The sequence below is a fragment of the Pseudomonas sp. RHF3.3-3 genome, assembly GCF_048069595.1.
In the GTDB taxonomy this organism is placed as follows: Bacteria; Pseudomonadota; Gammaproteobacteria; order Pseudomonadales; family Pseudomonadaceae; genus Aquipseudomonas; species Aquipseudomonas fuscovaginae_B.
This window is the reverse complement of record NZ_CP182250.1, coordinates 1,369,434-1,427,104: the sequence shown is the minus strand read 5'-3', so window position 1 is coordinate 1,427,104 and position 57,671 is coordinate 1,369,434. Positions and strand designations below refer to the sequence as shown.

Sequence of the window (57,671 nt, the reverse complement as noted above, 5' to 3'; positions counted from 1 at the left end):
CGGTGCTGCCGTTCAATCCCCATGTACGGTTTTTCGACAGCCGCCAGCATGGGTATGTGTCGGTCGAGTTGGAGCCGGGAAGGATGACCACCAGCTTCCGGGCGATTTCCGAACGGGCCGATCCGCGGGCGACAGTGTCGACGCTCAAACAGTTCGTGGTCGAGTCTGGACGGGCGGGGGCAATGATCCTCTGATGCGCTTGTGCTGCCCTCAGGGCAGCCGCGCATTGCCATCATAGGGCGTCTGCAGATCCCGCTCGGGTATCTCCCAGACGATCAGCTTCGGCGGTGTCTGGGTGAACGCCGGGCTCTCGAAGTAGGCCTTGGCCGCCCCGGAGAACTCGCCGCCATCCTTGGCGAAATTGCCCACCGGGGCACCGAGTGCCGCTTCGAGAAAGCCGACGAAGTTCGAGTTGCGCGAGAACGAGGTGCCGATCAGCGCGGTATTCGGCAGGTTGCCGTCGCCGAACAGATCGTCGAGGTTGTCGCCACCGGCGGCCTCCTCGGCCCGTTCCTTGATCTGCGTCGCCGCGACGTTCTCGATCCGCGGCTGCAACACCGTCGGCAGCCAGTCGATACCCGCCAGACGCACCAGATCCCCCGGCCGCACGGCACTCGGCTGGGTCGTCAGGTCGAAGTGCTTGCGCGGCGTCGGCTCGAACTTCAACCCGGCGATCATCCGGGCCACCTGCTCCGCCGCCGCCTTCGCCCCGGCTTCGCTCCAGTGGGTATCGGTGCGCAGGTAGGCCGACTCGCCGACCGCCTGCAGGGTCGGGGTCAGGTTCAGGGCGGTGACACCCGCCCCCTGCAATGATCCCAGCCATTCATCGATGCGCGGCGCCAGCACGGCCGGGCGACTCAGCTTGCACAGTTGGCTGGCGACGATCCGGCTCTTGTCCGGCACCACCGCCACCACCAACTGGATACCGCGCCTGCCCAATGCCTGCTGCAACTCGCTCACCGCCCGGACCTTGGCCCGGGCATTGAGCGCGGCATTGCGGTTCAGGCGCAGCTCATCGGTGAGGAACAGCCAGCCCGGGCAGCCTTCGCGAACCCGTGGGCCAAGATCGCCGAAGGCCAGCCAGCTGCCAGCGCGCTCCAGGTCGGCCGCCTGCTTCGGCGCGGGCGCATCGGACAGGGTCTTGGCGAAACGGTGGGTGATCTCGCCGTGCAACAGCATGTCCTGGGTGACGGTCTTGGGCAGGAATTCGAGCTTGCCCCTGACCATCAGCCAGACACAGGACGCCAGGCCCAGCGCCAGAAACAGCGTGAAGATCACCCCCGCCAACGGGCTGACGCGTAGCGCCAGCTCCGTGGGGGGCGTGGGTGCGGTCGACGGGGATTGCGTTGGCTTGGTCATCAGAACTGGAAGTACAGAAAAGGCACGGCTTCACGGCTGGCGATCAGAGCGAACGACAGCATGAACCCGAGCACGGGCCAGAGGGCCGCAGCCAGCGCAAACCACGCACTGCCGGCGAATCGTCTTTCACAACGCGTCTGCAACAACGGCGCGAGAATACACACCACCCCGAGCAACGCCGCCAGGCCGTGCACCGGCCGCAGGGTCACCGCCAACGCGTCGCCGAGGGCAAAACCGTGCTGGCCGAACTGCCCGCCGTACATGCTCAGCGCCGTGGCGAAATCCGGGGAACGGAACAGTGTCCAGGCCAGGCAGACGAACAACAGCGTCGCGGTGTGCGAAGCCCACAGCGGCAGGCCCGGCAGACTCGATCGCGACCAGGCGCGGTCGATACACAGCGCCACACCATGGGCCGAGCCCCACAACAGGTAGTTCCAGCTGTCGCCTCCGTGCCACAGGCCGGCGATCGCCATGGTCAGGAACAGGTTGCGATAGGTATTCCAGGTGCCCTTGCGATTGCCTCCCAGCGAGATGTACAGGTAATCGCGCAACCAGCTGGACAACGACAGGTGCCAGCGCCGCCAGAAGTCCTGGATGCTGTAGGCCAGGTACGGACGGTTGAAGTTTTCCGGGAAGTGAAAGCCCAGCATCAGCCCCAGGCCAATGGCCATGGCGCTGTAGCCGGCGAAGTCGAAGAACAGCTGCAGCGAGTACGCCAGGCAGCCGATCCAGGCATCGACGAACGACGGATTTTCCAGGTGAAAGGCCACATCGACCAGAGGTGACAGGGTGTCCGCCACCAGCACCTTCATGCACATGCCGATCATGAACCGGCGCGCGCCCAGGGAGAAATTCAGCCAGTTGAAATAGCGCTGGTTGAGCTCCCGGCGGACCCAGTCATACCGAATGATGGGACCGGCGATCGAGTGGCCGAACATGGAGATGTAGGTCGCGTAGTTGATGAAACTGCGCTCTACCGGCACCACGTGCCGATGCACGTCGACCAGATAGGAAATCGCCTGCAGCACGATGAACGACAGCCCCGCCGGCAGCGCCACCTTCTGCCATTCCATGGGCATGGCCCCGTACCAGGTGATCAGCTCGTTCCAGGTACCGGCCAGGATGTTGGCGTACTTGTACCAGCAGAGCACGGCGGTGTTGATCACGATCAACGCCACCAGCAGGCGCATCCGCCCGCGGCCGTCCTCCCGCGAGCGGTCGACCAGCAGGCCACCGACCCAGGCGAGCACGGTCAGCACCATGTGCAGGAACAGGAACAACGGACTCAGCCAGCCATAGAACAGCCAACTGCCGATCAGCAGGATCACGTTGCGCCAGGCCGGTCTTGCCAGGGCATAGACCAGCAGGAACGCAGGCAGGAACAGCGTCAGGAACTCGAGCGAGGCGAAAACCATGGCGACGGGTGCTTCCGATTCAGTTGGACACGCTGTCCGTGGCGGTAATGAGACGCGGCCCCGTCGACGAAGGCAGTATCAACAGACTGTAGCGCTTGTTGGCTTCCAGCGCGCCCAGTTCGACCGCCGCACCGACCGGCTTGCCGGCACAGATCAGCTGGACCGCCAGCGAGCCCCGTGGGTTGAGCTCCTGGCGCCGCGGGTTGCCCGCCGGCGCCTTCTGGAACAGGTCGACATCGCGTCCGGCCAGGTTGACCTTGGCCTCGGCGCAGCCGGACTCGGCATCGAACAGCGCCAGCGAAGCCTTGAGCTGGTTGGGAATGTCGAAGGCTTCGTTGACCACCAGTTGGCGAATGCCCTGGTGGCCATCGTCCAGGGCGAACACCGTGGCGAAATCGCCAGCCGCGACCTTCGCCTCCAGTGCAGCCTTGTGGCCGTCACGGCTCAGGGTGCCCTTGATCGCCTGGCCACCGGGCACCGGGATGAAGTCACTGACGACCTTGTCGCCTTCGAGTTTCAGGCTGGTCTTGGCGCCGTCCGGCGTCAGCTCCAGGGGGCTGGCGGAGACGTTGACGAAACGCAGGTAGGCCGAGTCCTGGGAAGGACCGGTGGGGTACAGCGCAATCTGCGCAGCGAACGCCGGCGCAATCAGCGCGGCCCCGAGCAGACCGCCGACAAGACCGAAAGTCCGTTTCACTTATTTGGCTCCCTTCACGGCACTGGCCGGCAGTTCGCTGATGGATTTGCCGATCGCCGCCGCCCAGGCCTTGTAGCCGGCGATGGTGAAATGCTGGCCGTCGGAGGTGATCCACTCGCCCGGCTTGGAGAACTTGGTCGAGTCGATGTAGGTGCACGGTGCGACCATGTTCGCCAGGGTGCCGGCGACCAGTTGGGTGCGCACCTGGTTCTTGCCGTAGGTGTTCTCGTTGGTGTTGCTGCCGTTGGCCTTGCCCCAGGCCGGCCCGACCCAGACGCACTTGGCGCCGCTGTCGGCGATCTGCTTGGTCAGCGCGGTCACGCTCTGGTAGGCCCAGACCTTGGGAAACGGCGTGGTCTTGTAGGAGGCCATGGTGTCACCCATGATCAGCACCACCAGGTCCGGCTTGTCCTTGGCGATCACGTCCTTGATCGGCTGGGTGTCCATGGTGCCACGGCTCATCACCTTGATCTTCTCGCCCGGGTCGCGGGTCGCGCCGCAGTCGAGCTTGAGTTTCGGCGTAACCCAGTCCGCCGGGTTGGCGCCACAGGCACCGATCGCATGCACCTGGGCACCCTGCTGGGTCAGGTTGTCATACAGCGGGTTCATCAGCGAGTCGGGAAAACTCATGTGGCTTTCGCCAATCACGAGCAGGGTCAAACCAGCGAGCACGGAAGAAGCCATCAAACTTTCCTCGTTGAATCAATTCGAATAGGGGGAACCGAAGGGACTGACCGGCAGGTCCATGGGGCCGTTCATGTCCTCGAAGGTGTAACGCAGATACACGCCACCGGCGACCTGGCGGTAATCGCTGGCATTGTCCACGCCAAGCGTACCGCCGAGGAAGAAGTTCGAACCGAACTTGTATTCGCCGGCCGCGTTCAGGCTGTAGCCGATGCCGGTCTTGTTCTCGCCGGAATAGCGCCCCAGGCCGACTGCCGTGGCATTGGCCTGGTACTCGCTGTGGCCGGGGAAGACGTCGGCGCTGTCCTGGCCGATATGCTGGACACCGATCGAGGACTTGATCCGGTAGGTGAAGCGCTCGGTGCGCTGCGACCAGCTGACCGGCACGCCCAGGGCGAAGAAGGTCTGCGGACTGAAGTAGCCGCCATGACCGTAGGTGTAGAAATCCTGGTTCTCGGAGTAGCTCAGGGCCGAACCGCTAAGGCCGAGGGTGAGAATGCTGCCCGGCGTGTTGCGCAGGTACCAGTAGACACCGCTGCCCAGCTCGAAGCGATTGTTGTCGTCGACATTGTTGCCCATCAGCCGATGCGCCGAGCCGTAGCCGTAGGCCCCGAACTTCTGGTTGTCGTAGCCCAGTTCACCGCGCACGCCGTTGGCGGTGACGCCGCCCCACTTCTCGCCGGTACGCGGGTCGCGCGAGCCGGCGAACGAGGTCACGCTGTCGGTGACCACACGCCGCGAGGCGCTGACGCCATAGCTGAAGTTGGGGTTGGCGGCGAACGGCCGGTTGAGGCTGGCACCACCGATCGGCGTGCTGTAGGTGAAACCGATCGGGCTCATGCCGATATCGGCCTTGAACCCGTTGTCCTTGTCGCGATAGGCCACGGCCAGGCCGACCCCGCTGTCCTTCTGGCTGCCGACGAGCGCGGTGCCGCTGGTGCCGAAGCGGGGCGAACCGTTGACGCCGGGGCTGCCCGAGTACAGGTAGACCGGCGTGACCTGCAGCGCGATGCTCGCCAGGTTCGAGCCGACGGGGAAACTGGCCTCGAACGGCGCCTCGACATCCGTCAGCTTGCCCAGGCCCTTCTCGCTGTTGTTGCTGCGCACGGTGAGGCCCTGGACCACATAACCCGTGCGGTCCTGGAGAATGTCGTTGAGCGCGACCTGGGCCGGGCTCAGGCCGGTGCTCGGTGCCGTATCACGGGCGTAGGTGTCGCGCGAGTACGGATCGCTGAACGGATTGGTACTGCGGCCGCCGACCGAAGCGGCCGGGACGGCCTGGGCCTTGCGCGTGACCGGCTCCGGAATCAGTTGCGGATCACCGGCGCTCAGGCCACTCGACGAACCGTCCACCGGTGGCGGGATCAGTGAAGCCTCGGCCAGCGAGGTGCCCTGGCGCCGCTGTCCGGCCAAGCCGACGAAGGGGTTGGACGATGCGGCGCTGCCACTGGCGACGCCGGCGACATAGGTGTCGACCCGCTGGCCGTTCTCGATCTCGATGGCCTTGCGCAGCAGGCGGCTGGCCTCGCCGGTCTTGCCCATCTCGCGGTAGATCCGCGCCGAGGCGGTGAGGGTCTGCGGCACGCCGGGTTCGAGCGCCAGAGCCTTCTCCACCGAGCGTTCGGCCAGCGAATAGTCACGGCCCTGCATGGCGATATCGGCCAGGCCCAGCTGCAGCTTGGCATTGCCGGGGTCGGCCTTGATCAGCGGCTCATAGAGATTGCGCGCCTTGTCGACATTGCCGCTGGCGGCATACATGCGCGCCAGCGAGGAAATCGCCAGGCTGTCATTCGGACGCTGCTGCAGGGCCGGCGAGAGCATGTCGTAGGCGGCGACCAGGTCGTTCTTCTGGCGCAGTTCGTCGGCCTGCTTGACGCGGTAGAGAAACACCAGGTCCTCGTAGCGCTTGCTGGCGGTCTCGCTCATCGGCTTGCCCTGCAACTGGCGCAGGATCTCGCTGACCTCGGCATCCTGGTCGGCCTTGAGCAGCACGCCCGCATACAGCAACTGCAGGTCCGGGCTCGGGGCGGACTTGTCCAGCAGATCCCGCATCAGGCTGATGGCCTGGTCCGGGTTGCCGGCTTCGGCATAGGCGCTGGCCAGTATCGCCACGCGCTCGGGCTTGCCGCGGGTCAGCGGCTCGCACCGCCCCAGCAGGCCCCAGGCTTCCTGACGCTGGCCACGCCGGGCGACGTCCACCGCCATCTCGGTCTGCACGTGCAGGCGGATGTCCAGGTCCATCTCGTTCATGTCGGCGCTGCGCCTGGCCGCCGGAATCCGCGACAGGGTGCGCTGGGCCTTGCTCCATTCGCCCAGCTCGGCCGACAGCAGGGTGCTGGTGTAGAGCGCGTCCGGCTGGTCGGGTTGCTGCTTGAGCAGTTCGTCGATCAGGTCGCGAGCGACCTGGGCCTGCCCCTGGCGCAGGTAGACCCGCGCCAGGGCGAAGCGGATCCAGGGGTTTTTCGGATCGTCGGCCAGGGCTTCCTTGTAGGCCCTCTGCGCGCCGTTCAGATCGCCGCGGCGCTCGGCCAGCTTCGCCACCTGGGTGGCACGCAAGGCACGAATACGCACGCTCGACGCCAGGCGGGCCTGCTCGGCCGGCGACAGGCGGTCGATCAGTTGCAACGCTTCGTCGGACTTGCCGGCCCGCGACAACACGCCGATCAGCCCGCTCAGGGCATCGGGGTAGTTCGGATTTCTCGCCAGCACCTGGCGATAGCCGGCCTCGGCGGCGTCAAACTCGCCAGCCTGGGCATACCAGCCGGCCAGTGCCGTCGGCCCGGCGGGCTCGACCGAATCCCGGGCGATGGCCTGTTCGATCAGCTCCCGCGCCTGGGCCTGGCGGCCGCTGCGCTGGGCGTCGTTGGCGCGGTCGAGGAGGATCCAGTAACGCACGTCCTCAAGGGCACTTTTCCACTGCGCACCGGCGCCGGTCCGGGTCGCCTGCACCAGGTAGTTTTCCGCCTCGCCGAGGCGCTTCTGCTGCTGGCGCAGGATGCCCATGCCCCCCAGGGCGTCGTAGTCGTCGGGCTTGTCCTTGAGGCGTGCCTGCAATTCCTGTTCGGCGGTCGCCAGGTCGCCGGCATCGAGCGCCTTGAGGCCACGGGCGACATGGGGGTCGCGCTGCCAGCCGGAACCCGTGCGGCCCTGGGCGATGCCCTTGTTCATCAGCGCACGGATCTCGCTGTCGTCCGGGTGCGCCTGCAGGTACTGCTCGAACAGCGACACCTGGTCCCGCGACGGGGGCCCAAGCCAGACCAGGGCGAAGCGCCAGGTCTCGTCGGCGTTGCCGCCGATGTCCGGGTTGTGCGACAGCCGCGCCAGGGCACGGATGCCTTCCGGCCGGCTCTCGGGGTTGCGCGCCAGGTGCAGCGCCAGCCACAGGTCGAGAATCGCGTCGTCCGGACGCTCGCGGCGCAGGCGCTCCAGGCCGACACGGGCCTCGGGCCAGCCGCCGGTGGAGAACCCCAGGGTGTTGTAGTACTCGCGGGCGATCAGGCCCTGCGGCTGGCGGCCCTCGAACAGCTGCCGATAGACCGCGACGGCCTGGTCGCGCTCACCGGCATCGCTCAGTTCGCGGGCCTTTTCCAGCAACTGCTTTTTTTCCGGCGGGCTCAGGGCGATGTCCTGCTCGAGCTGCAACGCCAGGCGCGGCTGCGGCTTGATCGCCTGCAGGCGGGCCAGGTAGTTCTGCGCATTGGCGATACGCTGGCGTTGCACCTCGATCAGGCCCAGGCCGTACAGCGCATCGGGCTGTTCGGCGTCCAGGTTCAGCAGCCGGGTCCAGGCCTCGGCCGCACGATCGGGTTTTTCCTTGGACTGCCAGTAGTAGCCCTGCTGGATCAGCAACGATTGCGGGCTGCCGCTTTCAGCGGCGAAGCCGCCGCCGGAAGCCAGGGCGGCACAGACCGCCAGGGCTAGGGTTTGCTGGCGCATGCGTCCTCCCAGGATACTTTCACAGTGCCGTCCTTGTTGAACTGATAGCGGTTCTCGCTCCAACCGAGAGAAAACAGGCTCAACATCACATGATAATACTGATGCTGCTGATAGGCCGGGTCAGCCGGGTTGGTGAAATGCGCAATCGCCTGGTCGACCAGCCGCTGTTGCTGGTCCGCCAGCAGCGGCAGGCCCTTGGCCCGCAGGTACGGCACCAGCGACGCCGAGAAACCGTAGGGGCCGATGCCTTCGGTGACACCGGTCAGCACCTGGACCTTCTCCGGCGGCACACCGGTGGACGCGGTGGACTGCGCCATGCCGTCGAGGTTGTCGAGAATCGGCTTGGCCAGCGGGTCGGCCGGCGAAGTCAGGCCGGCCCACAGGTAGGTACGGATCGCATCATAGCTGCCCAGCGCATTGGTGAACTTGTCCACCACGAACATGCCCTTGTTGACGTCCGTACCGCGATAGCCGACCCAGTCCGGCACAAACCCGAAGCGGTTCATGTTCTTGTCGGCGATCATCTTCGCGGTGCTGTCGGCCACTTCCTTCCAGGGGCTCGACGGCAGTTCCCTGCTGAAGCGGCGCAGCAGCGGAATCGGCGTGTAGCTGGCGTTGAAGCGCCACAGCTGATCGGGGTGTTCATAGCCCACCGGCCCCGGCAGGAGCATCTTGCCGAGCCCGGGGATATCGCGGATCAGGGTCTTTTGCACATTGTCCAGGATGCGCTGCGCATCGGCCCGGTAGGCCGGCTTTTTCCACAGCCGATCGGCCTCCAGCAGCGCGTAGGCGAACCACAGGTCGGCATCGCTGGCGGAGTTCCTGTCGATGATGCCCCAGGTGCCGGCAGGCGTTGGCCCCCACAACCAGCCGGGCAGGTTCTGCGCGATGTTGGCACCGGCCATGTTGTCCCGGGTCCAGCGCCACAGGGCATCGAAAGTTTCGGGATCATTGGCGATCAGTGCGAAGAACATACCGTAGGACTGGCCCTCGGAACTGCTCTGGTTGGGGTCCATGCTCGAGCCTAGCATGCGCCCGTCTTTCTGCACGAAACGCTCGGCATAGTTCTTCCACAACGGCCAGTTCTGCACGCTGCAGCTCTCGGCGGCCTGCACCGCCACCGGCGCCAGCAGCGCCAGGGACAGCAGCCCACGACCCAACAGACGCCCCATGCCCGTCGAAGCCGGCCTGGCGGCGGTAACGCCAGCAGCCTGTACCGCCCTTTCACTGAAAAACCTGCTGCGTATCACACCCACATCCATCGCCTTGCCCAAACTCATGACAAACGCTTCCGTGCCCGGGAACGCAGGAACACGAACAGCAGGAAGCTCACCAGCGCCAGCCCGCAGACGGTCACCAGCAGCATCCACAACAGGTTCTGCGACAGCATCCACTGCATCCGCTTGAACAGGCTCAGGTCGCCGACGTAGTACTGCTCATCGGCCACCAGCGAGGTGATGCGCTTGTCCTGCACCACCGCCAGGCTGCCCTGAATGGTGTCCTTGTACTGGTCACCACCGATCAGCGCGGCCGTGGCATCGGCCAGGCCTTCGGGTTTGCCGCTGGCGATCACCACCACGCTGCGCCCGGACTTGAGCGGCGACTCGAAACCGGCCAGGTAGGTGCTGCTGTTGGCGCCGCTGTAGGTCACCTGCAGCCGCGGCTTGCGCTGGTTGGCCTGCGGGTCGGGGCTGATCCAGTCACGCACGCGCAGGGTCAGGTCGGACAGGCTGAAACGATGGCCCGTGCCTTCGAAACCGGCTGGCAGATGGCTGGCCCACTGCTCCAGCAACGGCTGGTTGGCTCCCGAGGCGAACACCAGCAGGTCCTTGTCGCTGACCGTCTGCACGTCCTTGGGCTGCACCACGGTGACCGCGGTCGCCGGGTAGCCGGTGGACTCGCCGAACCGGCCGAGCACTGTCAGGTACGCGCCCCACTCCTGCTGGCCACTGCCGTCCGGCAGTACCACGGCGCTCTGCGACAGATCCGCCAGGCGGGTGAACGGGAAGCCGCTGTCGTTGAACACGCCCAGGTTCGGCAAGGCGATGTAGTGGTTGAAACCGCGCAGGTCGAGGCTCGAATCCGGGTCGATCAGGCCGCGCATGTTGTCGATGATGATGTCGCGGCATTCACCCTGCTTGATGTAGTCGAACATGAAGCGCAGTTGCAGTTGCGAGCGCGGCGACGCCACGCCCAGCGGCAGCAGCACGCGGGCTTCGCGCGGCAGGCTCTCATCCTTCTTGAGCATCGCCAGCAGGTTGTCGCCGCCGTCGAGGCTCTTGAGCGACGGCAATGGCATCGACTTCATGAAGTTGTTGTTCAGGCTCACCAGCAACGAGGAATTCGCCGACTCCTGTTGCGGGGTGTAGCGGTACTTCAGGTCCAGCGGCACACCGGCCTCGCGCCAGTTGAACAGGTCCGGCGGCAGGCGTACGGGAATGGTGATATTGCCGGGGTTGTAACCGGACACGCTGAGCTGCTTGATGTCGACCAGCTCACCCAGGCGTACCGGGCGATCGGACGGCAGCCAGTTCGGTGCGTCGTAGGGCTGGCGTGGGCTCAGCGGATCGAGGTGATCGATCACCACGCTGCTGCCTACCAGCGCCTTGCTGCCCATGGCCACCGCATTGGCGGCCAGCTTGAGTTCGGCGGCATCGCGACCGGCAACGATCAGCAGCTTGCCACGCGGGTCGTTCGGGTTGGCCTGCAGGGTGACGGTCGCCCCTTTCAGTTCCGGGATCTGCAGGCTGCCCAGTTGCACGGCTTCCTTGCTTTCGACCAGGACGATGGCGTTGCCCTGCTGGGGAATCTGGCCCAGGACGCTGGTGAAGCTGGCCCCACGGTAGGACGCCAGTGCGCCCATCCACGACGACAGCGCGCCCGCGGCTTCGAGGGTGGCGTTATCCGGTTGCCGGGCAAACACGAAAGGCAGGTTGAGCTGGCTCGCATCGCGACGGTCGAAGAACGGCAACGGCAGGATCGACAGGTCGTCCTTGAGCGGGATCGGCGAAACGCTGAGCTTGAGCTCGGAACCGACGTTGATCTTGGCCCACAGGCTGCTGTGCTGGGGGTCCTCGCACTGCATGGTGTAGTGCCCGATGAATTGCAGGCGCAGACGGTTGAACTCGGTGATCAGGTGCGGCGGGATATTCACCACCTGCTGCTGCGGCTGGCCGGCACCTTCCTTGGGCAGCGCCAGGCTGACGGCGACTTCGTCGTTGACCAGCACGTTGATCTGCGACAGGTCGGCCAGCAGAGCCGGCGAATAGCTGTAGCTGAGCACCAGTTGCGCGCCATTGACCACCTCATCGGCGCGGATGTTGAAGTTCACCGCGTCGGAGGCCTCGACCCCTTGCAGGTTCATGGTGTCCAGGCGCCCCAATTGCTTGAGGGTCAGTTCGCGGGTGTAGCTGTCGGCTGGTGGCTGCTCCGCGACAGCGGGCGCGACGGCCGTGGTTGCCGCCGGGCTGGCCACGGCCGTGTTGGCCGTCGCAGCCGCGTCGGCGTAAGCCATGTGAATCATTGCACCCAGGCACAGCACCGACGAAGCCAGGCGCATGAGTGGGTGACGTGGGCAGCAGGTGGTGCTGCGATACGAGGATTTCATGGTCATGACTTGTCCATAAGAGGGTCGAGCGATTTCGAATTGGCAGATCTTGCAGCCAGGCGATCACGAACCTGCAACACAGTGGCCTTGATCAGGGCGCCCATGCCGACCACACCGATGGCACTGACCTCGCGCAGGGCCGACAGTGGCGTATCGACCTTGCCGCTGCCCCAACTGGCGGCCCAGGTGTCGGCGCGGGAGAAAGTCATGCGCACCAGTTCGCTTTGCTGGCGCAGGGTCAACGGGTCGAACAGCGCCCCGAGGTACTGGCCCTTGCTGAACACCACCGTAGTATCGAATTGGCTGGTTTGCGAATTGCGGAACAGCGACACGCGAATGCGTTCACCGGCGGCCACCGTGGTGCCCTCCGGCAATTTGAGGCCGAGGCCGCGCTGGGAGAAGTCCTGGGTCATGCCGTAGACCTCGGTGCCATCGGCCAGCCCGATCTTGACTGGCAGTTCGGCACGGACCCGCGGTTCGGAACGGACCTGGCGGGTTTCGGAGGCCACCGCGACCGCGGCGCTGGTGATGATCAGGTTGTAGAGCGTCCAGACGCAGTTGATCAGCACGGTGATCTCGGTGTCGGGCCCGCCCCAGATGAGCTGCCAGATGCCGCACAGCAGCCCGATCAGGTTCAGCGCCAGCAGCACGATGTACGGCCGTGCCAATTTCCAGTCGAAATATTCCTTGTCGATGATGCCGCCCTTGTCGGTGACGTTGAAGCCACCGAACCTGGGGTTGACCAGCGCCATCAGCACCGGCGGCATGATGTACCAGGCCAGTACCGTCTCGTACACCTCGTTCCAGAACGAATGCCGGAAGCGCCCCTGGATGCAGGAGTTGGTCAGGTTGGAATGGAACAGGTGCGGCAAGGCGTAGGCGGTGATCATCAATGCCGAGGCGTGGAAGATCTGTGCGCCGAAAATCAGGTAGGCCAGCGGCGCGGTGAGGAACACCAGCCGCGGCAGGCCGTAGAAGAAGTGCAGCATGGCGTTGGCATAGCAGATGCGCTGGCCCAGGTTCAGGCCCTTGCCCATCAGCGGGTTGTCGACCCGGAAGATCTGCGCCATGCCGCGTGCCCAACGGATCCGTTGGCTGATGTGGCGCGACAGGCTCTCGGTCGCCAGCCCCGCCGCCTGGGGAATCGCCAGGTAGGCGGTGTTGTAGCCGGCACGGTTGAGCTTGAGGGCAGTGTGGGCGTCCTCGGTGACGGTCTCGACCGCCACCCCGCCGATCTCTTCCAGCGGCTTGCGCCGCAGAATCGCGCAGGAACCGCAGAAGAAGGTGGCGTTCCACAGGTCATTGCCATCCTGCACCAGGCCATAGAACAGCTCGCCCTCGTTGGGCACGGCGCGGAAGGTGTTGAGGTTCTTCTCGAACGGGTCCGGGGAAAAGAAGAAATGCGGCGTCTGCAGCATCGCCAGCTTCGAATCCTTGAGGAACCAGCCCATGCCGATCTGCAGGAAGGAACGGGTCGGCACATGGTCGGCGTCGAACATGGCGATGTATTCGCCGTCGGTCACCTTGAGCGCTTCGTTGAGGTTGCCGGCCTTGGCGTGGAAGTTGTTGTCACGGGTGATGTAGTTGACCCCGATGCTGGAGCAGAACCGGCGGAACTCCTCGCGACGACCATCGTCGAGCACGTGGACACGCAGCTTGTCCTTCGGCCAGTCCATCGCCTGGGCGGCGAAGATGCTCAGCTTCACGATGTTCAGCGCTTCGTTGTAGGTGGGTATGAACACATCCACCGTCGGCCAGTCGCTCGGATCGCCGGCCAGCAGCACCGGGCGACGACGCAGCGGCCAGGCGGTCTGCACGTAGCCGAAGATCAGCACCACCAGCGCATAGAACTCGGCCAGGACCAGGCCGTAGCCGAAAAGGGTGTCCAGCCAGCCTTCGAAACCCAGGGTGTCGGTCAGGCGCCAGTACAGGTAGCGCAGGGAGGCCACCAGCGACAGCACGATCAGTGCCAGGACCGGAAAGCGACCGGGCACCCGCTTGATCAGCAGGGCCGAACCGAAGCACAGCGATGCGAACAGGCATTGCGTATACAGGTCCAGCGGGGCACTGATGATGCCTACCAGCAACAGGCAGGCGCTGAGCGCCCCAACCCCGATCAGCGTACGACGCAAGGCGCTCGGCCACTGCTTGACACGGGCCAGCCAGGCGTTGAGGCGCAACTCTGAGCGCCCCGGAATCTGGGGCGTGAAATTGGGATCGATGGTCATGACAGATGGGACTCTTGCGTACCTTGTACGAGCAGTTCACACAACGAACCGGCCACGTCGAGAATGTCCTGACAGCCTCGGGTCGTCGGGATGTGCGCCAGCGGATTACGCTCGTAAGCCAACGCTTCGCCGAGGCAGTGGTCCTGACGGATCACGCCCAACAACTGTTTATCGGCTTTTCTTTTCAATACTTCACACACATCGAGGCTGAACTGGCGCGAAGTATCCAACTGGTTGATGACATACCTGCACTGCAGCGGGATCTGCCGTTGCCGGTAGGGCGCCAGCAGGCGGTCCATCTGCTCCAGGCTGGCATAGGACGCGGCATCGGCGAGCGTGACCACCACGGCGACATCGGCAATCGCCAGCGCCTGGGCCAGGTAGGCCGTCGCCCCGGAGGGGGTATCGATGATCACGGTGTCCTGTTCGCCCAACCCCAGTTCGGCCAGGTGCCGGGCCAGCCAGGTGGGATCGGCGCGCAGGCCGCTTTCGAAATTCACCCGCTCCTCTTCACTCACCAGGCCGTAGGCCAGGCAGTGGCAGGCCGAGAAACCGTCACGCAACACACGCCGCCAGTCCTGCTGCTGATAGTCCTGGGCAACGCCCGGCCACTGGTCGTTGCCGCCCAGGTGCAGGCACAGGGCATTCTGCGGGTCGAGGTCGAGGGCCAGGGTACGGCCATCGGCACGCTTGATCGCACTCGCCAGGGCCGCGGCCAGGGTACTCTTGCCGACGCCGCCCTTGGCCGAGACCACGGCAATGACCTTGGCTTTCAGGACCGGCTGCCCGCCGGCCTGGGCAAGGGCATGGGTGGCACTTGCCTGGCGCTGCTGCTCGATTTCCGCCAGCAGGCGGCTCAGGGAGGTCGCGGTTGCCGCGGCGGCGGCGGCAACCGGAATCGGTGCCGCAACGGCGGCCGGCGGCACGGCCGGAGCCGGAACGGGGTCCGCCGACGGCACGTCATCGGCCGCAACCGGGGTGGCACCTTGCGTCTCCTCGGGAACGGGGAGCGAAGGCCTGATCGGGGTTACCGGGGCCACCGGCTGCAATGTGTCCAGGGCCGCGATCAGTTGGCTCGCAGTCTCCTCGGCATAATCATAGGACGGCTCGATTTCGAGATAGCTTTCCGCACTGCCCCCGAATCTCTTGAATAGATTCGCGATATCGTCAGAACGATGCATGCAGGTGTCCCTTTGCGCAATAAGAATTCAAAACCAGCATCCAAAGGGACAAGCACCCACCCTGGTTGTACAGCGTCCATTATTCCCGACTGCTTCCCCTACAGGTAGTAGCAATATGATGGTGTCATTATTTTGCTGTCTAATTGATTTTATTCAGTACGACCAGGTGGTCAGCCAATATTTTGGCGAACAACTTTGAAACATGTCGAACCACCTGCAAACCCTGCCGTTGAGCCGTCCGCTCGCCTGTTGATCCGTGACAATGTCGCGCCGGTCCAATAGATTAAGCGCCCAAAAATGCCGCGGCATTTTGAGCCTTACCCCCTGTTAAATGAAATAGCGAAATTTCGATGCCTGACTCTCATACCGATGAAGCCGTAACCTCCTTGTCCGCCAAGCACGAATACGAAAACGCGATCAACCTTTCCCAGCATGTGGCCCAGGCCAAGACCATCAGTGAAATGGTGCTCGACGCCTTCCAGACGTCCAAGGAAAGCGAGGAAATCCGCGAGTTGCGCGCCCAGATTCGCCAGGCGCACGACCGTTTCGACGACGACAGAGCCTACGAACTCATGGGCCAGCTCAAGCAGCTCAAGGATGCCGAAGCCGCGGACCTCGCCGCGCTGGAAGACCTGGGCACGAAATATCCGATCAGCCGGATCCTGTCCAGCTACAAGGACGACCCGGCCTTCCAGCAACTGGTCTATGGCCTGGCCCTGAAGGTCCTGAACCAGACCCACCAGGCGATCACCAACCCGAACGCCGGCAAGGGCAAATCGTCGCGGGCGAAGAAGGAAGCCGAAGTGTTCGTCATCAGCAAGGACGGCACCAGCGTCAATTTCCCGTTGCGCACCCCGCGCACCAAGGCCAACGCCGACCGTGAAGCGTTCGAATTCCTCGGCTTCGCCTTCGCCGGCCATGGCGACCTGGCCGAACTGCTGAACGAAACCTTTGTGGATAACGAGGGCAACGAACAGCCGGCGACCCGCAGGAACATCGTCACCGCGATTCAGCAGCAGACCGCGTTTGCCGGCTACAGCGTGGTTCAGCAGTAAGGAAGACTCGCTCGCCAGCGTGGGGCAGGAGCCCAAAGCCCACTGCGCCTGGGCTGGCAGCACTTCAGTTCCGCCAGGACTTTCGCCCAGGCACAAAAAAACCCGCCGAAGCGGGTTCTTTTTTTGACCTGCCCAACATCCTGTCGGTAGCCATCCTGGCCAGGTCGATCTTCCTTGATCCTGCGCACATCCGTATGCAGCAGTGATGGGTGTAGATTAGGGCAACGACGGGGATGGGCAAAGACGTGATCGCCAGTGCGTCGTGTAAGCCTTTGGCTATACCGCCACCGCGTCGCCCCCGGCATTGACGCAGGCGGCCGCCAGCGCACCCCGCACACCGGCGACGATCATTTCCACCTCCGCCGCATCGATCGTCAACGGCGGCAGCAGGCGGATAGTCCTGCCCCGCGTGACGTTGATCAGCACGCCCTGCTCGCGGGCGGCGATCAGCGCCAGGTCGCGGATCGGCTGTTTGAGCTCGATACCGATCATCAAGCCCCGCCCACGGATCGCCAGCACCTGCGGGTGTTGGCCCAGTTCTTCCTGCAAACGCGTCAGCAGCCGCTCGCCCTGTTGCCGGGCATTGGCGACCAGGCCCTGCTCCTCGATGATATCGAGCACGGTACAGCCCACCCGGCAGGCCAGCGGATTGCCGCCAAAGGTGCTGCCATGGCTGCCCGGAGTGAACAACTGCGCCGCCTTGCCCCGCGCCAGGCAGGCACCGATGGGAATGCCATTGCCCAGGCCTTTGGCCAGGGTCATCACATCCGGGACGATGCCTTCGTGCTGGAAGGCGAACCACTGGCCGGTACGGCCGACACCGGTCTGGATTTCGTCGAGCATCAGCAACCAGGAGCGCCGCTTGCACAGGTCGCGCACGGCCTTCAGGTAACCCGGCGGCGGCAGTTGCACTCCACCCTCGCCCTGGATCGGCTCCATCAGCACCGCGCAGATACGCTGGCCATGGCTGCGGGCCAGGCTGTGCAGCAGTGGCAGGTCACCGAACGGTACCTTGATGAAGTCCCCCGGCAAGGCGTGGTAGCCCAGCCGCACCGCCGGACCATCACTGGCCGACAGGGTGCCCAGGGTGCGACCGTGGAAGGCGTTCTCCATGACCACCACCAGCGGCTGCTCGATACCGCGGTGCCAGGCATGCAGACGGGCCAGCTTCAACGCGGTTTCATTGGCCTCGGCGCCGGAATTGTTGAAAAACACCCGCTCCATCCCCGACAACCCGGCCAGGCGCTGCGCCAGCCGCTGCTGCCAGTCGATGGTGTAGAGGTTCGAGGTGTGCAGCAGCAGGCCGGCCTGCTCGCTGATCGCACTGACCAGCCGCGGATGGGAGTGACCGACGTTGGTCACCGCTACCCCTGCCACGGCATCCAGGTACTCGCGGCCGCCCTGGTCCCACAGGCGCGTACCCAGGCCCTTGACGAACCCCAGGTCGAGCGGTTGATAGGTGGTCATCAGGCAAGCGGCGGTCATGGCGGCGGGCTCCAGGCAATGAGGTGGTGCGGGCAGTATCGTTAGCCACCTGAGCTGGATAAACTCTGCAAAACTTCATTCATTTTGAAGCAGGAATTGATAATGGATCTGTTCCAGGCCATGCAGGTGTACGTGAAGGTGGTGGAAAGCGGCAGCATGACCGCCGCCGCCCTGGAATGCGGTATCTCCACCACCATGGTGGGCAACCACCTGCGTTCGCTGGAACAGCGCCTGGGTGTCAGCCTGCTCAACCGCACCACCCGTCGCCAGCGCCTGACCGAGTTCGGTGCGACCTATTACCAGCGCTGCCTGGAGGTACTGGGCCTGGTGGCCGACTCCGAACGCCTGGCGGAACAGGTTCAGGGCGAACCGAGCGGTACCCTGCGGATCACCGCGCCGCTGACTTTCGGGTCCGAGCGCCTGGCTCCGGCATTGAGCGAGTTCGTGCGGCGCTATCCACGGATCAAGCTCGATGTGATGCTCAGCAACCAGCGCGAAGACCTGATCGACAGCGGTTTCGACGTGGCGATCCGCCTGGGTGTTCCCGAACCTTCGGCGCTGATTGCCCGGCCACTGGAAAACTATGCGCTGACGGTCTGCGCCTCACCCGACTACCTCGAGCGACGCGGCACACCCAAGGTTCCTCAGGATCTGGAGCATCACGACTGCCTGGCCTTCGCCTACCCGGCGGGAGACGACTGGCGGATGGTGGAAAAACAATGGAGCCTGAGCGGCCCGGAGGGGGAGATACAGGTGCCGGTCAGCGGCCCGATGACCATCAACAGTTCCTCGGCGCTGTACCAGGCGGCACTGGCCGGCATGGGCATCGTGATGGTGCCGGATGCCCTGCTGCGCGACGATCTGCGCGAAGGGCGGCTGGTGCCACTGCTGGCGGACTACAAGCTGCCATCACGGCCGATGAACCTGCTGTACGCCCAGGACCGCTATCGCCTGCCCAAGCTGCGCAGCTTCGTCGAGTTCGCCCTGGAGAAATGGGCAAAGCCCTGAGGCTTCACCCATTCCCGCGCAGGCTTACTTGGCGGTGGCCTTGGCCGCATCCTCGATGATCGCCGCCACCTTGTCCGGATGGGAGACCATCACCACATGGGACGCGCCCTTGATGTCCACGGTCTCCCGGGAACCGGCCCGGTCAGCCATGAACTTCAGCGCCGCCTCGGGGATGTTCTTGTCCGCCGAGCCGTAGATGAACCAGGACGGCAAAGTCTTCCAGGCCGGCTCGCCGGAAGCTTCCTTCAACGCCGCCTCGGCGATCGGCCGTTGGGTCGCCGCCATCAGCGCCGCCTCTTTCGCCGGTACATCGGCGGCGAACTGCGCCGGGAACTTGTCCTGCTGGATGAACAGGTCGACGGTGCCATTCTTCAACTGGACCGGTGGTGCCAGGGTCGGGCCCAGGGTACCGCCCGGGAACCGGCCGGACAGCTCGATGGCGGTCTCGCCCTTTTCCGGAGCGAAGGCCGCGACGTAGACCAGTGCCTTGACGTTGGACTGCCCGTGGACCGCGTTGGAAATGACCGCGCCACCGTAGGAATGCCCCACCAGGATCACCGGCCCCGGCGTGTGTTCGACGATATCGGCCACATAGTCGGAGTCACTCTTCACGCTGTGCAGCGGGTTGGCGACAGCGACCACCGGGTACCCCTTGGCCTGCAGGCGGGCGATCACCCCGTTCCAGCTGGACGACTCGGCGAAGGCACCATGCACCAGCACCACGGTTGCCTTCCCGGCCGGTTGCGCGGCCGCGGCCGAGCCGCTCCAGCCCAGGGACAGTGCTCCGGCCGCCAGGGCAACGGCAGCGAACAGTTTCGAGACAGAGGAAAGACGGGAGGTTTTCATCGGTAATTCCTTTCGTTTGAAGTGACTGGCCCGCCGACAGCGGCGGTGTGAACGTGGAGCCATGATGGCGAAAACACGTTTACGAATGGCGCCTTTTTGTCGATGATATACGGCAGATCGTCTAAAACCTGCCACGGAACCCCGTCCATGGACCGCCTCTCGACACTGCTCAGCCACTTCGGCATCACCGCCAATACCTTTCACAGCGGCCGCTTGCAGGGCCAGATCGCGATCGACGCCGCGCAGCCCAGCGGCCATGTGCATCTGCTCAAGAGCGGCAGGCTCAGCCTGGAGGCCGGCGGCAGGACACTCCGTATCGAAGAGCCGAGCCTGATCCTCATTCCCCGCCCCCTGCCCCATCGGCTGCTCGCCAGCGAAGCCGACGCGGCGGAGCTGGTCTGCGCCTCGCTGCGTTTCGATGGCGGAATCGACAACCCGCTGTCCGTGGCCCTGTCCGACACCATCGTGATGCCGCTCGAGGCCGTGCCGATGATCGAGGGCACGCTGGACTGGCTGTTCGGCGAAGCCTTCGCCGAACACTGTGGGCGCGAAGCGGTGATGAACCGTCTGTTCGAACTGATGGTGATCCAGTTCCTGCGGCACATGATGGCCTACCACAGCATGACCACCGGAATGATGTCCGGCCTGGCCGACCTGCGTCTGGCACGGGCCATGACCATGATGCACAACCATCCGGAGCGGCCCTGGACCGTCGCCGAACTGGCCCGGGAAGCGAACATGTCGCGGGCCAGTTTCGCCGCGCACTTTCACAAGGTGGTCGGCCAGACGCCGGCGGACTACGTACTCAGTTGGCGGGTCAGCCTGGCCCAGAAACGCCTGCGCGAAGGTCGGCCGATCGCCCTGATCGCCGATGAGGTCGGCTACGAAAGCCCGTCGGCATTGGCCCGGGCCTTTCGCCGCAAGATCGGCGAAAGCCCGAGGGAATGGCTGGGGCGCCAGTCGAGCGAGCTCAAAGGCACCGTCCTGCCGCTTTGAGACGGTTGCCAGGGCACTTTCGCCCCGCCAACCGATCAGACCCTACACGGGCATCGCCTGCCCGCAGGCCGGCGCGCAGGCAAAACCGCCCACGGACCGATAGACGGATCGACCCACACTCATGTTCGAACACATCGACTTCAACTACCTGCTCGCCACCTATGGCTACTGGGCCATCTTCATCGGCTGCCTGCTGGAGGGCGAAACCATCCTGATTCTCGGCGGGGTGGCGGCGCATCAGCAGGTCCTGCAACTGTGGACGGTGATCTTCTGGGCCAGCATCGGCGGCATGCTCGGCGACCAGTTGCTGTTCTGGGCCGGCCGCTTCTTCGGTGCCCGCCTGCTGCCGCGCCTGCACCGCCAGCAGGCGGCGATCGAACGGGTGAGCGGACTGATCGTGCGCTATCCGCTGGCATCGGTGTTTTCCGTGCGTTTTCTCTACGGCATGCGCCTGGTCGGCCCGCTGGTGATCGGCGCCAGCGGCCTGTCGCCGCTGCGCTTCAGTGTGATCAACCTGTTCGGGGGCGGTGGTCTGGGCCACCCTGTTCGCCTCGGGTGGCTATTGGGCCGGCGAGTTCCTCGAAGAGTTGTTCGGCAACCTCAAGCCCTATCGCCTGCCCATCGCCATCGGCGTGGTGCTGTTGATGGCCGGTATCGCCCTGCTCCGCCGTCATCGGGCCCGACGCAAGTCGGGCCGCTCAGAGGCGAAACTGCCCGACCATCGCGCGCAGTGAGTTGGCCAGTTGCGCCAGCTCATGGCTGGAAGCGCTGGTCTGGTCGGCACCGGCCGCCGAGCGCAACGACAGGTCGCGGATATTCACCAGGTTGCGGTCGACCTCGCGGGCCACCTGGGCCTGCTCCTCGGCGGCGCTGGCGATCACCAGGTTGCGCTCATGGATCTGGCTCACCGAGGCGGTGATGGTCTTCAAGGCATCGCCCGCGCGCTCGGCCAGCACCAGGGTACTGGCGGCACGCCGGGAACTGGCCTGCATCGAGTCCAGGGCCTGGGTCGAGCTGCTGCGCATGCCCTGCACCATCTGCTCGATTTCCTGGGTCGATTGCTGCGTGCGGTAGGCCAGGGCGCGGACCTCGTCGGCCACTACCGCAAAACCGCGCCCGCTCTCACCGGCCCGGGCCGCCTCGATGGCCGCGTTGAGGGCCAGCAGGTTGGTCTGCTCGGCAATCGCCCGAATCACATCGAGCACCTTGCCGATGTCCTGGGACTGAACAGCCAGTGACTGCACCAGTTCGCCGGTCTGCTCCACCTCGCCGGCCAGGGCGTTGATCGCCTCGGCGGTTTCGCTGACACGCTCCTGCCCCAACCGGGCCGATTCGCTGGACTCGCGCGTGGCTTCGGAAGTGGACACCGCATTGCGCGCCACCTCTTCCACCGCGGCGGTCATTTCATTGACGGCGGTGGCCGCCTGTTCGATTTCGTTGTTCTGCTGCTGCAGGTCACGGGTGCTGCCAAGCGTTACCGCGTTCAGCTCGTCCGCGGCGGTCGCCAGTTGCACCGACGAGCCGCTGATACCCTGCAGGGTATTGCGCAGCGTCTGCTGCATGGTCGCCAGCGCCTCGAGCAGTTGAGTCACCTCGTCGTTGCCACGGGCCTCGATGTTCTGGCTCAGGTCGCCACGGGCGACATGCTGCGCGGCATTCAGCGCCTCGCCCAGCGGCTTGACGATACTGCGGGTGAGCAGCATCGCCAGGGCCACGGTGGCCAGGGCCGCCAGTACGATGAACAGGATGACGACGGTCCGCGAATTGCTGTAGTGCGCCTCGGACTTCACGCTCTCGGCCTCGACCCGCTTGCTGAACAGGCCGGCCAGGTCGTTGAGCTGCTTGCCGGAACCATCGACCACGGTCTTCATGTCCACCAGCAACAGCTTGATCAGTTCATCGCGTCGCCCCTGTTCGGCCAGGGTGAACGATTGGGCGATACCGGAACGGTAGGTGGCGAAGCTCGACTTGAACTGGTCATACAACTCACGGGATTCCGGTGTGGTCACCAGCTTGTCGTAGGCGACGATCTTTTCGCTCAGTTCCCTGTCGCGTGTGTCCATCTGCGAGCGGTACGTGGCGACGTTTTTCGGATCCGGGTCCAGGGCCATGCGCAGGGAGATCGTGCGGATGCGCAACATGAGCTCGCGAATCTCGTCACCCCCGCGAATGCTCGGCAGCCATTGGGTTTCCACCGCCACTTCACTGTCGCGGATACTCGACATCTTCTCCAGGGCAAACAGTCCGAGGAAGGCCACGAGGACCGCGATCAGGGCAAATCCGAGCGCTGCGCGCGGCGCGATATTCATTTGGCGAAGAAGCATGACGGCGGCCTTTTCCGGGGAGGATGCGAAGTGAAATAGCGCAGGCATGACTGCCGACGATTGGCAGGCTATCGGCAAGTCATACGACAACTTGAAGGGGCTTTTAAAAAAGAGGGACCCGTACCGCTCGCACAGGAGCGGCCAGAATCAATCAGGGAGAATTCGCACAGCGGGACAGGAACCCTCACTTTTCCAGCGGACACAAAAAACCCGCCGAAGCGGGTTCTTTGCCGACCATCACGACTCCTGTCGTCGGCCATCCTGGCCTGGGGTCTGTCTTCCATGACGCTGTACACATCCTTGCGTAGCAGCAGTGGGTAAAGAATAAGCCCCCGCAGCAAGCTCCGACAGAGGAGATCTCGGTGTCCCCATGTAAGCCTTTCGCCATACCTCGACCGAGCCCACGCCGGCCCCGCAAGCTTCCGCCGATCGCCACTCGTCCCCGCAAGCGCTCAACAGCGCACAGGCAGACCGTCGCACCGGATAGCCAGCGAACTTGCAAAGACCCTGGAGAGCGCAACACCCTGCAATCCAGCAGAGACTCCCTGCATACCTGACAGGAGGGCCGCTCCATGGACAGGGGATGCCCGACGGTTATGTGCCAAGAACCTCCCTCCCACCCTCAAGCATCACGGGTCCGCCTGCAATACGTCATTCGCTTTACAGTCACGACTTCAGTGATGCGATTTCGATGGTCAATATGAACTCGCCTCCCCTCTATCGCCAACTCGCCAACCACTACCTCAACGCGATCCAGAACGGAACACTCAAGACCGGTGAACGTTTTCCATCCATTCGCCTGATGATGGAAAAACATGCCATCAGCCTCTCCACCGCCGTCCAGGTCTGTCGTCAATTGGAGGACTACGGCGTGCTGGAGGCACGCCCACGTTCCGGCAACTTCATCCGCCAACCCGCCAAGCCCCTGGCGATCTCGACCGCCAACGAAGCGATACTGCCACTGGATACCAGTCATTACGTCGGTATCCACGAGCAGGTCTCCGCCGTAGTCAAGGCCAGCCAGCAGGCCTCGATCCAGGTCAATCTCGCCAGTGCCTACTGTGGCGCCCAGATCTATCCGCTGAAAACCCTCCAGGATCACATGGTCAAGGCCTTGCGCCAGGACCCGCACCTGATCGGCAGCCCCTCGCCGGCCAGTGGGGCGCGCCCGCTGCGCGATCTGCTGGCCCGGCGGGCGCTGGGTTCGAAGATCAGCATCACCGCCGACAAGATCGTCATCACCAACGGGGCCACCGAGGCCATCAACCTGGCCTTGCGCGCCGTGACTCAACCGGGAGACATCGTGGCGGTGGAGTCACCGACCTTCTATGGCCTGCTGCAGATTCTCGAAAGCCTGAATCTGCGGGTGCTGGAAGTACCGACCCAGCCCAAGACCGGCATCAACCTGTTCGCCCTCGAGCAGCTGCTCCAGGGCCCGGAGCGGATCAAGGCGCTGATCGTCATCCCCAACCTGCACAATCCCCTGGGCAGTGTGATGCCCGATGCGCACAAGGCGCTGCTGGTGCAACTGTGCGCGGACTACGACACGGTACTGATCGAGGATGACACCTACTCGGATCTGGCCGATACCGAACAGCCGCTGTCCGCCCTGAAAAGCTGGGACCGCCACGGCAACCTGATCTACTGCGCCTCCCTGAACAAGACGCTCGCCCCGGGCCTGCGGCTGGGCTGGATCGCTGCGGGGAAATGGCACGACCGGGTCGAAATGCTCAAGCACACCCAGTCGCGCAACTGCGAAATGCTGCCGCAACTGGCGGTCGACGCCTTCATGAAGACACCGTCCTACGAGCGCTACCTGCGCAGGCTGCGCGGGCAGCTGACGGAACAGAGAAAGCAGATGAGCGCCGCGATCCTGCAGCACTTTCCGGAAGGTACGCGCATCACCAGTCCCAAGGGCGGAACCCTGCTCTGGGTGGAACTGCCCCGGGGGCATTCATCGCTGGAGCTGTTTCACCAGGCGTTGCGGCAAGGTATCTACATCTCGCCAGGGATGATCTTTTCCAACTCGCGCAGCTTCGATCACTTCATCCGCATCGGTTGTGGAACGCCCTACTCGCCACGTATCGAAAACGCGGTGCAGACCCTCGGGCGATTGATTGCGCGCCAGGGCTGAAACGCCGATGCAGGGGGAAGCCTGCCGATGGAGCTTCCCCCTGATCGCTACACCCGATCCAGCGGATGCTCGTGCAGGCAGATGATGTGCGGGTCGCCCTGCCAGCGCGGGAAACGCTGGGCCACCTGCGGATCATGCCCCGGAATGACGTGATCCTCGCCATCCACCAACGAGTCGATGGTGGCAAAGGCCTCAAGGGTCTGGGCCATGTCATCGAGAATCGGGAACGGGCTGCGCAGGCGGATATTGGCCCACAGGTGCGCCGAATCCGAGGCCAGCACCACCCACCCACGCCGGGTCGGCACACGGACCACCTGGCTGCCCGGCGTGTGCCCGCCCACCGCGTGAATCGTTACCCCCGGAACGATCTCCGCGGTGCCGTGGTGCAGGCGCAGGCGCCCTTCGAATAGTGGCGGGATCGCCGACATCACGTCATCCACCTCGTAGGTCTTGCTGATCGCCCGATGGCTCATCTTCGGCCCGGTGCAGAACCGCAGTTCCTCCTCCTGCAAGTGGATGGTGGCCTTGGGAAACAGGCCCAGGTTGCCGGCATGGTCCCAATGCAGGTGCGTCAGGATCAGGGTCTCGACCTCGGCCGGATCGATTCCCAACCGCTGCAGCGACTCCTGCGGCAAACGGTACATCTCGCGGTTGCGACGATCCGCGGTGGCCGGCTGGAAGCAGGTGTCCACGACCACCACGTGCCGATCGTTGCGAATCACCCAGAAGTAATAGTCGAGCGGCATCGGCGCATCGGGATCGCCGCAGCAGGCATCGTAGAGAAAGTTCTCCCTGGCGGTACGCTGGGAGTTCGCCCCGACACGAATGGCAAACACCTCATAGACCGGAGACAGCGCTGGATTCGACATGCGGGCACTCTCCTCAGGCCGGTTGCGCGGCAGGCGCCGCCTTGACGGTCGAACTGAAATCGAAGTTCATCTGCGCGGTGATCCCCAGGTCCTCGGCCAGACGATACAGGCCGCTGTAGTCGCGCATGATCGCGCTGCCACGGCTGGCTTCGCGGGTGTCGCCGATGATGACGTCGACATCGGCCACGCCGAGCTGCGTCAGGATCGCCTCCCACATCGAATAGTCCTGGGCGACGAACGCGTGCAGCGCCTGCGGCAGTGTCTGCACGAAGAAACGGCGCTTCTCGGCGTCCATGTGCTCGTACATCACCTTCGCCACTTCGGCCAGCACCTTGCTGTGGGCGTACTCGTCACGGTTGTGCAACTCGGCGACACGGCGGTTCTGCGGCTGGATGCTCTGGTCATCGGCCAGCATGTCCAGGTAGGCATTGACGCTGATCTCGGCGACCACCGCAAAGGTGATCGCGGCCAGGTCCCGCTGCCAGGCATGGGGCAGTTGCGCGCACAGGGCCTGCAAACGCAGGTAGGTCACCGAGGGTGGCAGGTCCAGATCCCGTTCCAGCTTGCGATCGGCCTTGCTGCGCTGAATCGCCCGCAGGTGCATCAGGGTGTGATAGTGCTCGTCGATCAGGGTCTGCTGCATGGCTTCGCGAAAGTGCCAGTCATCCTTGCCCAGATACTGGTTGGCGATGACGCTCAGGGCCGGGTTGACCACGCACTCCTCGGCCGTGACGGTACGCAGGTTGTAGCCGATCCAGCCCCAGGTCAGGACGGCACTTTTGAGTTCCTCGTCCAGCGCCTGGAATTTGGGATGATGGTAGAACGGGACCATGGCAATCGGATAATCCGGCTTGCTCGGGTCGAACTCCTCGGTCAGCGGAAACTTGTCGCCGGCGCAGACCGTTGCGCGCCTGGTCCAGGCCTTGTTGAGTTGCACGACCAGCTTGTGGTCGACCTTGGCGATGACGATGGCTTGTTGCATGACGTGATACCTGTAGAACGCGCACGGGGTCCGTGCGCGGGAAAAAGGGAAATCGCGGGGGCTGCCGGGCTCAGGCGAGCCAGTAGCGGGTCAGGTGCCGCTTGGGATCGCGGTACTGGCTGCGCGCATGCATCAGGCGCCAGTTGTCCCAGATCAGCACGCAACCATCGGGAATCAGCAACGGCGTGCAGTGCTCCAGGAAGAACTGCTCGCCCAATGCGGCGATTCGACCCAGAGGCGTACCACTGTTGCGGCCCTCGGGAGCGCTCAGATCGTCGCGGGACGGATTCACGTCGCCGTAATGGAACTGGTTGTAGCTGAAGCGAAAGATGTCGCCCTCGGCGTTTTCCCTGAAGATGTACTCTTCGAGCACCCGCCGGGTCGTCTCCCCGGGCTTGGCGGTGGCGTTGAAGGCCACCGGGTTGCGCTCGATCCAGTCCTTCAGGTCGGCAGGCAGCGTCTTGAGAAACGCCAGGCCATCGGCCAGTTGCGTATGCCCGCCACCACAGGTCGCCTGGTGGTGACAGTGCAGTACCAGGTAGCGCGGCGGCGGATCGTAGACCGGCGCTTCGGTATGCGGACCGATGCCGTTCATGCTCTGGGAGTACGGCAGGTCGTCGAAGCCCGGCTTCAGGGTCACCTCGAAGGTGTACAGGCCATTGAACTGCGGGATCACCCGGCCGAACGGTGCCAGCGTCTCGTACAGATCGGCACTCAGTTCCTCGGGCTGCAGCAGGGTCCAGCCCTGCTCGGCGAGTTCACGGTGGTGATGGCTCAAGGCGCGTTGCGGAACCACGCTTGCAGCGATTTCTTCCAACATGGCGAAAGTCCTTTTCTGAATCAGGCGATGACGGCGGCGGAGTAGGCGGCGATCAGATCGCGACAGGCCTGCCCGGGCTGGTACTGATGCTCGTCGATGCTGCGTACCGGAGTGATCTCGGCGGCGGTTCCGGTCAGGAAGCACTCCTCGAAGTCACCCAGTTCCTGTGGCAACAGCGTGCGCTCGATCACTTCGTAGTCCAGTTCACGTGCCAGGCGGATCACCGTCTGGCGGGTGATGCCGTTGAGGAAGCAGTCCGGCACCGGGGTATGCAGTTGCCGCCCCCTGACGAAGAAGATATTCGCACTGGTGGCCTCGGCCACATGCCCGCGCCAGTCGAGCATCAACGCGTCGTGGTAGCCGCTGTTCTCGGCATCGTGCTTGCTCAGGGTCGCGATCATGTACTGCCCCGAGGCCTTGGCCTCGAACGGGCTGCTGCTCGGTGGCGGACGCCGCCAGAGCGCCGTCTTGAGCCTGATCCCGGCCATGCGTGCCGCCGGGTCGAAGTAACTCGGCCACTGCCAGCAGGCAATCGCCAGGTGCACGCGGTTGAAACGGGCCGACGTCGAGATCATTTCACTGCCGCGCCAGGCCACCGGACGCAGGTAGCCATCGGTCACGCCGTTGCGTTCGAGCAGGGCATGACTGGCCTCCTCCAGCGTCTGCAGATCATAGGGAATGGTGAAGTCCATCAATTGCGCGGAGCGATACAAGCGATCGGAGTGCGCCCGCAGCTGGAAAATCTTGCCGCCATAGACGCGCTCGCCCTCGTAGACCGTACTGGCGTAGTGCAGCCCATGGGTGAGCACATGGATCTTCGCGGCCTTCCACTCGACGAACTCGCCGTCGAGCCAGATATAGCCATCGCGTTGATCGAAAGGAATCGCTGCCGGGCCACTCATACCGTCACCTCCGCGGTGTTCATCAGGACGCTGGTCACTTCCAGCCCACACAGCCGAGCCTCGGCCATCAATGCGCTCGCCTCCTCCTGGGAGGCAGGGATCCCGGCAATCAGACGATTGCGCCGGGTGTGGGCCTGGGGATCACCGGCCACGTGGACACGCTCGCCGGCCTGGGCCGGAGTCGAGCGGATGGTTTCCATCAAGCCGGCAAGGCTGGCCTGGAAGCTGCGCAGGTCAGTGAAGGCGGAGATATCCAGGGCGATCATGAAGTGACCGATCTGACGTCCCTTGCTGAAGGAGCCGGTATCCAGATGATCCAGCTGGTGATCCAGTGGCATGCCGGTCAGCAGGCAACTGAGCACCTGCACCATCATCGCCAGGCCCTGACCCTTGTAGCCGCCCAGGGGCGACAGGGAGACCACTTCATCGGGCTCGGCGGTGTCATTGCCGTCCTTGTCCAGCGCCCATCCCAGCGGCAGCGACAGACCGAGCTTGCGGTAGTGCTTGACCTGGGAATAGGAGATCTGGCTGGTTGCCATGTCGAGCACGAAGGGTTGTCCGTCCGCCGGTGCGGTGAAGCAGATCGGGTTGGTACCGAACATTGGCTGCTTGCCCTTGAACGGTGCCATGCGCGCGGCAGCGCTGGTGGTGACGATACCGATCATGCCGCTGTTGGCGATCTCCAGCCCGTAGACCGACGCCGCGCCGAAGTGGTTGGAATTGCCGACGCCCACCGCGGCGATGCCACTGCTGCGGGCCTCCTGCACGGCCAGCTTGGCGGCATACATGCCGGCCACGGTGCCCAGCGCCTGGTCGGCATCGAGAATGATCACGTTACCATTGCGTCGTTGCACCTGGATGTTCGGGATCGCATGGCTGCGGCCTTCGTCCAGCTCCCGCAGGTACAGCGGGAACAGGCGCAGGCCATGGGTGTCGACACCCATCAGCGAAGTGTCCACCAGGGCATTGGCGAACCAGTTGGCGTGCTCCGTCGACACGCCACGGCGCTTGACCGCCTGTGCACAGACCTGGCGGGCAGTGTGCGGATTCAGATAGATCATGGTGTTCATTCCATCGAATAGGTTTGGGATCAAACGGCTTCCAGCGCGACGGGAATCAGTTTCGGTGGCGCGGCACTGTCGTTCTGGAAGAAGAAGAACTCTTCGCCGAAGGCCGGGACCAGTTCGTCGAACCAGGTCGCCTGCGGGTCGAACTTGGCGTAGAAGGTGCGCAATACCCACTGCGGGTTGCGGGCCTGGAGAAACTGCAGGACGAAGACTTTCTCACCCGCGACGGTCTCGATCCCATTGATCACCACCTTGCCGTAGAAGGTGCTCATCGACGGCCCGCGTACCGTGCGCGCCAGACCGGAGACCGTGCGATAGGCCGACTGGTAGATCTCGAAGGCGCGATACAGTGGCATCGCGAAGTAGTGGCTGGGGCCGGTATCCCGCTCGACGAAGAAGTAGTAGGGAATGGCGCCCAGGCGAACCCCCTCGGTCCACAGTGCCGCCCAGTCGGCCGGGTCTTCGTTGATGTGGCGAATCAGCGGTGCCTGGATCCGCAGAGTCGCTCCGGACGAACGGATCCGCTGGATGGCCTGACGGGCCATGTCCTGCCGGATCTCCACCGGATGGTTGTAGTGCCCCATCACCGACAGGTTCTTGCCACTGGCCACCACCCGCTTGAACAGGTCGATCAGCGCGTCGGCATCCTTGTCCGTGACAAAGCGCTGCGGCCAGTAGGCCACCGACTTGGTGCCCAGTCGGATACTTCTGATGTGCGCCATGTCCGGTGCCAGCAGCGGCTCGATGTACTCGGCCAGGGAACGGGTGTTCATGATCAGCGGGTCACCACCGGTGATCAGCACGTCCGTCACCTCGGTATGCACCCGCAGGTACGCCGCCAGTTCCTGGGATTCGCGGGCGTTGAACTTGAGTTCGTCCTCGCCGATGAACTGCGCCCAGCGGAAACAGAAGGTGCAGTAGGCGTGGCAGGTCTGGCCGGCACCGGGGAAGAACAGTACGGTTTCCCGATACTTGTGCTGGATACCCGACAACGGCTTGCCGTCCAGGGTCACGGTGTTGTGGGTCAGTTGCCCTGCCGGATGCGGGTTCATCCGCTGCCACACCTGTTCCACCTGGCGCTTGACCGCCGCGCCGTCATCACCGTCGATCAGGGCCTTGAGCGCCTCGTACTCATGGGGATGAAGCATGTCGCGATGAGGAAAGGTCATGCGGAAAATCGGATCATCCGGAATGTTGTTCCAGTCGATCAGGGTGCTGAGCACATAATCGTTGGTGCGAAATGGCATGACCTTGGAGACGACCGTCATTGCTTCCTGCAATTCTGGAGTCAGTCTTTGCCAATACACCGTATCGCGAATAGTTCTTGAATTATAAGGTTTATACTTTTGCGGTTCGGACAGTCCCTGCATGACAGCGCTCCTGAAGATTCTGTTATGAGTCCAGCTATGTATCAATTTGAACCAGACAGATTTGCCGGATATATCTCCAGCCATCACAGACAAAACAAATCCCATTGCCCTTGGCGCCATATGACGCGGCAACTTGTTTTTATTGATTAGAGGTCTTTGGCCACTGCCAGCAACTTCGTGCCTATTGGGATCTTCACGGCATTGAGCAAGATCGATCATTGTCCCCAGCGGATCGATCAGGTCGTGTTCAGTTCGCTGGCAACGGCGCCACGCGCTCCTGCCCGATCCAGGCCTGGACACTGGCGCGACTCCATTGCCGACGGACATAGGCCGCCAGTTGCTCGGGCATCTCGTCACCATTGGCCAGCAGGCGATTGAGCATGATCGCCAGGTCGGTATCGGCAATGCTCCAGTCGCCGAACAGATGGCCGTCGCTGTCGCCCAGGAAGGTACTTGCTACCCGGTACAGGCGCTCTACGGCGGCCTTTGCCGCGTCGGAAAGGGGCTGATCGCGCTTGCCGAAATAGATCAGGTCCGCCGGCCGCTCCTGGCGGATCACCAGCAGGTCGCTGCGCAGCCAGGCCTGCAGTTGACGGGCCCGGGCACGTTCCTGCAGACCACGGGGCAGAACCTGTTTATGGCCGGCACCGGCAAACGCCTCGTCGAGATACTCGGCGATGGCCGACGACTCGGTCAGGGCGAAACCGTTGTGCACCAGGGTCGGCACCTTGCAGGTCAGCGACAGGTCACGATAGGCCGGCAGATAATTATCGCGTTTCTTGAGATCGACAGTAACGATATCAAACGCAAGTTCCTTTTCTTTCAGTGCAACAAAAGCCGACAAGGCAAAAGCACTGACAAAATCGGCGCCGACATGAAGAGTTAATTTTTGTTCAGCCACAGGATATTCCCTTCCATTTCCATATACATGTGAACTTTCAGCCGAATTGCTCGACCGAAAAAACCGTCAGGCAGGCGAGCGGGCAGCGTACAGGTGTACAGCTGATTGCCCATCACTCGAATTAACTCAGAGACACTGCCTACGAAATGGATCGTAAATAACTGAATGACGCTTCGATAGATACAGAAAATGCCAGTTTGTATCGATACAGATGACCGCAGGATGACAGAATGCTTGCAGATATCGATGCAAGAGAGTGACCGGGAGAAGGGGGACACCACCGGCAGCCTGCCGAGCGACGAAAAAGGCAGGCACAAACGCAGGCAGGGAGCCAGCGAACGCTGGCTCCCTGCCTGGGAGAACGATGAAGGAAAATGGTGGAGAGGGTTACCTACCCGGTCTTGCCGATCCGGCCGTTCTGATCGGCAAAGTTCGACAGCGCCGCCACCTGCGGCATGTTGCTGATATTGAGCATGACCAACGGCTCCTGCGTGGAACCGTTGATGAATCCATGGGCGTTCCACGCCGGCACGACGATCACGTCACCGCCGCAGATCGGCACGGGCTGGGCATCGCCGAGGGTCAGCTGGCCCTGGCCCGACTGGATGATGAACAGGTGCCACCAGGTGTGGGCATGCTGGTTCAAGGTGGTGCCGGGGTTCAGCCATTGCATCGAGATCACGGTGCCCGGCAGGATCTCGCAACCGCCGATACTCGACTCGCTCGACAGGGCGACGATGTCGGTATCACTTGGTTGCATCTCGCGTTGCAGGCTGGCCAGGTCCGTGCCCTTCCACACCTGCGGTCGAGGTGACTCGCCCTGCAGGCTGTCGCGAAAATCCTGATAGGTGAAAAAGCTGCCCTTGAAGGTGTCCATGTGTCATTCCATTTTTGCGGCGAGACGTTCCCATCGCGCAGACATTGATTTTATAGCTGGCGCAAAGCCCCTTCGTTAACCGCGGCAATGATATCGACTTCGATCGCGGCATTCTTCGGCAGTTGGTACACCCCCACCGTCGTCCGGGTATGCCGGCCGGCATCCCCCAGTACCCGATGGAATACATCCGAGGCACCGTTGGCGACCTCACTGAGATCGGGGAACTCTTCCGTCGACTTGACGTAGACCGTCACCCGCGCAAGGGACTTTATGCGATCCAGCGAACCAATGGTTTGCAGAATCAATGCCAGCCCGCGCATGGCGCTGATGCCGGCAGCTTTCTGCGCCTCCTGCAGGGTCAGGTTGACGCCGACACGACCGGGGAGGATCACCTTGCCGCTCATCATCGGCACGAGCCCGCTGACGAACACCTGGTCATGCAGCCGCAAGGCTGGCGAGTAGTGCCCTCCAGCGGTATTTTCACCATAGATGTCATAACCCAGTTCCTGGGCAATGGCGATAAAACGTTCATCACACGACATCGGCATCACTTCCTTCTGTGGCTGGGCCAGCTCCGGGATAGAAGATTCAGGCCATGAGGCAGCGGGGTTCACGACAGGGCCTCTTCAAGGCGAACGGAAGATTCCACCTCCAGCGGTGACACCACGATCGCCGACTCGATGGCCCTGACCAGCCGCAGCAGTTGCTCGCTGAGCGTGGAATAGTCGCTGTTGAAGAGAATGACGTGACCGATGAACGAGGTGTTGTCGGTCACCAGGGCCGAGACGCGCTCGCCCACGCCCTTGCTGTACACCGCTTCGATCACCTCGATACCGAGCTCGGCCGCCAGCTCGCGGATATCCGGCAGATAGTGCAGGGAACCATGGGCCGGAGCACTCAGCAGCCGGATGCCGCAATAGCCCTGCGCAGTCGGCTGCCGCTCCTCCATCCGCCCTTCCACCGCCCAGCGCACCCAGCTTTCCCAGGGGTTGTACGCGGCGAAGGCTTTACGCGCCAGGTCCCAGATGTGCATGCCACCGGGGCGCATGTTGGTTTCCACGGCCGAGGTCAGGCCATTGCCCTTGAAAAACACCTCGTTGTGGTAAGCCCCATTGCGGGGCGACACCAGTTGGCGCATATGTTCGCCGGCGGCAGCGATGGCCAGCAGGGCGTCGCCACTCAGCGGCGCCGGGACCACCTGCTGGATCTCGGCACGATAGGCACCTTCGGTGGTGGTCTTCTCGGTGATCCAGGAACGCCCCGCCACGCAGTCCCAACTGTACTCGCGGGCCTCCTCCACCAACTCCTCGACGATGATCCCGCCCGAGCGATAAGGCTCCAGCGCCGCCCAGGCCGGCGCACATTCGTCCAGCGAGTGAATGACCCGGCAACCGCGGCTGGCCCCCTCGCAGGCGGGCTTGATGAAGGCCTTGCCGCCCAGGGCCTGCACGCGCTGAAGCAACTCCTCCAGTCGCTCGACGCGGCAGGAAAACACCGGCTGATAACTCGCCGGTGAGCTGGGCGCGGCAGCTTCCAGCTGGCGGAAGATTTCCTTGTCCAGCCCGGCACGAGCCTCGTCGGGGGTAATCCCCGGCAAGCCGTGGCGCGTGGCCAGGGCGGCACCGAGCAGGACCCCACGATCGGAAAACGGCAGGACACCGATCAGGTTCCACTGTTCGAGCTCCAGGCAGCCACACACTGCATTCAGGGCCGAATCCAGGTGCTCGGCGGCCAGCGATGTGGTCCAGACATAGTCCGCCACTTCGTAGTCTTCCAACTGGACCTTTTCCACCAGCAGAATCAGCTTGGCCTGATACAGCGACTGGCACAGCTGGCGCAGCTTGGCGATGTCACGTACGCGGTTGCCGTTATAGCCGACCACGATCACACAGGGTTTTGCACTCATCTCGGATCTCCCTTGCGAACTCAGTCATGCAGCGGTGCGTTGAGTTTACGGTTGAGGCCGTACCAGGCCAGGATCCCCAGGGCACCGATCAACCCCAGCACGTAGGCGTTGTAGGGATCGGGCAGGGCCCGCATCAGCAGCACGGTCACGCCGGCACCGACGCCCAGGGAGACTTCCTTGGCGAACATGCTGTTCTGCTTCACGGAGAAGTAGTCCAGGTAGCTGAACGCACACTCGGCGATGGACAGCAGGGTGACCCAGATGAACGCGCCGACCAGGGTCTGCACATGGAACAGCGCTGGCGAGGAAAGCACGAGGAAGCCGGCGAAGATGATGCCGATCACGGTAAACACCTTGAACCGGCCGGTGGCCTCGATGACACGCATCACCGGCACCTGCAGGAACACCACCACGGCACTGTTGAGGATCAGCATCAGGCCATACCAGGAGGGTAACTCGCCGGTTTCCCGCAGGATCGCCTGGGGCAGGATCGAAAACACGCCGAACAGCTTGATGCCCATGATGATCCCGGCGATCACCCATGGCAGCTTGCCAAGCCAGCCGGCTCCGCCCTGGCTCTTCGCCGGGGTGGAAATGACCGGGAGCTGCAGGCTCGCGCCCATGGCGACCGGCAGGCACATCAGGACGAAACCGGCGGCGCCGAGAAAGAACAGGGTGGGGGTCAACTGCGGCGACAGCAGGATCAGGCCGGCGATCAGGCTGCCCATGTTCATGGCCACGCGGTTGTACGCCGCGCCTTCCTTGGTCTGCGCCGCCTCGCTCTTGATCAGGTAGCCGGCGATGGCGATCCCGTAGGCGAACAGGGCCGCGCCGAACATGACGATGCCCTGGTTGCGGGTCAAGGCCAGCAGGATCAACCCCGCTCCGGCGCACAGCAGGGTGACGCCGAGGGAGCGCCGGCCGAGCAGCAGCAGGGTCAACGGCAACAGCAGCAGCAACGCGCGATAGCCCAGCGCCAGGATACTGTTGGTGGCGGTGTCGAGCCAGACGTTGGCCTTGCCCAGTACCGCGAACAGCGACACCGCGGTAATGATCCGAATGATGAACAAACGGACGTTAACGGCCGGCTTGGCAATCCCGGCAGTTGTTTCAACACTCATGGAGAACCTCTTCAATCAGAACGACGCACTGGATGATGGCGTCGATACTAGAGAGCGGAGGTCTTCTTGATCAGAGCAAGTTGGACTAGAATCCTCCGAACTTTATTGCTCGGATGACCAGTAAAATGCAGGCGCAGAGAGCCGTGATCGCTGCCATCGAGTTCGAGCGTGGAGCCCCGCTGGTACAGCAGATCGTCGAACGCTTCACCTCAGCCATCAGCCAGGGCGCCCTGCAACACGGCGCCAAGCTGCCACCGATCCGTGAACTGTCCGAGCTGATGGGTGTAGGCAAGTCGACCGTCGTCGAAGCCCTGGACCGCTTGCGGGCCAAGGGGCTGGTCGCCTCCCGGCAGGGCTCGGGGCACTATGTCACGCGCCTGAGCGCGGCCGCCCATGCCGGCGTCGGCCGTGACCTGCTGCCACAGGACACCCTCAGCGTGGTACGGCGCGCCCTGCTGCTGGACAACGGCGCCCTGCGTCCGGGCTGCGGTTTCCTGCCCTCCTCCTGGCTGCCGGGCGAAGAACTGCTCAAGGCCGCCCGCGGTACCCTGCGCTCGACCACCCTTCGCATGGGCGAGGCCGGCGTGCCGGCCGGCTATGTGCCGCTGCGCCAGGCCCTGCGGGTCAAACTGGCGACCTTCGGTATCGAAGTTCCGGTGGAGCAGATCGTGACCACCGCCAACACGGTGCAAGCCATCGACATGCTGATGCGCCTGCTGATCAAACCGGGCGATACGGTGCTGCTGGACGATCCCTGCTATTTCAACCTGCGCTCGAACCTGTCGCTGCATGGCGCCAGGGTGGTCAGCATCGCCCGCGGTTGCGAGGGGCTGGATTTCACCCACCTGGAACAACTGCTCGAGCAGCACCGTCCGGTGCTGTACCTGACCAACACCACGCTGCACAACCCGACCGGGCACTCCTTCTCCCCGGCCCAGGTCTATCGCCTGTTGGAGTTGAGTCACCGGTACGGCTTCCATATCGTCGAGGACGACCTGTACTGCGATATCCAGCACAAGCGCACACCGCGCCTGGCCGCGGCCGGCGGGCTGGAAAACATCAGCTATGTCTCGGGCTTCACCAAGACGCTGAGCGCCAACAGCCGGGTCAGTTACGCCGTGCTGACACCGGAACTGGCGGCGCGCATGATCGCGCTGAAGATGATGAGCGGTGGCGTGACCTCGGAGCTGGCCGAGCAGATGACCTACCGGATGCTCAGCGACGGCAGCTACACCAAGCACGCCCGACGGTTGGTCGATCGCCTCTACGAGTCGAACGCACGGGTGGCGCAGTGGCTGGGTGAAGCCGGTTGCGCGGTTTCCTCCTGCCCGGGAGAGGGGCTGTTTCTCTGGACCCGCCTGCCCGCCGGTATCGACGCCGAAGTGCTGGCCCGCAAGGGGCTGGAAAATGACATTGTGCTGGCGCCGGGCACCTTGCTGAGCGTGGCCGACGATGCGACGAGTTTCCTGCGGTTCAATGTCGCCCACAGCGATGATGAACGTGTGCGGGAACGCTTCCTGCGCTTGCTCGGCGACTGAATCGCCGGGCATGTCGCAAAAAAAAGCCCCGCACTTCCTGAGAAGGCGGGGCTTTTCCGTCATGCGGGTCACTCAGTGCGCATAAGTCAGCAACAACTCGGTCGGCACTTTGAAATCCAGGGACATCATCACGCTCAGGGCGGTAATGGTGAAGATCGAGAACACGAACAGCTTGCGTGCCCAGACCGTGTCATCCACCGCCTTGTAGCCGGTCCAGGCCATGTACAACCAGTACATGCCCATGGCCGCGGCCACGGCGAGGTAGCTCATGCCGGCATAGCCGCTGAAGGTCAGCATCAGCGTCGCGGCGACGAAAGCCAGGATGTAGAGCAGGATGTGCTTCTTGGCCACGACGATCCCACGCTTCACCGGCAGCACCGGAATCGATGCGGCCAGGTAGTCGTTGAAGCGGAAGATCGCGATGGCGTAGGAATGCGGCATCTGCCACAGGCTGAACATCACCAGCAGCGTCAATGCCGCCATGTCGAAGCTGTTGCTGACCGCAACGTAACCGATCACCGGTGGCATCGCCCCCGACAGACTGCCGATCAGCGTGCCGTGAACCGACTTGCGCTTGAAGTACAGGCTGTAGAGACCGACATAGATGACGAAGCCGATCACTGCGAACAGCGCCGCCAACGGGTTGGCGACGCGGTACAGCAAGGCTACGCCGGCAACGCCGAGGACGGTCGCGTAGACCAGTGCCAGTTTCAGGGAGATGAGACCCTGGACCAGCACGCGGTTCTTGGTGCGCTCCATCTTCAGGTCAATGTCACGGTCGATGCAGTTGTTGAACACGCAACCGGACGCTACCACCAGCGAAGTGCCGATCATGGCCGCCAGGAAGATGGCCAGATCGACATGCCCCTTGGAGGCCAGGAAGAAACCACCCGCCACAGAAAGCACGTTACCGAAAATGATCCCCGGTTTGGTGATTTGGATAAAGTGCTTGAGCGACATCGGGTTTACCTCACTTCGCCATCATGACGGCGTGGATGGTGAACATGATCCACAGCGACAGACCTACCAGCAGGACGATCACCAGCGCCGCGAAAATGAACGCGATCACGTTGTTGCGCTGCGCGGCGGAACGGTCCAGGTGCAGGAAGTACACCAGGTGCACCAGCACCTGGATCACGGCGAAGATCAGGATGATCCACAGGGTCGCGGCTTTTGGCAGCGACGGGTACATCACCAGGCCGAACGGGATGGCAGTCAGGATGATCGACAGGATAAAGCCGATCATGTAGGACTTCACGCTGCCATGGTTGGCATCACTGGAATGGTGTGCATTAGCCATTTACAGGGTCCCCATCAGGTAAACAACGGTGAATACGCAGATCCACACGACGTCCAGGAAGTGCCAGAACAGGCTCAGGCAGCTCAGGCGGGTGGTGTTGGTCGGCGTCAGGCCGTTTTTCCAGACCTGGTACATCATCACGGCCATCCAGATCAGGCCACTGGTGACGTGCAGACCGTGGGTCCCCACCAGGGTGAAGAAACCGGACAGGAAGCCGCTGCGGTTCGGACCGTAGCCTTCTTCGATCAGCTTGTGGAATTCGTTGATTTCCATGCCGATGAAGCCCAGGCCGAACAGGAAGGTGATCGCCAACCAGCCCAGTACCTGGCCTTTCTTGCCCTTGAACAACGCCAGCATGGCGAAGCCGTAGGTGATCGAGCTGAGCAACAGGCAGGCGGTTTCGCCCAGCACGTATGGCAGTTCGAAGATGTCGTGGCCCGACGGGCCACCCGCTACGTTGTTAACCAGCACCGCGTACGCTGCGAAGATCGACGCAAACAGGATGCAGTCGGTCATCAGGTAGAGCCAGAAACCGAATACGGTCATCTCGCCCGAGTCGTGGTGGTGGTCATCGTGCCCATGGTCATGACCATGGGCGTGTCCAGCATGAGTCACTGCATTCGACATGGTTTAAGCCTTTTCCAACGAGGTTTCAACACGGGAGGCCGGAATCACCTTGGCCGCGACCAGCACCTTGTGCTGTTCGGCTTCGATGCGTTCGATGGTCTCGACCGGCACCATGTAGCCCTGATCATCACGGGCTGCGTGGATGATGAAATAGATCACGGTACCTGCGAGGCTGGCGATCGCCATCCACCAGATGTGCCAGATCATCGCGAAACCGAAGACGGTCAGCAGAGCACCCATGACCAGGCCGGTCGCGGTGTTGTTCGGCATGTGGATCGGCTGGTAACGCTTGGGCACGCTGTAGGCGGTACCGTTTTCCTTGGCTTCGGTGAACGCGTCGACAGCGTCGGCTTTCGGCAGTTCGGCGAAGTTGTAGAACGGCGGTGGCGACGAGGTCGACCATTCCAGGGTGTGGCCGTTCCATGGGTCGCCGGTCACGTCCAGGTTCTGCTTGCGATCACGCACGCTGACGTAAATCTGGATCAGTTGCGAAGCGATACCGAAGGCGATCAGGATCGCACCGACGAAGGCAACGTACAGGTACGGTACCCACTCAGGGTTGGTGGTCGCGTTCAGGCGACGGGTCATGCCCATGAAGCCCAGAGCGTAGAGCGGCATGAACGCAACGAAGAAGCCGGTGATCCAGAACCAGAAGGCAGCCTTGCCCCAACCTTCATGCAGCTTGAAGCCGAAGGCTTTCGGGAACCAGAAGCTGAAGCCGGCGATGTAACCGAATACCGCACCGCCGATGATCACGTTGTGGAAGTGCGCGATTACGAACAGGCTGTTGTGCAGCACGAAGTCGGCACCTGGAACGGCCAGCAGAACGCCGGTCATGCCGCCGATGGCGAAGGTCACCATGAAGCCCAGGGTCCACAGGACCTGGCTGGTGAAACGCAGACGACCACGGTAGATGGTGAACAGCCAGTTGAACAGCTTCACCCCGGTCGGGATCGAGATCAGCATGGTCGCCAGGCCGAAGAAGGCGTTGACGTTGGCACCCGAACCCATGGTGAAGAAGTGGTGCAGCCAAACCATGAAACCCAGCACCGAGATCGCGCCACTGGCGTAGATCATCGAGTGGTGGCCGAACAGTTTCTTGCCGGAGAAGGTCGAGATGACTTCGGAGAAGACACCGAAAGCCGGCAGGATCAGGATGTAAACCTCGGGGTGACCCCAGGCCCAGAACAGGTTGACGTACATCATCGGGTTGCCGCCGAGTTCATTGGTGAACACGTGGAAATCCAGATAACGGTCGAGGGTCAGCAGTGCCAGGGTAGCGGTCAGGATCGGGAACGAAGCCACGATCAGGACGTTGGCCCAGGTGCAGGTCCAGGTGAAGATCGGCATGTCCATCAGTTTCATGCCAGGGGTACGCATCTTCAGTACGGTGGCTAGGAAGTTGACCCCGGTCAACGTCGTACCCAGACCCGATAGCTGCAGCGCCCAGATGTAGTAGTCCACACCCACGCCCGGACTGTATTGCAGCCCCGACAGCGGCGGATAGGCAACCCAGCCGGTCTTGGCGAATTCGCCAACGCCCAGGGACAGGTTGATCAGCACCACGCCGGACACCAGCAGCCAGAAGCTCAGGGAGTTCAGGAACGGGTAGGCAACGTCACGCGCGCCGATCTGCAGCGGCACGACGATGTTCATCAGGCCGGTGAAGAATGGCATCGCCATGAAGATGATCATGATCACACCGTGGGCGGTGAAGATCTGGTCATAGTGATGGGGAGGCAGGTAGCCAGGCGAACCCTCGGTGGCCATGGCCAACTGGGAACGCATCATGATCGCGTCGGCGAAGCCGCGCAGCAGCATGACCATGGCGACGATGATGTACATCACGCCGATTTTCTTGTGGTCGACCGAAGTCAGCCACTCGGACCACAGGTAGGTCCACTTCTTGAAGTAGGTGATGGCCGCGAAGACCGCCAGGCCACCGATCGCGATCATGGCGAGAGTCACCATGACGATCGGTTCGTGGAACGGGACCGCGTCCCAGCTTAATTTACCAAACATCGTTTACTCCTCTGCCCCGGCAGCTGAATGCGAACCTTCCGTTGCGGCCACTTCCTTCTTCTCGTGCTCGACCGGCTTGCCTGGTTTCATGCCTTCGTACTTGTCGACGATGACCTGGAACAGGTTCGGCGTAACGGAAGAATAAAGCTCGACCGGGTTGTCCTGGCTCGGCTTGGAAAGTTCTGCGTATTCGGCTTGTTCAAGCTTTTTAGGTGACTGCTTGACCTCAGCAATCCAGGCATCGAAATCCGCCTGGCTGGTTGCGATCGCTTTGAATTTCATACCGGTGAAGCCGGCACCGCTGTAGTTGGCGGAGATGCCCTCGTACACGTGATTCTCGTTGGAGATCAGGTGCAGCTTGGTCTGCATGCCAGCCATCGCGTAGATCTGGCCACCCAGGCCCGGGATGAAGAACGAGTTCATCACGGAGTCGGAGGTGATCCGGAAGTTGACGGGGGTGTTGGCTGGGAACACCAGCTTGTTGACGGTGGCGATACCCTGGTCCGGGTAGATGAACAGCCACTTCCAGTCCAGCGAAACCACTTCGACGTTGATCGGCTTGACGTCGGATTCCAGCGGACGATAAGGGTCCAGGGCGTGGGTCGACTTGTAGGTCACGATGCCCAGGAACAGGATGATGATGGCCGGAACAGCCCAGACCACGATTTCGATCTTGGTCGAGTGGTTCCATTTCGGCGCGTAGGTGGCGTCCTTGTTCGATGCACGATATTTCCATGCAAAGGCAAGGGTCATAAAGATCACCGGCACCACGACCAACAGCATCAGCAGCGTGGCGGTGATGATCAGGTTACGTTCGTCCAGGCCTACCTGACCTTTGGGGTCAAGCAAGGTCATGTTGCACCCTCCCAGCAACAACGTGCCGAGCAGCGGCAATAAGCCTAGCAATCTGGGGTACCTAGTTTTACTCATCTCACGACCTCTAAAGCAGCTTGCGCAATGCAGTTGGGTTTTGATCGCCAACACTTCACCCTGCCAAGGGTTGGCATTTTTCTTCAATTGAATAAGGGCCTGCCCTTCGCGCTGATCGCAGATCGGCACATCCGGAGCTGGCAGTGAGTCTTATTCGATTTCGTCGGTCAAAGGCCTTGTTACAGACCAATTCCATTTGGTGCGGATACTTGGAAGGTTGCCTGCACCCGGGATCGCATGGCACCTTTTGGCCCCTGTGCTCGCTCAAAAAATGAACGACGCAGGACACTCAGTGCGGGCGATTGTAGATATGTCGGGTTTTATAAACCATGTCTCATCCTGAAATATTTTTTATCAAGTGACGCAACAATCATTCACCGATTTTGCAATGATACAGAATCGTATCGCTTTTCATTATCAACAAGAAGCACTGACACCCCCTTCTACCGGACAACCTGACTGGCTCTTCCAGCCTTCCTGAAGCACCCGCCGAGGCCGGTCCAGCCCCTGTAAAACGGGGCCCACGGCGACTCTTGGGGAGCGTCGAAGGTACTGGCGGCGGGGCCTGGGGAGAAAAAACGGCCGAAGGAACTTTCCCGGGAATTGTTGTCGATTGCAGAGGCCCAGGTGAGTCGAAAACGCTCCCTGCGACCGCTGCGACGTGACAATATGTCGCAGTTTTTTCAGGCCTTTTGTTGCCTTCCATCACGGCCTTTTTTACCGCTGCGCAAATGCGAAAACGCCCCGATTCCGGGCATCGGAACCGGGGCGCCCGAGAGGCCGCTCAGCGAGCGTTTTTACGGTTGCGGTAGATCCCCAGCGGCACCAGCACCACAGTCAGCACAAAGGCTACCAGAGCCCATTGCGCCAAGGACAGGCCGAGCACCGGCGGGTATGGCGTTTCGCAGAAACCGTCGACCTGGAAGCCCAGCGGGAACAGTTTGGCCAGCGGCAAGCCGTCGACGATCGGCTGCAGCACATCGATGCCACAACTGACCTGGGGAAAGGCCTGGATATACACATGCCGGCCGGCCACGGCGAGGCCACCGATCGCGCTCAGCCACACCAGCACTTCCAGCACCGAAAGACTGCGCCGGGTCGGCATGGCCGCGCCGATGAAAGCGAAGATCGCGATGAACAGCAAGGCATAACGTTGCAGGATGCACAGCGGGCAAGGTGCCTCGCCGAGCACCACCTGCATGTACAGCGCCCCGCCGATCAAGGCCAGGCAGATCACCCCCAGCAGGACGAGAAAGCGCTTTTCCCGTCCCAACCGCATCATTTCGTCATTCATCCCGTTTCCCTTGTGACTCGTTATTGGATCAGCCGAAGGGCAGCGCTGACAGCCGCTGCATCAGGCCGAGGTTGCCTGCGTTCGGCGCACCTGGCGCCATCCGGGCATGGTCGATCCCTGGCTCGCCAGTCTACACGCAGCAGATGACCTTTGAGCGTATTCAACACCCGATAAAGACCGGTACTCGCCGCAACTGCGGCGAATTAACGCGAAGTCGATTAAAGGCGGATTAACCGTGGCGGGATTTTGCAGAAGGGATATGCAGGAGAGTGCCGATTCTCTTGTAGGAACAGCCTTTCTGGAATCATCACGGCCGGTATTCCGAGAGGCTGTCCGGCCGCCAAAAAAGCAAAAGGCCCGCTCGAAGGCGGGCCTGGTTGTTCAGGGCCACTCAGCGGGCAGCCAGCGCCGCGTAGCTGTTCATCAGGTTGCGATAGTTCGGGATCCGCTGCGACAGCAGGTTGCCCAAGCCTTCGATATCGTTGCGCCAGTCGCGGTGCAGCTCACAGGCCACCGAAAACCAGTTCATCATCTGTGCGCCGGCCTGGGTCATGCGGTTCCAGGCAGCCTGCTGCACGGTGGTGTTGAAAGTGCCGGAAGCATCGGTCACCACGAACACATCGAAACCTTCAGCCAGCGCCGACAGCGTCGGGAACGCCACGCAAACATCGGTCACCACCCCGGCGATGATCAGTTGCTTGCGGCCGGTGGCCTTGATCGCCTTGACGAAGTCCTCGTTGTCCCAGGCGTTGATCTGGCCTGGACGGGCGATGTATGGCGCGTCCGGGAACATTTCTTTCAGCTCTGGAACCAGCGGGCCGTTGGGGCCCTGCTCGAAGCTGGTGGTCAGGATCGTGGGCAGGTTGAAGAACTTGGCGAGGTCGGCCAACGCCAACACGTTGTTCTTGAACTCGTTCGGCGAGAAGTCCTGCACCAGGGAAATCAGACCGGTCTGGTGGTCGACCAGCAGGACTACGGCGTCGTCTTTGTTCAGGCGGTTGTAGGTTGGCTTGCTCATGGGAGGATCCTTTTTCGTTTAAGTGGTGGGAAGCTGTGTCGTTGAATGTGTGACCAGATTAATGAGCCGCCGAAAAAGGAAAAAGCGGCTCAAATCGGTTTGACTGTCTCATCGAAGTAGACAATCTGTGAGAGCCGGATTCCGCAGATCAATCCAGCTCTCACAACACGTCCCCCAGCGCTCGGGGGAACTCGGACCGAGGGCTTATTCCAGGGCCGCAGCCGGGCCGAAGAACTCGTAGCGGCTCTGCTTTTCCGGCACACCGAGGGCCTTGAGGTGGCGCTTGACCGCACTCATGAAGCCTTTCGGCCCGAGGAAGTAGGCATCCAGGTCGCGCTGTTCCGGCAGCCACCGGGCCAGTTGTTCCTGGCTCAACAGGCCGACCTTGTCCGCCGCCGGGCTCACCCCGTCATCCTCGGCGTAGCAGTAGAAGCGCTTGAGCTGCGGATGACGCGCGGCCAATCCATCGACCCAGTCACGGAACGCATGCACCGACCCATTGCGCGCGCAGTGAATGAAGTGCACCGGCCGCCGTGTGGCGAGCGCCGCTTCCAGCATCGGCAGGGTCGGGGTGATACCGACACCGCCGCTGATCAGCACCAGCGGCTTGTCGCTGGCGGTCAGGGTGAAGTCTCCCGCTGGCGGGAACAGATCCAGGGTCGCGCCGACCGCCAACTGGTCATGCAGGTAGCTCGACACCCGGCCGCCCGCCTCGCGCTTGACACTGATGCGGTATTGCCGGGCATTGGCCAGCGCCGAAAGGGAGTAGTTGCGCCGTAGCTCCTCGCCATCGATGACCAGCTTCATGCCGATGTACTGACCCGGCTCGAAGCTCAGGATGGCCTGGCCGTCGACCGGTTCGAAGTGCAAGGAAGTGATTTCCGCGCTTTCCTCGACCTTGGCCACCAGCCTGAATGGCCGGCTGCCACGCCAGCCACCCGGTGCCAGGGCCTTTTCGTCGTAGATCGCCGCCTCGGCACCGATCAGGATGTCGGCCAGCTGGTTGTAGGCCGCGCCCCAGGCCGCGAGCACCTCGGGCGTGGCGATTTCCTCGCCGAGCACTTCACGGATCGCCCGCAGCAGGCAGGCGCCGACAATCGGGTAATGCTCCGGCAGAATCTGCAGCGCAACATGCTTGTTGATGATCTTCGCCACCAGGTCGCCCAACTGGTCGAGCTGGTCGATGTGCCGCGCATACATCAGCACGCCGTTGGCCAGGGCCCGGGGCTGGTCGCCGCTGGCCTGGTGGGCCTGGTTGAACAGTGGACGCACCTGCGGGTACTCGGACAGCATCATCCGGTAGAAATGGGTGGTCAGTGCCTCACCACCGCTTTCCAGCAAAGGGACGGTCGATTTGACGATGGCACGGTCTTGGGCGCTCAGCATGGGTCAACTCCTGGACATGAGGATTACCTGAATTGACCTGTCTCAATCACACTCCATGCCAAGATTTAAACCATTAAAAATCAATAACTTAAAATATCATTGGTCATAATGACCACAACCATTCTATAGTCATTTCGACACCAATGGAGTCAATATGACCGCAAAGCCGTTGCTGACCGCCCTGCTGCCATTGGTGGCGGATCTCTCCCGGGAACTGCCCGAAAGCGAACGTTATCGGCGCCTGCTCGATGCCCTGCGTGCGCTGCTGCCCTGTGACGCCGCCGCCCTGCTGCGTCTGGATGGCGAAGCGCTGGTACCGTTGGCGGTCGACGGCTTGAGCGCGGACACCCTCGGCCGGCGCTTCCGGGTCAGCGAGCACCCGCGCTTCCAGATCCTGCTCGATGCCCGGGGCCCCGTGCGTTTCGACAGCGACAGCGGGCTGCCCGACCCATATGACGGCCTGGTCGACGGCCTGACCGAACACCTGGAAGTGCATGACTGCCTGGGCTGCCCCCTGTTCATCGACGAGCGCCCCTGGGGCCTGTTGACCCTCGACGCCCTCGACCCGGAACGCTTCGAACGGATCGACCTCGATGCCCTGCAGGCCTTCGCCAGCCTGGCGGCGGCCACCGTGAGCGCCGCCGAACGCATCGAACGCCTGGCCCTGCGGGCCGAGGACGAACATCAGCGCGCCGAACTCTATCGCCAGGCCAACAGCTCCCGGCAACCCGAGATGATCGGCCAGAGCAAGGCGCACAAGCGCCTGGTGGAAGAGATCAACCTGGTCGGCGCCAGTGACCTGACCGTGCTGATCACCGGCGAAACCGGGGTCGGCAAGGAACTGGTGGCGCAGGCGATCCACGCCGCCTCGCCTCGTTCGGAAAAGCCCATCATCAGCCTCAACTGCGCCGCCCTGCCGGAGACCCTGGTGGAAAGCGAACTGTTCGGTCATGTCCGAGGTGCCTTCACCGGGGCGGTGGGCGATCGGCGCGGCAAGTTCGAACTGGCCAACGGCGGTACCCTGTTTCTCGATGAAGTCGGCGAGCTGTCGCTGAGCGTCCAGGCAAAACTGCTGCGGGTGCTGCAGAGCGGCCAGTTGCAGCGGCTGGGCTCGGACCGCGAGCACCAGGTGGACGTGCGCCTGATCGCCGCGACCAACCGCGACCTGGCCGAGGAGGTGCGCAACGGACGCTACCGGGCGGACTTCTACCACCGCCTGAGCGTCTACCCGTTGCAGGTACCGCCACTGCGCGAGCGCGGTCGCGATGTACTGCTGCTCAGCGGCTACTTTCTCGAGCAGAACCGCTCGCGCATGGGCCTGGGCAGCCTGCGCCTGAGCCCGGATGCCCAGGCCGCGCTGCTGGCCTACGACTGGCCGGGCAACGTCCGGGAGCTGGAGCATCTGCTCGGGCGCAGCGCCCTCAAGGCCCTCGGCAGTTGCCGGGAGCGGCCGAAGATTCTCAGCCTGAGCGCTGTCGACCTGGATTTGCCGACGGTCGCCGACGAAACGCCCGAGACACAGGCCAGTACTCCATTGCACCGGCAAGCCGGGCTCGACTTGCGCCAGGCCACGGAGCAGTATCAACGGCAGTTGATCACTGCCTGCCTGGAGCGGCACCAGCAGAACTGGGCGGGCGCGGCGCGGGAGCTGGGCCTGGATCGGGCGAACCTGGGCCGGCTGGCCAGGCGCCTGGGGCTCAAGTGAGCAACAGGCCACCAGCCCCGGGCGTCGGCAGCGAACGTGTGCAGGAGCGGGCTTGCCCGCGAACAGGGCAGCGTGGTCAGCGGCAAGATTCACCTAAAGCCCGACCGTCTCGGGTCGATAATGCTTTATAGATACCCGTTCGGGGCCGACCTGCCCTGACGCAGCTCTTTGTACAGAAGGTTTTTATGTCCTCCAACAAAGCTCGCGCAGATTCGCTGTCGCTACTGCTCTTCACCTTGCGCAGCGGCAAGCTGATGGCGATCAACCTGCTCAAAGTCAGCGAAATCATCCCCTGTCCGCCGCTGACCAAACTGCCCGAGTCGCACCCTCATGTCAGGGGCATCGCCACCCTGCGCGGCGCCTCGCTCTCGGTGATCGACCTGAGCCGGGCCATCGGCGAGCGCCCACTGGCGGATCCCGACGGCGGCTGCCTGATCGTCACCGATGTCAGTCGTTCCAAGCAGGGCCTGCATGTGCAGGCCGTGAGCAAGATCGTCCACTGCCTGACCACCGATATCCGCCCGCCCCCCTTCGGCTCCGGTGGCCCCAAGGCGTTCATCACCGGGGTGACCCAGGTCGACGGCACGCTGGTGCAGGTGCTGGATATCGAAAAGGTCATCCATGTCATCGCTCCGACACAGATCGAAGTCGCACCGACCGAACTGACCATGGAAGAAGCCGAACTGCTCGGCAATGCCCGGATCCTGGTGGTCGACGACAGCCAGGTGGCGCTGCAGCAATCGGTCCATACCCTGCGCAATCTCGGCCTGACCTGCCACACCGCCCGCAGCGCCAAGGAAGCCATCGGCTGCCTGCTCGACCTGCAAGGCACCGCGGAACAGATCAACATCGTCGTCTCGGACATCGAGATGTCGGAAATGGACGGCTACGCCTTCACCCGTACCGTACGCGAAACCCCGGACTTCCAGGACCTCTACATCCTGCTGCACACCTCCCTGGACAGCGCCATGAACGCTGAAAAGGCCCGTCAGGCAGGGGCCAACGCGGTACTGACGAAGTTTTCCTCGCCGGAGCTGACCAAGTGCCTGATCCAGGCCGCCAGGACCGTCGCCGAGCAGGGTCTCTGACATGTCCCGGTGCCACTGCCTGCTGCTGCGCAAGGACCTCGACGGCTTGCTCGACGTGCCGCACTGGCCCAAGGACATCCGCCTGGGGATACTGCGCCCGGAGCAACTGGAGGCCGTCCACGCACTGTTGGTGGAGGGCTATCGCGACAGCAACATCGAGGTCGACGACTTCCCCCACTGGCGTGAGCGTTTCACCCGCGATGCCGAATTCGATCCGACCCTGTGCCTGATCGCCACGGACCCACACGGCCTGGCAGGCGTCGCCCAGTGCTGGACCAGCGCCTACATCAAGGACCTGGTGGTCCACCCGCGCCGCCGCGGCGAGGGCCTGGGCCAGGCGCTGCTGCGCCATGCCTTCCAGGTCTTCGCCTCGCGGGGCGAAGCCTTCGTCGATCTCAAGGTCATGGAAAACAACCTGCCGGCGCGGCGTCTGTACGACGACGCCGGCATGCGCTTCATCCAGCGCTATGAAGTCGGCCCGGCTCAGGCATAATCGTTGTTTTGCCGGATGCACCTTCAGGAGACCTGCCATGAAAGCCTCCACCCTGATCTTCATCAGCCTCACCGCAGTGGCCGCCCAGGCCCAGGCATCCAGCCCCGATCAGTGGATCGCCCACGACAAGGCGGTGCTGGCCAGTTGCACCAAGGCCAGCCACCTCAAGAACGTGAAGCCGGTGGGCAGTCCGGCCCTGTTCGATGACAAGCTCGGCTACACCGCCGTCCTGCTGCGCGGCCATTACCCTCAGGTCCATATGAAAAACCAGGCGGGCACCGAACTGTGCCTGTACAACCGCAAGAGCAAGAGCGCCAGCGTGACCGAATGGGACTCGGTGATGCCGGCCCGCAGCAACTGAGTGGCTGGCGCACAACTTGCTTCGTTCCGGGTTCATGTGGTGACGGCCTGTCGGATTGGTGTCACCGCGCCTTTTCCCTTGCTGCCGGTCAAGCCATGAACACCCATTTTTCCTGCGTAGGTTGCGGCAAATGCTGCACCGATCACCATGTACCGCTGACCCTGGCCGAAGCCCGGCAGTGGGCGGACGACGGCGGCCAGGTGATCGTGCTGGTGGAGGCGTTCCTGGCGGATGGCACCGGTATTGCGCCGCAGCAGCTCGAACATGCGCAACGCCGCTCCTGGGGCGTGCCCTGCGGCAGCACCGAGGCACGCGTGGCCATCACTTTCGCCGCCTACAATGTCGGCCCCTGCCGGAATCTTGACGAACGCCTGCTCTGCCGGATCTACGAACGTCGCCCCCTGGTGTGCCGTATCTATCCGATGGAGATCAACCCGCACATCCCGCTCAGGCCGCAAGCCAAGGACTGCCCGCCGGAATCATGGCTGCCGGACCAGCCGCTGCTGATCAGTGGTGGCCAGTTGGTGGACGCCGGGCTGGCGCAACTGATCGAGGATTCGCGCCAGGCCGACCGTGACGACATCCGCGCCAAGCAAGCCATCTGCGCACGCCTGGGCATTCACACCACCGCGCTCAAGGGCGATGGCTTCACCGCCTATCTGCCGCAGATGCCTGCGTTCGTCGAAGCCATCGCGCAAGTCGAACGACAGTCGCAATGGTCCCCCGAAGCGGAATGGGCCTTTCATGTTTCCGGCCATGACATCGCCGAGCAACTGCGCGCGGCCGGGGCGCGAGTGGTCAGCGATACGCCGCTGACCTACACCTTCATTCCATTGCGGGCGGCCTGAGCGCCGGGCCGCTGGTCGCCCGTTTCGCCACACAGGCCACTACACCCGGCTGCTGCGTCCCCAGAACTCCTGCGCCAGCGAGCGCAGATCGTCCGCCAGCCCGGCCACGTCACCCGAATTGGCGTGACTCTGCCGACCCGCACTGACAGTCACCTCGCAGGCATTGCGAATGCTCATGATGTTGCGGTTGATGTCCTCGCTCACCGCACTCTGCTCCTCGACCGCCGCGGCAATCTGCAGGCTCATCTCGGTGATCCGGTTCACCCGCTCGCTGATCCCGCTCAGCGCTTCGGCCGCCTGCTGCACCTGCTGCACGCTGTCCTCGGCATGCTGGCTGCTGTGGCGCATGACCAGCACCGCCTCGCGCGCGCCGTCCTGCAGGTTGCTGATCATCCGCTGGATCTCGCTGGTCGACTGCTGGGTACGCTGGGCCAGCCCGCGCACTTCATCCGCCACCACCGCAAAGCCACGCCCCTGCTCGCCCGCGCGCGCCGCCTCGATGGCCGCATTCAGCGCCAGCAGGTTGGTTTGCTCGGCAATGCCGCGGATCACCTCGAGCACGCTGGAAATCTCGATACTGTGGCTCTCCAGTTGATGGATCACCTCGGTCGCCCGGGCCAGTTCCCCGGCCAGGCGCAACACCGAGCTGCGGCTCTCGCCCACCAGTTGATGACCGTCGCGGGTTTCGCTGCCGGCCAGGTCGGCGGCCACCGAAGCCTGCTGGGCATTGCTCGCGACCTCGGCGACACTGGCCGCCATCTCATGAATCGCCGCCGCGACCTGATCGGTTTCGGCCTGCTGGTCGAGGGTGCTGCTGTGGCTGCTCTCGATATGGCGCACCAGCTCCTGGGCATGCCCGGACAGGCGCAGCGAAGCGTCGCCGATGCGCCCGACCACCGAGCCGACCTGGGCTTCGAGCATGCGCAAGGCAAACTCGATCTGGCCGAATTCGTCACTGCGGCCGGTATAGATCGCTTGGCTCAACGGGTTGTCGGCCAGGTTGCGGGCCCGCACCGTCAGGCGGGCGAACGGTCGCAGGGCCCCGTGAAAGATGGCGCCGCACAGGGTACTGCCCAGGCCCCAGAGCCCCAGTTCGACCAGCAGCGGCTGCGGCGACAACCAGTCGCCCAACGCCAGGGTCGCGGCAAACGCCAGGCTGGACTGCAGCGTCAACCGCCCGGTCAAGCCAACCCTGGGCAGACGCTGGCGCCATGACCGACGCCCGCTACGCAACTCGCCATAACAGCGCTCGGCCGCCTCGATCTGCCTGGCCCCGGGCTGGGTCCGTACCGACTGGTACTCCACCGTCTGGCCGTTGCGGCTCACCGGCGAGGCATAGGCGCTGACCCAGTAGTGATCACCGTTCTTGCAGCGGTTCTTCACCATGCCCATCCACGAGCGACCGGCCTTGAGGGTCTGCCACATATGGGCGAACGCCTCCGGCGGCATGTCAGGGTGGCGCAACAGATTATGCGGCGAGCCCAGCAACTCTTCGCGGCTGTAGCCGCTGATCTTCATGAAGTCCGGGTTGGCGTAGGTGATGGCGCCTTTCAGGTCGGTGGTCGAAAGGATATTGGCGTCGCGGGCAACCTCGACGTTTCGGCCGGTAACCGGGAGATTGATCTTCATGGAAGGCGCGCTCGAATTATTGGGAAGAGTCGGCAGGGCGTCGACTCTAAGCGGACCAAAATCCAAAACACTGATCCAGATCAGCTTTAGGGCACACGGCGAACGCGCCAGCCAACCGTCACTTGTAGAACAGATCGACGACCACCTCGGCGGAGAACGGCCCGGCCCTGGGGCGGTCACTGTTCCATAACAGTTCGGCATCGAAGCTGGCCGTGGCGGCATGGGTGCTGCCCAGCAGTTCGGCCAGGTGGAAGGAACGGTTGTACGGGATCGGCGCCCCGCCACCGGCCCTGACGATACGAATGCCGACGCCGTCGTTGCCGTTGGGGATCAGCAACTCGCCGGCCAGGGTGCCCGACACCGGCTTGAGTCGCGCATCCAGGCTGAAGGCACTGTCGCAGGTACGGCTGGTGTGCAGGGCAAACGGACGCCGTTCGATCACCTGCCCAACGACCACGTTCTGGATCGCGACCCGCCCGAAATCGACGGTCTCGGGGATGACCTGCAATTGCGCGTCACAGGCCACGAAGCGCAGGCCGCCGAGGTTGTTGATCACGTAGTTGAGCGAATTGCCGTCGCTGCCCGACCCACTGCCGCCATCGAGCTGGAACAGCCGGTAATCCTGCAATTGGCTGGCCACGCCCGAGGGTGGCGTCGGGCCGAACTTTTCGATGAACAGCGAGAAGCCCAGATTGAAACTCAGCGGCGCACAGGCCTGGGCGTTGCCGCAGGCCGGCAGGCTGCGGCCGGTGGCGATGCGGCCATGGCTCTGGCGATGGTCGACCCCGTCGAGAGTCAACCCCAGGCGAATGCCCTGGCCGACCACCTGGCGAGCCGGATTGAGGTAGAGATAGACCTCCTCCGTGGCGCCCGCCCCCTCCCTGACGCACTCGACCGCCAGATTGAGCGGCTCCGAACGCCAGACCAGCGTGCCGTTGGGCGACGACGCCGGAATCGCCACGCTGCTGCCGAGATCGGCACTGGCCACCAGCGCCCCGCTGCCTTGCAGGGTACAGGTGAGGGCAAAACAACTGGCGGGGCTGAGCAGGCCAAGCAGCAACAGGCAGCGTCGCCAGGTCATGCGAGACATCCTAATCATGGGCGGATCCGTTCCGGGAAAGAGAAGCGTCGCCGACCAGCGACGCGTTGAAAGGTGCACCGAAATCGCATCGGGCACGGTAAGCACGCTGGCCACCGTAATCGGTCAGCGCGTTGAACCGCAGCCAGGCCGGACGGACCGCCAGGGCGCGGGAGCTGAGCAGCAGTTCACGGCGCCCGCCCGGCGGTATGAGCAGGTCATCACCGAGCGGGTGGCGGCCCTGCTCGCCGGCCAGTTCGAGGCCCAGCAGCGCCGCATGGAAGTCCGTCGGGTTCTCCACCTTGAGGCGGGGCACGCCGCTGGCATCGCGCTCCAGTCTCCAGAGCAGGCGTTGCGGGGTCTGTGCCGGATCACCGGCCAGACCCGCCGGGCGGAACAGCACGTTGATCCGCTGGCGGATGGCGATGCTCAAGCGACTGTCGCCGGCCTGCGTCCGGGGGATTTCCATGACGTACAGGTGCAACAGCGACTCCCGTCCGGTCGGCATGCCCCGTCCTTCGTACATCAACCGCAGCGCCTGCCGGCTTTCGGGCGCCAGCCGCGCGATCGGCGGCGTCAGCACGAACGGCAGGTGATTGGGGTGGCTGTCTTCGTGCCCCTCGAGCCAGGCCTGCAGCAACACCTCCTGGCGACCGCGATTGCGCGCCTCGATGCTCACATCGCGAAAGCGCCCGTCGAACACCAGGCGTGTGCCGCTCAGGGACACGCTTGCCAGCACCGGCGCCGCCACGACCAGGCCCAGCAGCAGGCCGAATATCCGCAGACCGTTCACCGGCACACCTCCCTGACCCGGTCGTAGGTCAGTTGCGGGTCCCGCGGCGGCAGACGGAACTGGAACTGGCAGCCATGCCCCGACCAGCGGACCTGCAGCGTTCCCTGTTCCTGCTCGCTGAGCACCAGGGCGCGACTGGTCGGGTCCACCACGGCGAGCACCTTGCCCTGGGCATCCTGGACGCTGGCACCGAACGGCAGGGCGCTGCCATCGGCCAGGCTCAGTTCGAACTGCACCCGGCGCCCGGCACTGGCCTTGAACAGCGCGTGGGTCGACGAACCACGACGTGGCACCACCTGCACGACGGCGTTGTCCACCTCGACATCGGCGCCCAGGCGGCGCGTGTCCAGGCTGACCCAGTTGGCCCGATAGGGCTGCACGTACGGCACCACGGCAAAGCCGTTGCGCCCGGTCTCGACGCCACCGAAGTTGTTGAAATGCGCACCGCGCACACCCGGTACCTCGGCCAGCACGAAGGTGTCGCCCAGGGACTGCCCCAGGTTCACTCCACCGGCATGGGCGACCAGCGACCCACGCGCGCCCAGGTTCCAGCTGTTGAAATCCTGGCCATGGCTGTAGCCGGCCTCGAAACGACCGACGGAGGTGGTGGCATTCACACTGGCGGAACCGGCACGGGCACCGCTGCCGTCATTGCCGACCAGGACCGAGTAGAAGGCATTCCGGTCGAGCACGCGCCCGGTCAGGCCGGCCATCACGCTGGAGTCGCCCTGGTTGTCGCGCACTGCCGTCAGCGAGGCGCGGGTCGAGCGCTCATGCCGGCCCAGCGGCAACGACAGGGTCAGGGTGAACTGGTGGTCAGTGGCGACCCGGCCGTCGAGATCGGCCGAACGGGTGCGATCCAGGGACAGGCTGTAGCTCAGATCGCGCCAGTAGCCGCCATAGGTGGCGTTGAACTGGCGCGACTTGCCCGGCAGGTTCCAGTAGCGCTGCTCCAGGGCGGTAAAGCTGAATGTCCCCGTTTCCAGGGGTTGGCTGAGGGTGATGTCGAAACGGTCACGGGCCCGGCCGAGCGAAGTGCGCGTCAGATTGCTGCGTTCCTCCACGTGCTGCTCGAAGCTGCGGTAGTGCTCGCTGGAGTAACGATAACCGGCCAGGGCGAAGGTGGTCCGGGTGGCATTCAGGGTATTGGCATAACGCAGGCGCAGGCTCTTGCCGCCCAGGTCGGTAGCGCCCTGGTGACTGACCGAATGGGTCAGGTCGGCCGACACCGCGCCCACGCCGGTGTTGACCCCCACCCCGAGGTTGCTGGCCTCGAACCCGTCCGCCACCTGCACCCCACCAAAACCGCTGAGCCGTTCACTCAAGCCGTAGATCAGGGTGGTACTGGCAAATCCGGGGTTCATCTGCCGACTGTCGTTGCTGTCGTACTCGCCGGCCTCGGCGCTGTAGCTGAAGGAACCCTTGGGCAGCATCAACGGCAGCGAGGCGAACGCCTGGACGAAGGTACGTTGCCGGCCATCCGCCTCGATCACCGTTACCAGCAGGTCGCCGTTGGAGCCACTGGGATAGAAGTCATTGATCTCGAACGGGCCGGGCGGCACGTTCGCGCTGTACAGCAGGTAACCGGCCTGGCGAATCTCCACGGTGGCGTTGCTTTCGGCGACGCCCCGGATGACCGGCGCATAGACCCGCTCGCTGTCGGGCAGCATGCCGTCGTCCGATGCCACCTGGACGCCACGGAAACGTACACTGTCGAACACCCGTGAGTCGGTGTAGGTCTCGCCCAGGGTCAGTTGGCCCTTCCAGGCGGTCAGGTCGCGCTGGGCGTAGGTCTGGTTGCTGGTGAAGCGGGTGGACTGCAAGTCGCCATGGACCAGCGAGGATTCGTTGCGCAAGCGCCAGGGCCCGAGGTTCAGGCCATTGCGCAGGCCCAGGTAGTAGCTATCGGTCTTCTGCCGATCGAACTCGCGGCGATTGCCGTTGAAGGAATAGCTGACGAAAGCACTGTTGACGCCCTGATCCCACAGCTCCGGCGACAGGTAGCCACGGGCATCGCGCCGCAGGGCGACCTGCGGCACGCTGAGGTTGAGGGCCAGGCTGTTGGGCTGGTAGTCGACGCTGGCCCGCTCCAGTTGGCCGAGGTCGAAACACTGCTCGCCCGCGCTATCCGGCGACACCCTGCCCAGGCTGGCCAGGCGTTCGGTATCCAGCCCCAGGTCCCGCAGCAGGTCCGGGGTCAGGCAGGGCTCGACCCGCCCGCTGGAGCTGTCCCGATTGAAACGCACATCACGACGGGCACTGAGGACCCGGTTCAGGTAGATATCCACCCGATAGAGGCCAGGCAGTACGCTGTTACCCTCCAGAAACGCGCGGATATCCGCCGGCTGCTCGCCACCATGGATGAACGCGGTATTGAACCGCAGGCCCTCTTCGACCGGCTCGGCCAGCGCCACGTCCGGCACCAGCAGGAACAGCCCCAGGGACAGTGGCAGGCGTGCCTGCCGGTTCACGTTCTGCAGCAGGGGGAATGTCGCGGCCTCCGTTTTCCCGCGACACGATGACACCAGAACTTCCTTTGTTCTTCGATAGAGCCAGTCCATTTGCAACCTTCACTCAATGTCTTGAGATATTTGTTAAAGGCGAACGCCTTCGCGCACAGGCTCTTGCGAGGGTGCGGCCATTTTCAAAAAAGGGGTGGGTGGGAGACGGCGGCGCTAATCCTCGACCCACAGGGCCTGGCCGGTTTTCCAGTCGGAAAGTCGATAGGCCACGACGGCACCGTGGTCGTTGATGCTCTTGAAACTCAGCCGAGCCTGCTGCGGCGTCACCGACACCGGCAGGCTGAACTCCCGCGCCTGTCCGGGCGCCAGCATCGAGTTGCGGTGATGCAGCAGTCTGCGCTCATCACCGAACAGCTCGATATCCACCAGGGTGACGTGAAACGGCCCGGGGTTGCTCGCCACCAGGACACCTCCGGGCTTGAGGCGCCAACGGACTTGCCGGGGCGCCAGTTCCGGGTCGGCCATCAACTGGCGGGGACGATAGAACACCTTGATACGCTGGCGAATACCGATCTGCAGCGTGTTCTCCTGTTCGCTGGCCTGGGGTATCTCCTGGACATTCAGCCAGAACAGCGACTCCCGGTCAGTCGGCATGTCGGCCCCGGAGTGAATGATCCGTACCGTCTGCCGCCCGCCACCCGACAACGGCACCAGGGCCGGGACGACGGCAAACGGCAGGTCCGCCGCTGTCGCATCGTCTGCCTCCAGCCAGGACTGCAAGAGGATGGTGGACTTGTTGCGGTTCGACACACTGAGCACCGCTTCCCTGTCCTGCGCCGGGTACACCAGCCGGGTGCTGTTCAGCACGATCCCGGCCTGGGCATGCCCCCACGCCCACGCGACCAGCGCCACGCCGATCATCGATCTCGTCAACTTGCGCATGTTGCGTTCCATCTGTTCGGAAGAAACGGAGCCTTGCAGCTCCGTTCAGGCCCATGACTCAGTTGTAGGTCAGCACGAAGGGCACCGTGCCCGTGGCTGCGCCAGGTACGGTGGACACGCCGTTCTTCACGAACAGTGCACGCAGCGACAGGGTGCCGCTGGAGCCGCTGCCGCTGGGTTGCAGAATGCCGTCGATGGTGTCGGAGGGGTCCTGGATATTCAGGAAGTTATCGTTATCCCGACGAACCAGGCCGATACCCACGCCTCTGGCGGCACCGCTGGTCGGCAGCAGGTAGGGGTCGCCCTGATCGACCTGGGCCGGGCGGAATGACATGTGCACGGTGCTTTCAGCCGCCGGCTGCAGGCAGGTCACCAGCAGGTCGATAT

General features: G+C 63.5%; 47 protein-coding genes and 3 pseudogenes (2 of these 50 cut by a window edge). 12 read left to right on the top strand and 38 right to left on the bottom strand.

Going from position 1 to position 57,671, the window contains the following annotated elements; genetic code table 11:
- Positions 1–194, top strand: the end of a protein-coding gene (locus tag ACMGT0_RS06435; RefSeq protein ID WP_054061908.1) for an alkaline phosphatase D family protein. The gene continues 1,405 nt to the left of window position 1, outside the view; only the last 194 of its 1,599 coding nucleotides appear in the window; its start codon lies beyond the left edge, outside the window; it ends in the stop codon at positions 192–194.
- 16 nt (positions 195–210) lie between these two features.
- Here ACMGT0_RS06435 and ACMGT0_RS06430 read toward each other — a convergent pair whose 3' ends face one another.
- From ACMGT0_RS06430 to bcsQ, 9 genes are all read right to left on the bottom strand, one after another.
- Positions 211–1,359, bottom strand: coding sequence for an alginate O-acetyltransferase AlgX-related protein (locus ACMGT0_RS06430; protein ID WP_416771909.1), 1,149 nt, complete (start codon positions 1,357–1,359; stop codon positions 211–213).
- A complete protein-coding gene (locus tag ACMGT0_RS06425) occupies positions 1,359–2,774 on the bottom strand; it encodes an MBOAT family O-acyltransferase (protein ID WP_054057305.1) in 1,416 nt (471 codons plus the stop codon). The genes ACMGT0_RS06430 and ACMGT0_RS06425 overlap by 1 nt, the downstream gene beginning before the upstream one ends.
- Positions 2,775–2,793: 19 nt before the next feature.
- On the bottom strand, positions 2,794–3,471 hold the full coding sequence (locus ACMGT0_RS06420) for a cell division protein FtsQ (protein ID WP_416771907.1): 678 nt from the start codon (positions 3,469–3,471) through the stop codon (positions 2,794–2,796).
- Complete coding sequence (locus ACMGT0_RS06415) at positions 3,472–4,155, bottom strand: SGNH/GDSL hydrolase family protein (protein ID WP_054057307.1); 684 nt, start codon at positions 4,153–4,155, stop codon at positions 3,472–3,474.
- An 18-nt stretch (positions 4,156–4,173) separates the two neighbouring features.
- Positions 4,174–8,091 carry a cellulose synthase subunit BcsC-related outer membrane protein gene (locus tag ACMGT0_RS06410; RefSeq protein WP_416771904.1) on the bottom strand — a complete coding sequence of 1,306 codons (3,918 nt, stop codon included), beginning with the start codon at positions 8,089–8,091 and terminating at the stop codon, positions 4,174–4,176.
- Positions 8,073–9,263 (bottom strand): cellulose synthase complex periplasmic endoglucanase BcsZ, encoded by a 1,191-nt coding sequence (bcsZ, locus tag ACMGT0_RS06405; protein ID WP_054061949.1) that lies wholly within the window; start codon positions 9,261–9,263, stop codon positions 8,073–8,075. Before bcsZ ends, ACMGT0_RS06410 begins: the two co-directional genes overlap by 19 nt.
- Positions 9,264–9,367: 104 nt before the next feature.
- Positions 9,368–11,704 (bottom strand): cellulose biosynthesis cyclic di-GMP-binding regulatory protein BcsB, encoded by a 2,337-nt coding sequence (gene bcsB, locus ACMGT0_RS06400; protein ID WP_416771902.1) that lies wholly within the window; start codon positions 11,702–11,704, stop codon positions 9,368–9,370.
- Positions 11,701–13,926: a UDP-forming cellulose synthase catalytic subunit gene (gene bcsA / locus ACMGT0_RS06395; RefSeq protein ID WP_416771900.1), complete on the bottom strand. Its 2,226-nt coding sequence runs from the start codon at positions 13,924–13,926 to the stop codon at positions 11,701–11,703. Before bcsA ends, bcsB begins: the two co-directional genes overlap by 4 nt.
- Entirely contained in the window at positions 13,923–15,107 is a 1,185-nt protein-coding gene (bcsQ, locus tag ACMGT0_RS06390) for a cellulose biosynthesis protein BcsQ (RefSeq protein ID WP_416771899.1), read from the bottom strand. Before bcsQ ends, bcsA begins: the two co-directional genes overlap by 4 nt.
- Positions 15,108–15,457: 350 nt before the next feature.
- On the opposite strand from bcsQ, the gene ACMGT0_RS06385 reads away from it, so the two are divergent.
- Positions 15,458–16,162 (top strand): hypothetical protein, encoded by a 705-nt coding sequence (locus ACMGT0_RS06385; RefSeq protein WP_054060139.1) that lies wholly within the window; start codon positions 15,458–15,460, stop codon positions 16,160–16,162.
- A gap of 276 nt (positions 16,163–16,438) precedes the next feature.
- Here the strand turns inward: ACMGT0_RS06385 and ACMGT0_RS06380 are convergent, their stop codons facing one another.
- Complete coding sequence (locus ACMGT0_RS06380; RefSeq protein ID WP_054060140.1) at positions 16,439–17,647, bottom strand: aspartate aminotransferase family protein; 1,209 nt, start codon at positions 17,645–17,647, stop codon at positions 16,439–16,441.
- 102 nt (positions 17,648–17,749) lie between these two features.
- Between ACMGT0_RS06380 and ACMGT0_RS06375 the strand changes: the two genes are divergently transcribed.
- Positions 17,750–18,655 (top strand): LysR family transcriptional regulator, encoded by a 906-nt coding sequence (locus ACMGT0_RS06375; protein WP_054060141.1) that lies wholly within the window; start codon positions 17,750–17,752, stop codon positions 18,653–18,655.
- A 24-nt stretch (positions 18,656–18,679) separates the two neighbouring features.
- Here the strand turns inward: ACMGT0_RS06375 and ACMGT0_RS06370 are convergent, their stop codons facing one another.
- Positions 18,680–19,501 carry an alpha/beta fold hydrolase gene (locus tag ACMGT0_RS06370; protein WP_416771895.1) on the bottom strand — a complete coding sequence of 274 codons (822 nt, stop codon included), beginning with the start codon at positions 19,499–19,501 and terminating at the stop codon, positions 18,680–18,682.
- A 147-nt stretch (positions 19,502–19,648) separates the two neighbouring features.
- On the opposite strand from ACMGT0_RS06370, the gene ACMGT0_RS06365 reads away from it, so the two are divergent.
- Positions 19,649–20,497 (top strand): AraC family transcriptional regulator, encoded by an 849-nt coding sequence (locus tag ACMGT0_RS06365; RefSeq protein ID WP_054060143.1) that lies wholly within the window; start codon positions 19,649–19,651, stop codon positions 20,495–20,497.
- Positions 20,498–20,618: 121 nt separating this feature from the next.
- Positions 20,619–21,231: pseudogene (locus tag ACMGT0_RS06360) on the top strand (DedA family protein).
- Here ACMGT0_RS06360 and ACMGT0_RS06355 read toward each other — a convergent pair.
- Complete coding sequence (locus tag ACMGT0_RS06355) at positions 21,196–22,821, bottom strand: HAMP domain-containing methyl-accepting chemotaxis protein (protein ID WP_416771893.1); 1,626 nt, start codon at positions 22,819–22,821, stop codon at positions 21,196–21,198. The pseudogene ACMGT0_RS06360 and the gene ACMGT0_RS06355 sit on opposite strands and share 36 nt — an antisense overlap.
- Before the next feature lie 700 nt (positions 22,822–23,521).
- Between ACMGT0_RS06355 and ACMGT0_RS06350 the strand changes: the two genes are divergently transcribed.
- Positions 23,522–24,955 carry a PLP-dependent aminotransferase family protein gene (locus ACMGT0_RS06350; protein WP_054060166.1) on the top strand — a complete coding sequence of 478 codons (1,434 nt, stop codon included), beginning with the start codon at positions 23,522–23,524 and terminating at the stop codon, positions 24,953–24,955.
- A 47-nt stretch (positions 24,956–25,002) separates the two neighbouring features.
- On the opposite strand, the gene ACMGT0_RS06345 is transcribed toward ACMGT0_RS06350, so the two are convergent.
- The 11 genes from ACMGT0_RS06345 to ACMGT0_RS06295 form a co-directional block, all read right to left on the bottom strand.
- Positions 25,003–25,824, bottom strand: a complete 822-nt coding sequence (locus ACMGT0_RS06345) for an N-acyl homoserine lactonase family protein (protein ID WP_416771891.1) — start codon at positions 25,822–25,824, stop codon at positions 25,003–25,005.
- Positions 25,825–25,837: 13 nt separating this feature from the next.
- A complete protein-coding gene (locus ACMGT0_RS06340) occupies positions 25,838–26,806 on the bottom strand; it encodes a diiron oxygenase (RefSeq protein ID WP_054060147.1) in 969 nt (322 codons plus the stop codon).
- 70 nt (positions 26,807–26,876) lie between these two features.
- Complete coding sequence (locus ACMGT0_RS06335) at positions 26,877–27,626, bottom strand: TauD/TfdA family dioxygenase (RefSeq protein ID WP_054060148.1); 750 nt, start codon at positions 27,624–27,626, stop codon at positions 26,877–26,879.
- Between the two features lie 20 nt (positions 27,627–27,646).
- Positions 27,647–28,528 carry a branched-chain amino acid aminotransferase gene (locus ACMGT0_RS06330; RefSeq protein ID WP_416771888.1) on the bottom strand — a complete coding sequence of 294 codons (882 nt, stop codon included), beginning with the start codon at positions 28,526–28,528 and terminating at the stop codon, positions 27,647–27,649.
- On the bottom strand, positions 28,525–29,589 hold the full coding sequence (locus tag ACMGT0_RS06325; RefSeq protein ID WP_239688068.1) for an Ldh family oxidoreductase: 1,065 nt from the start codon (positions 29,587–29,589) through the stop codon (positions 28,525–28,527). The genes ACMGT0_RS06330 and ACMGT0_RS06325 overlap by 4 nt, the downstream gene beginning before the upstream one ends.
- A 29-nt stretch (positions 29,590–29,618) precedes the next feature.
- On the bottom strand, positions 29,619–30,965 hold the full coding sequence (locus ACMGT0_RS06320; RefSeq protein ID WP_416771886.1) for a KamA family radical SAM protein: 1,347 nt from the start codon (positions 30,963–30,965) through the stop codon (positions 29,619–29,621).
- A gap of 247 nt (positions 30,966–31,212) precedes the next feature.
- Positions 31,213–31,866: a glutathione transferase gene (gene yfcF, locus ACMGT0_RS06315; RefSeq protein ID WP_081009784.1), complete on the bottom strand. Its 654-nt coding sequence runs from the start codon at positions 31,864–31,866 to the stop codon at positions 31,213–31,215.
- A 391-nt stretch (positions 31,867–32,257) separates the two neighbouring features.
- Complete coding sequence (locus ACMGT0_RS06310; RefSeq protein ID WP_416771884.1) at positions 32,258–32,743, bottom strand: cupin domain-containing protein; 486 nt, start codon at positions 32,741–32,743, stop codon at positions 32,258–32,260.
- Between the two features lie 50 nt (positions 32,744–32,793).
- Complete coding sequence (locus ACMGT0_RS06305; protein WP_054060154.1) at positions 32,794–33,285, bottom strand: RidA family protein; 492 nt, start codon at positions 33,283–33,285, stop codon at positions 32,794–32,796.
- 68 nt (positions 33,286–33,353) lie between these two features.
- The gene (locus tag ACMGT0_RS06300) at positions 33,354–34,649 is read right to left on the bottom strand and encodes an ATP-grasp domain-containing protein (RefSeq protein WP_054060155.1); all 1,296 of its coding nucleotides are present in this window, start codon (positions 34,647–34,649) and stop codon (positions 33,354–33,356) included.
- Between the two features lie 20 nt (positions 34,650–34,669).
- The gene (locus tag ACMGT0_RS06295) at positions 34,670–35,770 is read right to left on the bottom strand and encodes a hypothetical protein (RefSeq protein WP_054060156.1); all 1,101 of its coding nucleotides are present in this window, start codon (positions 35,768–35,770) and stop codon (positions 34,670–34,672) included.
- Positions 35,771–35,895: 125 nt separating this feature from the next.
- Between ACMGT0_RS06295 and ACMGT0_RS06290 the strand changes: the two genes are divergently transcribed.
- Positions 35,896–37,308 carry a PLP-dependent aminotransferase family protein gene (locus ACMGT0_RS06290; RefSeq protein WP_054060157.1) on the top strand — a complete coding sequence of 471 codons (1,413 nt, stop codon included), beginning with the start codon at positions 35,896–35,898 and terminating at the stop codon, positions 37,306–37,308.
- 72 nt (positions 37,309–37,380) lie between these two features.
- Here ACMGT0_RS06290 and cyoE read toward each other — a convergent pair whose 3' ends face one another.
- The 8 genes from cyoE to hmpA all read right to left on the bottom strand — a co-directional run bounded on the left by cyoE (position 37,381) and on the right by hmpA (position 45,885).
- Positions 37,381–38,268 carry a heme o synthase gene (gene cyoE, locus ACMGT0_RS06285; RefSeq protein ID WP_054060158.1) on the bottom strand — a complete coding sequence of 296 codons (888 nt, stop codon included), beginning with the start codon at positions 38,266–38,268 and terminating at the stop codon, positions 37,381–37,383.
- Positions 38,269–38,278: 10 nt separating this feature from the next.
- Positions 38,279–38,608, bottom strand: coding sequence for a cytochrome o ubiquinol oxidase subunit IV (gene cyoD / locus ACMGT0_RS06280; protein WP_017904871.1), 330 nt, complete (start codon positions 38,606–38,608; stop codon positions 38,279–38,281).
- Positions 38,609–39,235, bottom strand: a complete 627-nt coding sequence (locus ACMGT0_RS06275; protein ID WP_054060159.1) for a cytochrome o ubiquinol oxidase subunit III — start codon at positions 39,233–39,235, stop codon at positions 38,609–38,611. It lies immediately after the preceding gene.
- Positions 39,236–39,238: 3 nt separating this feature from the next.
- Entirely contained in the window at positions 39,239–41,257 is a 2,019-nt protein-coding gene (gene cyoB / locus ACMGT0_RS06270; RefSeq protein ID WP_054060160.1) for a cytochrome o ubiquinol oxidase subunit I, read from the bottom strand.
- A 3-nt stretch (positions 41,258–41,260) separates the two neighbouring features.
- Positions 41,261–42,187, bottom strand: a complete 927-nt coding sequence (gene cyoA / locus ACMGT0_RS06265; RefSeq protein ID WP_054060161.1) for a ubiquinol oxidase subunit II — start codon at positions 42,185–42,187, stop codon at positions 41,261–41,263.
- A gap of 784 nt (positions 42,188–42,971) precedes the next feature.
- The gene (locus ACMGT0_RS06260) at positions 42,972–43,481 is read right to left on the bottom strand and encodes a disulfide bond formation protein B (RefSeq protein ID WP_054060162.1); all 510 of its coding nucleotides are present in this window, start codon (positions 43,479–43,481) and stop codon (positions 42,972–42,974) included.
- Positions 43,482–43,872: 391 nt separating this feature from the next.
- Positions 43,873–44,499 (bottom strand): isochorismate family cysteine hydrolase YcaC, encoded by a 627-nt coding sequence (gene ycaC, locus ACMGT0_RS06255; protein ID WP_416771879.1) that lies wholly within the window; start codon positions 44,497–44,499, stop codon positions 43,873–43,875.
- Between the two features lie 204 nt (positions 44,500–44,703).
- Positions 44,704–45,885, bottom strand: a complete 1,182-nt coding sequence (gene hmpA, locus ACMGT0_RS06250) for an NO-inducible flavohemoprotein (protein WP_054060164.1) — start codon at positions 45,883–45,885, stop codon at positions 44,704–44,706.
- A 154-nt stretch (positions 45,886–46,039) separates the two neighbouring features.
- On the opposite strand from hmpA, the gene norR reads away from it, so the two are divergent.
- The 5 genes from norR to ACMGT0_RS06225 all read left to right on the top strand — a co-directional run bounded on the left by norR (position 46,040) and on the right by ACMGT0_RS06225 (position 50,380).
- Complete coding sequence (gene norR, locus ACMGT0_RS06245) at positions 46,040–47,590, top strand: nitric oxide reductase transcriptional regulator NorR (protein ID WP_416771876.1); 1,551 nt, start codon at positions 46,040–46,042, stop codon at positions 47,588–47,590.
- A 185-nt stretch (positions 47,591–47,775) separates the two neighbouring features.
- On the top strand, positions 47,776–48,678 hold the full coding sequence (locus tag ACMGT0_RS06240) for a chemotaxis protein CheV (RefSeq protein ID WP_054059843.1): 903 nt from the start codon (positions 47,776–47,778) through the stop codon (positions 48,676–48,678).
- A 1-nt stretch (position 48,679) separates the two neighbouring features.
- Complete coding sequence (locus tag ACMGT0_RS06235) at positions 48,680–49,171, top strand: GNAT family N-acetyltransferase (protein ID WP_416771875.1); 492 nt, start codon at positions 48,680–48,682, stop codon at positions 49,169–49,171.
- A gap of 37 nt (positions 49,172–49,208) precedes the next feature.
- Positions 49,209–49,532, top strand: coding sequence for a hypothetical protein (locus ACMGT0_RS06230; protein ID WP_416771873.1), 324 nt, complete (start codon positions 49,209–49,211; stop codon positions 49,530–49,532).
- Positions 49,533–49,627: 95 nt separating this feature from the next.
- Entirely contained in the window at positions 49,628–50,380 is a 753-nt protein-coding gene (locus ACMGT0_RS06225) for a YkgJ family cysteine cluster protein (RefSeq protein WP_416771871.1), read from the top strand.
- A gap of 39 nt (positions 50,381–50,419) precedes the next feature.
- Here the strand turns inward: ACMGT0_RS06225 and ACMGT0_RS06220 are convergent.
- The 7 genes and pseudogenes from ACMGT0_RS06220 to ACMGT0_RS06190 form a co-directional block, all read right to left on the bottom strand.
- A pseudogene (locus tag ACMGT0_RS06220) lies at positions 50,420–50,950 on the bottom strand (methyl-accepting chemotaxis protein); the annotation flags it as partial.
- A 777-nt stretch (positions 50,951–51,727) separates the two neighbouring features.
- A pseudogene (locus ACMGT0_RS06215) lies at positions 51,728–51,898 on the bottom strand (PAS domain-containing protein); the annotation flags it as partial.
- 229 nt (positions 51,899–52,127) lie between these two features.
- Positions 52,128–53,108, bottom strand: coding sequence for a fimbrial protein (locus ACMGT0_RS06210; protein ID WP_054059848.1), 981 nt, complete (start codon positions 53,106–53,108; stop codon positions 52,128–52,130).
- Positions 53,101–53,880: a molecular chaperone gene (locus tag ACMGT0_RS06205; protein ID WP_416771870.1), complete on the bottom strand. Its 780-nt coding sequence runs from the start codon at positions 53,878–53,880 to the stop codon at positions 53,101–53,103. The genes ACMGT0_RS06210 and ACMGT0_RS06205 overlap by 8 nt, the downstream gene beginning before the upstream one ends.
- Positions 53,877–56,333 (bottom strand): fimbria/pilus outer membrane usher protein, encoded by a 2,457-nt coding sequence (locus ACMGT0_RS06200; RefSeq protein WP_416773429.1) that lies wholly within the window; start codon positions 56,331–56,333, stop codon positions 53,877–53,879. The genes ACMGT0_RS06205 and ACMGT0_RS06200 overlap by 4 nt, the downstream gene beginning before the upstream one ends.
- 222 nt (positions 56,334–56,555) lie before the next feature.
- Complete coding sequence (locus tag ACMGT0_RS06195) at positions 56,556–57,284, bottom strand: molecular chaperone (protein WP_416771868.1); 729 nt, start codon at positions 57,282–57,284, stop codon at positions 56,556–56,558.
- A gap of 58 nt (positions 57,285–57,342) precedes the next feature.
- Positions 57,343–57,671, bottom strand: the 3' portion of a protein-coding gene (locus tag ACMGT0_RS06190; RefSeq protein ID WP_416771866.1) for a fimbrial protein. It continues 229 nt past the right edge of the window; only the last 329 of its 558 coding nucleotides appear in the window; its start codon lies off the right edge, out of view; the stop codon is at positions 57,343–57,345.

Bases quoted from the DNA above. Each gene is read 5' to 3' on its own strand.
- ACMGT0_RS06430 (WP_416771909.1), bottom strand. From the start codon at position 1,359: ATGACCAAGCCAACGCAATCCCCGTCGACCGCACCCACGCCCCCCACG.
- ACMGT0_RS06425 (WP_054057305.1), bottom strand. From the start codon at position 2,774: ATGGTTTTCGCCTCGCTCGAGTTCCTGACGCTGTTCCTGCCTGCGTTC.
- ACMGT0_RS06415 (WP_054057307.1), bottom strand. From the start codon at position 4,155: ATGGCTTCTTCCGTGCTCGCTGGTTTGACCCTGCTCGTGATTGGCGAA.
- ACMGT0_RS06410 (WP_416771904.1), bottom strand. From the start codon at position 8,091: ATGCGCCAGCAAACCCTAGCCCTGGCGGTCTGTGCCGCCCTGGCTTCC.
- bcsZ (WP_054061949.1), bottom strand. From the start codon at position 9,263: ATGGGGCGTCTGTTGGGTCGTGGGCTGCTGTCCCTGGCGCTGCTGGCG.
- bcsB (WP_416771902.1), bottom strand. From the start codon at position 11,704: ATGACCATGAAATCCTCGTATCGCAGCACCACCTGCTGCCCACGTCAC.
- bcsA (WP_416771900.1), bottom strand. From the start codon at position 13,926: ATGACCATCGATCCCAATTTCACGCCCCAGATTCCGGGGCGCTCAGAG.
- bcsQ (WP_416771899.1), bottom strand. From the start codon at position 15,107: ATGCATCGTTCTGACGATATCGCGAATCTATTCAAGAGATTCGGGGGC.
- ACMGT0_RS06385 (WP_054060139.1), top strand. From the start codon at position 15,458: ATGCCTGACTCTCATACCGATGAAGCCGTAACCTCCTTGTCCGCCAAG.
- ACMGT0_RS06380 (WP_054060140.1), bottom strand. From the start codon at position 17,647: ATGACCGCCGCTTGCCTGATGACCACCTATCAACCGCTCGACCTGGGG.
- ACMGT0_RS06375 (WP_054060141.1), top strand. From the start codon at position 17,750: ATGGATCTGTTCCAGGCCATGCAGGTGTACGTGAAGGTGGTGGAAAGC.
- ACMGT0_RS06370 (WP_416771895.1), bottom strand. From the start codon at position 19,501: ATGAAAACCTCCCGTCTTTCCTCTGTCTCGAAACTGTTCGCTGCCGTT.
- ACMGT0_RS06365 (WP_054060143.1), top strand. From the start codon at position 19,649: ATGGACCGCCTCTCGACACTGCTCAGCCACTTCGGCATCACCGCCAAT.
- ACMGT0_RS06355 (WP_416771893.1), bottom strand. From the start codon at position 22,821: ATGCTTCTTCGCCAAATGAATATCGCGCCGCGCGCAGCGCTCGGATTT.
- ACMGT0_RS06350 (WP_054060166.1), top strand. From the start codon at position 23,522: ATGAACTCGCCTCCCCTCTATCGCCAACTCGCCAACCACTACCTCAAC.
- ACMGT0_RS06345 (WP_416771891.1), bottom strand. From the start codon at position 25,824: ATGTCGAATCCAGCGCTGTCTCCGGTCTATGAGGTGTTTGCCATTCGT.
- ACMGT0_RS06340 (WP_054060147.1), bottom strand. From the start codon at position 26,806: ATGCAACAAGCCATCGTCATCGCCAAGGTCGACCACAAGCTGGTCGTG.
- ACMGT0_RS06335 (WP_054060148.1), bottom strand. From the start codon at position 27,626: ATGTTGGAAGAAATCGCTGCAAGCGTGGTTCCGCAACGCGCCTTGAGC.
- ACMGT0_RS06330 (WP_416771888.1), bottom strand. From the start codon at position 28,528: ATGAGTGGCCCGGCAGCGATTCCTTTCGATCAACGCGATGGCTATATC.
- ACMGT0_RS06325 (WP_239688068.1), bottom strand. From the start codon at position 29,589: ATGATCTATCTGAATCCGCACACTGCCCGCCAGGTCTGTGCACAGGCG.
- ACMGT0_RS06320 (WP_416771886.1), bottom strand. From the start codon at position 30,965: ATGCAGGGACTGTCCGAACCGCAAAAGTATAAACCTTATAATTCAAGA.
- ACMGT0_RS06310 (WP_416771884.1), bottom strand. From the start codon at position 32,743: ATGGACACCTTCAAGGGCAGCTTTTTCACCTATCAGGATTTTCGCGAC.
- ACMGT0_RS06305 (WP_054060154.1), bottom strand. From the start codon at position 33,285: ATGTCGTGTGATGAACGTTTTATCGCCATTGCCCAGGAACTGGGTTAT.
- ACMGT0_RS06300 (WP_054060155.1), bottom strand. From the start codon at position 34,649: ATGAGTGCAAAACCCTGTGTGATCGTGGTCGGCTATAACGGCAACCGC.
- ACMGT0_RS06295 (WP_054060156.1), bottom strand. From the start codon at position 35,770: ATGAGTGTTGAAACAACTGCCGGGATTGCCAAGCCGGCCGTTAACGTC.
- ACMGT0_RS06290 (WP_054060157.1), top strand. From the start codon at position 35,896: ATGCAGGCGCAGAGAGCCGTGATCGCTGCCATCGAGTTCGAGCGTGGA.
- cyoE (WP_054060158.1), bottom strand. From the start codon at position 38,268: ATGTCGCTCAAGCACTTTATCCAAATCACCAAACCGGGGATCATTTTC.
- cyoD (WP_017904871.1), bottom strand. From the start codon at position 38,608: ATGGCTAATGCACACCATTCCAGTGATGCCAACCATGGCAGCGTGAAG.
- ACMGT0_RS06275 (WP_054060159.1), bottom strand. From the start codon at position 39,235: ATGTCGAATGCAGTGACTCATGCTGGACACGCCCATGGTCATGACCAT.
- cyoB (WP_054060160.1), bottom strand. From the start codon at position 41,257: ATGTTTGGTAAATTAAGCTGGGACGCGGTCCCGTTCCACGAACCGATC.
- cyoA (WP_054060161.1), bottom strand. From the start codon at position 42,187: ATGAGTAAAACTAGGTACCCCAGATTGCTAGGCTTATTGCCGCTGCTC.
- ACMGT0_RS06260 (WP_054060162.1), bottom strand. From the start codon at position 43,481: ATGAATGACGAAATGATGCGGTTGGGACGGGAAAAGCGCTTTCTCGTC.
- ycaC (WP_416771879.1), bottom strand. From the start codon at position 44,499: ATGAGCAAGCCAACCTACAACCGCCTGAACAAAGACGACGCCGTAGTC.
- hmpA (WP_054060164.1), bottom strand. From the start codon at position 45,885: ATGCTGAGCGCCCAAGACCGTGCCATCGTCAAATCGACCGTCCCTTTG.
- norR (WP_416771876.1), top strand. From the start codon at position 46,040: ATGACCGCAAAGCCGTTGCTGACCGCCCTGCTGCCATTGGTGGCGGAT.
- ACMGT0_RS06240 (WP_054059843.1), top strand. From the start codon at position 47,776: ATGTCCTCCAACAAAGCTCGCGCAGATTCGCTGTCGCTACTGCTCTTC.
- ACMGT0_RS06235 (WP_416771875.1), top strand. From the start codon at position 48,680: ATGTCCCGGTGCCACTGCCTGCTGCTGCGCAAGGACCTCGACGGCTTG.
- ACMGT0_RS06230 (WP_416771873.1), top strand. From the start codon at position 49,209: ATGAAAGCCTCCACCCTGATCTTCATCAGCCTCACCGCAGTGGCCGCC.
- ACMGT0_RS06225 (WP_416771871.1), top strand. From the start codon at position 49,628: ATGAACACCCATTTTTCCTGCGTAGGTTGCGGCAAATGCTGCACCGAT.
- ACMGT0_RS06210 (WP_054059848.1), bottom strand. From the start codon at position 53,108: ATGATTAGGATGTCTCGCATGACCTGGCGACGCTGCCTGTTGCTGCTT.
- ACMGT0_RS06195 (WP_416771868.1), bottom strand. From the start codon at position 57,284: ATGCGCAAGTTGACGAGATCGATGATCGGCGTGGCGCTGGTCGCGTGG.